This is a genomic window from Peribacillus sp. QJM3NY_7, from assembly GCF_056173225.1.
The window spans coordinates 4353116-4410786 of record NZ_CM149663.1 but is presented as its reverse complement, the minus strand read 5'-3'; the positions used below and the strand labels follow the sequence as shown (position 1 = coordinate 4410786).

General features: G+C 39.0%; 57 protein-coding genes, 1 pseudogene and 1 riboswitch (2 of these 59 running past the window's edge). Of the genes and pseudogenes, 43 read left to right on the top strand and 15 right to left on the bottom strand.

Translation table 11 applies throughout. From position 1 onward, the window contains the following. Nucleotides 1-980: the 5' portion of an alpha/beta hydrolase gene (locus AC0VX1_RS21145; RefSeq protein WP_475468793.1), read on the bottom strand. The gene continues 106 nt to the left of window position 1, outside the view; 980 of the gene's 1086 nt are visible here — the first part of the coding sequence; the start codon lies at nt 978-980; its stop codon lies beyond the left edge, outside the window. A gap of 235 nt (nt 981-1215) precedes the next feature. Here AC0VX1_RS21145 and AC0VX1_RS21140 point away from each other — a divergent pair, with 235 nt between their 5' ends. The 4 genes from AC0VX1_RS21140 to AC0VX1_RS21125 all read left to right on the top strand — a co-directional run bounded on the left by AC0VX1_RS21140 (nt 1216) and on the right by AC0VX1_RS21125 (nt 3899). Continuing rightward, nucleotides 1216-1761, top strand: a complete 546-nt coding sequence (locus AC0VX1_RS21140) for a TetR/AcrR family transcriptional regulator (protein WP_475468791.1) — start codon at nt 1216-1218, stop codon at nt 1759-1761. Nucleotides 1762-1980: 219 nt separating this feature from the next. Beyond that, a complete protein-coding gene (locus tag AC0VX1_RS21135; RefSeq protein ID WP_475468789.1) occupies nt 1981-2625 on the top strand; it encodes an MBL fold metallo-hydrolase in 645 nt (214 codons plus the stop codon). A gap of 181 nt (nt 2626-2806) precedes the next feature. After that, complete coding sequence (locus tag AC0VX1_RS21130; RefSeq protein ID WP_048687144.1) at nt 2807-3211, top strand: YbaN family protein; 405 nt, start codon at nt 2807-2809, stop codon at nt 3209-3211. A 469-nt stretch (nt 3212-3680) separates the two neighbouring features. Next, complete coding sequence (locus AC0VX1_RS21125; RefSeq protein WP_323598236.1) at nt 3681-3899, top strand: hypothetical protein; 219 nt, start codon at nt 3681-3683, stop codon at nt 3897-3899. 260 nt (nt 3900-4159) lie between these two features. Here AC0VX1_RS21125 and AC0VX1_RS21120 read toward each other — a convergent pair whose 3' ends face one another. After that, nucleotides 4160-5590, bottom strand: coding sequence for an IS4 family transposase (locus tag AC0VX1_RS21120; RefSeq protein WP_475468786.1), 1431 nt, complete (start codon nt 5588-5590; stop codon nt 4160-4162). A gap of 105 nt (nt 5591-5695) precedes the next feature. Here AC0VX1_RS21120 and AC0VX1_RS21115 point away from each other — a divergent pair. The 6 genes and pseudogenes from AC0VX1_RS21115 to AC0VX1_RS21090 form a co-directional block, all read left to right on the top strand. Continuing rightward, nucleotides 5696-5863: pseudogene (locus AC0VX1_RS21115) on the top strand (IS4 family transposase); the annotation flags it as partial. Between the two features lie 356 nt (nt 5864-6219). Further along, nucleotides 6220-7560, top strand: coding sequence for a transcriptional regulator (locus AC0VX1_RS21110; protein ID WP_475468784.1), 1341 nt, complete (start codon nt 6220-6222; stop codon nt 7558-7560). A gap of 17 nt (nt 7561-7577) precedes the next feature. Further along, nucleotides 7578-9065 (top strand): M81 family metallopeptidase, encoded by a 1488-nt coding sequence (locus tag AC0VX1_RS21105; protein ID WP_475468782.1) that lies wholly within the window; start codon nt 7578-7580, stop codon nt 9063-9065. A 12-nt stretch (nt 9066-9077) separates the two neighbouring features. Beyond that, complete coding sequence (locus tag AC0VX1_RS21100; protein WP_475468780.1) at nt 9078-10691, top strand: N-acyl-D-amino-acid deacylase family protein; 1614 nt, start codon at nt 9078-9080, stop codon at nt 10689-10691. Between the two features lie 87 nt (nt 10692-10778). Beyond that, nucleotides 10779-12005, top strand: a complete 1227-nt coding sequence (locus AC0VX1_RS21095) for an MFS transporter (protein WP_475468779.1) — start codon at nt 10779-10781, stop codon at nt 12003-12005. Between the two features lie 198 nt (nt 12006-12203). Next, nucleotides 12204-13547 (top strand): D-serine ammonia-lyase, encoded by a 1344-nt coding sequence (locus AC0VX1_RS21090; protein ID WP_475468777.1) that lies wholly within the window; start codon nt 12204-12206, stop codon nt 13545-13547. Nucleotides 13548-13813: 266 nt separating this feature from the next. Here AC0VX1_RS21090 and AC0VX1_RS21085 read toward each other — a convergent pair whose 3' ends face one another. After that, entirely contained in the window at nt 13814-14431 is a 618-nt protein-coding gene (locus AC0VX1_RS21085) for a cell wall hydrolase (protein WP_475468775.1), read from the bottom strand. A 459-nt stretch (nt 14432-14890) separates the two neighbouring features. Between AC0VX1_RS21085 and AC0VX1_RS21080 the strand changes: the two genes are divergently transcribed. Both AC0VX1_RS21080 and AC0VX1_RS21075 read left to right on the top strand, forming a co-directional pair. Further along, nucleotides 14891-15598 (top strand): DNA alkylation repair protein, encoded by a 708-nt coding sequence (locus tag AC0VX1_RS21080; RefSeq protein WP_145504418.1) that lies wholly within the window; start codon nt 14891-14893, stop codon nt 15596-15598. Nucleotides 15599-15703: 105 nt separating this feature from the next. Then, nucleotides 15704-16528, top strand: a complete 825-nt coding sequence (locus tag AC0VX1_RS21075; RefSeq protein WP_475468773.1) for a class I SAM-dependent methyltransferase — start codon at nt 15704-15706, stop codon at nt 16526-16528. Nucleotides 16529-16807: 279 nt separating this feature from the next. Here the strand turns inward: AC0VX1_RS21075 and AC0VX1_RS21070 are convergent. Together AC0VX1_RS21070 and AC0VX1_RS21065 are read right to left on the bottom strand one after the other, a co-directional pair. After that, nucleotides 16808-18369, bottom strand: a protein-coding gene (locus AC0VX1_RS21070; RefSeq protein ID WP_475468771.1) for an IS3 family transposase whose coding sequence is annotated in 2 segments (ribosomal slippage) — nt 16808-17736 and nt 17736-18369 — 1563 coding nt in all. Because the reading frame shifts where the segments join, the coding sequence is not laid out codon by codon here. Nucleotides 18370-18525: 156 nt separating this feature from the next. Beyond that, nucleotides 18526-18741 (bottom strand): hypothetical protein, encoded by a 216-nt coding sequence (locus tag AC0VX1_RS21065; protein ID WP_054399744.1) that lies wholly within the window; start codon nt 18739-18741, stop codon nt 18526-18528. Between the two features lie 130 nt (nt 18742-18871). Between AC0VX1_RS21065 and AC0VX1_RS21060 the strand changes: the two genes are divergently transcribed. The 6 genes from AC0VX1_RS21060 to AC0VX1_RS21035 all read left to right on the top strand — a co-directional run bounded on the left by AC0VX1_RS21060 (nt 18872) and on the right by AC0VX1_RS21035 (nt 25075). Then, nucleotides 18872-19042: an NUDIX domain-containing protein gene (locus tag AC0VX1_RS21060; RefSeq protein WP_475468769.1), complete on the top strand. Its 171-nt coding sequence runs from the start codon at nt 18872-18874 to the stop codon at nt 19040-19042. Between the two features lie 529 nt (nt 19043-19571). Continuing rightward, nucleotides 19572-20273, top strand: coding sequence for a response regulator transcription factor (locus AC0VX1_RS21055; RefSeq protein ID WP_475468767.1), 702 nt, complete (start codon nt 19572-19574; stop codon nt 20271-20273). Beyond that, nucleotides 20270-21613 carry a sensor histidine kinase gene (locus AC0VX1_RS21050; RefSeq protein WP_057277010.1) on the top strand — a complete coding sequence of 448 codons (1344 nt, stop codon included), beginning with the start codon at nt 20270-20272 and terminating at the stop codon, nt 21611-21613. Before AC0VX1_RS21055 ends, AC0VX1_RS21050 begins: the two co-directional genes overlap by 4 nt. A 28-nt stretch (nt 21614-21641) precedes the next feature. After that, complete coding sequence (locus tag AC0VX1_RS21045) at nt 21642-22376, top strand: PepSY domain-containing protein (protein ID WP_400448727.1); 735 nt, start codon at nt 21642-21644, stop codon at nt 22374-22376. A 339-nt stretch (nt 22377-22715) separates the two neighbouring features. Next, nucleotides 22716-23321: a beta-class carbonic anhydrase gene (locus AC0VX1_RS21040; protein WP_057277008.1), complete on the top strand. Its 606-nt coding sequence runs from the start codon at nt 22716-22718 to the stop codon at nt 23319-23321. Beyond that, a complete protein-coding gene (locus AC0VX1_RS21035) occupies nt 23318-25075 on the top strand; it encodes a SulP family inorganic anion transporter (RefSeq protein ID WP_475468764.1) in 1758 nt (585 codons plus the stop codon). Before AC0VX1_RS21040 ends, AC0VX1_RS21035 begins: the two co-directional genes overlap by 4 nt. Before the next feature lie 48 nt (nt 25076-25123). On the opposite strand, the gene AC0VX1_RS21030 is transcribed toward AC0VX1_RS21035, so the two are convergent. Then, a complete protein-coding gene (locus AC0VX1_RS21030; RefSeq protein ID WP_475468762.1) occupies nt 25124-25858 on the bottom strand; it encodes a DUF1796 family putative cysteine peptidase in 735 nt (244 codons plus the stop codon). 184 nt (nt 25859-26042) lie between these two features. Beyond that, complete coding sequence (gene blaOXA / locus AC0VX1_RS21025; RefSeq protein WP_475468760.1) at nt 26043-26834, bottom strand: class D beta-lactamase; 792 nt, start codon at nt 26832-26834, stop codon at nt 26043-26045. Nucleotides 26835-27033: 199 nt separating this feature from the next. Here blaOXA and AC0VX1_RS21020 point away from each other — a divergent pair, with 199 nt between their 5' ends. The 4 genes from AC0VX1_RS21020 to AC0VX1_RS21005 all read left to right on the top strand — a co-directional run bounded on the left by AC0VX1_RS21020 (nt 27034) and on the right by AC0VX1_RS21005 (nt 29272). Beyond that, nucleotides 27034-27684, top strand: coding sequence for an alpha/beta hydrolase (locus AC0VX1_RS21020; RefSeq protein WP_475468758.1), 651 nt, complete (start codon nt 27034-27036; stop codon nt 27682-27684). An 87-nt stretch (nt 27685-27771) separates the two neighbouring features. After that, nucleotides 27772-28164 carry an iron chaperone gene (locus AC0VX1_RS21015; protein WP_328110703.1) on the top strand — a complete coding sequence of 131 codons (393 nt, stop codon included), beginning with the start codon at nt 27772-27774 and terminating at the stop codon, nt 28162-28164. 91 nt (nt 28165-28255) lie between these two features. After that, entirely contained in the window at nt 28256-28747 is a 492-nt protein-coding gene (locus tag AC0VX1_RS21010; protein ID WP_048687174.1) for a PTS sugar transporter subunit IIA, read from the top strand. 108 nt (nt 28748-28855) lie between these two features. After that, nucleotides 28856-29272: a VOC family protein gene (locus tag AC0VX1_RS21005; RefSeq protein ID WP_413009185.1), complete on the top strand. Its 417-nt coding sequence runs from the start codon at nt 28856-28858 to the stop codon at nt 29270-29272. Nucleotides 29273-29335: 63 nt separating this feature from the next. Here the strand turns inward: AC0VX1_RS21005 and AC0VX1_RS21000 are convergent, their stop codons facing one another. Continuing rightward, complete coding sequence (locus tag AC0VX1_RS21000; RefSeq protein WP_413009186.1) at nt 29336-29851, bottom strand: GNAT family N-acetyltransferase; 516 nt, start codon at nt 29849-29851, stop codon at nt 29336-29338. Nucleotides 29852-29998: 147 nt separating this feature from the next. On the opposite strand from AC0VX1_RS21000, the gene AC0VX1_RS20995 reads away from it, so the two are divergent. After that, nucleotides 29999-30427 carry a hypothetical protein gene (locus tag AC0VX1_RS20995; RefSeq protein WP_475468755.1) on the top strand — a complete coding sequence of 143 codons (429 nt, stop codon included), beginning with the start codon at nt 29999-30001 and terminating at the stop codon, nt 30425-30427. A gap of 148 nt (nt 30428-30575) precedes the next feature. Next, a riboswitch (ZMP/ZTP riboswitch) is annotated at nt 30576-30654 on the top strand. Between the two features lie 106 nt (nt 30655-30760). After that, nucleotides 30761-31960: a phosphoglycerate dehydrogenase gene (locus AC0VX1_RS20990; protein WP_475468753.1), complete on the top strand. Its 1200-nt coding sequence runs from the start codon at nt 30761-30763 to the stop codon at nt 31958-31960. Between the two features lie 227 nt (nt 31961-32187). Here AC0VX1_RS20990 and AC0VX1_RS20985 read toward each other — a convergent pair whose 3' ends face one another. Then, on the bottom strand, nt 32188-32364 hold the full coding sequence (locus AC0VX1_RS20985; protein WP_156500252.1) for a hypothetical protein: 177 nt from the start codon (nt 32362-32364) through the stop codon (nt 32188-32190). 434 nt (nt 32365-32798) lie between these two features. Beyond that, nucleotides 32799-33275: a hypothetical protein gene (locus AC0VX1_RS20980; RefSeq protein ID WP_475468750.1), complete on the bottom strand. Its 477-nt coding sequence runs from the start codon at nt 33273-33275 to the stop codon at nt 32799-32801. A 345-nt stretch (nt 33276-33620) separates the two neighbouring features. On the opposite strand from AC0VX1_RS20980, the gene AC0VX1_RS20975 reads away from it, so the two are divergent. From AC0VX1_RS20975 to AC0VX1_RS20950, 6 genes are all read left to right on the top strand, one after another. Beyond that, nucleotides 33621-34682 carry a M4 family metallopeptidase gene (locus tag AC0VX1_RS20975; RefSeq protein WP_241635300.1) on the top strand — a complete coding sequence of 354 codons (1062 nt, stop codon included), beginning with the start codon at nt 33621-33623 and terminating at the stop codon, nt 34680-34682. Between the two features lie 32 nt (nt 34683-34714). Beyond that, entirely contained in the window at nt 34715-35026 is a 312-nt protein-coding gene (locus AC0VX1_RS20970) for a protealysin inhibitor emfourin (RefSeq protein WP_063575250.1), read from the top strand. Between the two features lie 314 nt (nt 35027-35340). Next, nucleotides 35341-36447: a DNA sulfur modification protein DndB gene (locus AC0VX1_RS20965; RefSeq protein ID WP_145504433.1), complete on the top strand. Its 1107-nt coding sequence runs from the start codon at nt 35341-35343 to the stop codon at nt 36445-36447. Continuing rightward, nucleotides 36434-37465, top strand: a complete 1032-nt coding sequence (locus AC0VX1_RS20960) for a DNA sulfur modification protein DndB (RefSeq protein WP_369315338.1) — start codon at nt 36434-36436, stop codon at nt 37463-37465. The genes AC0VX1_RS20965 and AC0VX1_RS20960 overlap by 14 nt, the downstream gene beginning before the upstream one ends. A 155-nt stretch (nt 37466-37620) precedes the next feature. Continuing rightward, nucleotides 37621-38178 (top strand): competence protein ComK, encoded by a 558-nt coding sequence (locus tag AC0VX1_RS20955; protein WP_034304100.1) that lies wholly within the window; start codon nt 37621-37623, stop codon nt 38176-38178. Between the two features lie 155 nt (nt 38179-38333). Next, nucleotides 38334-38603: an excalibur calcium-binding domain-containing protein gene (locus AC0VX1_RS20950; RefSeq protein WP_475468747.1), complete on the top strand. Its 270-nt coding sequence runs from the start codon at nt 38334-38336 to the stop codon at nt 38601-38603. A gap of 78 nt (nt 38604-38681) precedes the next feature. On the opposite strand, the gene AC0VX1_RS20945 is transcribed toward AC0VX1_RS20950, so the two are convergent. Beyond that, on the bottom strand, nt 38682-39266 hold the full coding sequence (locus tag AC0VX1_RS20945; RefSeq protein ID WP_053536198.1) for an NAD(P)H-dependent oxidoreductase: 585 nt from the start codon (nt 39264-39266) through the stop codon (nt 38682-38684). Nucleotides 39267-39405: 139 nt separating this feature from the next. Here AC0VX1_RS20945 and AC0VX1_RS20940 point away from each other — a divergent pair, with 139 nt between their 5' ends. After that, entirely contained in the window at nt 39406-39756 is a 351-nt protein-coding gene (locus AC0VX1_RS20940; protein ID WP_053536197.1) for a winged helix-turn-helix transcriptional regulator, read from the top strand. Nucleotides 39757-39832: 76 nt separating this feature from the next. Here the strand turns inward: AC0VX1_RS20940 and AC0VX1_RS20935 are convergent, their stop codons facing one another. Then, nucleotides 39833-40081: a hypothetical protein gene (locus AC0VX1_RS20935; protein ID WP_475468744.1), complete on the bottom strand. Its 249-nt coding sequence runs from the start codon at nt 40079-40081 to the stop codon at nt 39833-39835. A 435-nt stretch (nt 40082-40516) separates the two neighbouring features. On the opposite strand from AC0VX1_RS20935, the gene AC0VX1_RS20930 reads away from it, so the two are divergent. Together AC0VX1_RS20930 and AC0VX1_RS20925 are read left to right on the top strand one after the other, a co-directional pair. Then, the gene (locus AC0VX1_RS20930) at nt 40517-41830 is read left to right on the top strand and encodes an Nramp family divalent metal transporter (RefSeq protein ID WP_413023991.1); all 1314 of its coding nucleotides are present in this window, start codon (nt 40517-40519) and stop codon (nt 41828-41830) included. A 97-nt stretch (nt 41831-41927) separates the two neighbouring features. Beyond that, a complete protein-coding gene (locus AC0VX1_RS20925; protein ID WP_336059197.1) occupies nt 41928-42905 on the top strand; it encodes a 2-hydroxyacid dehydrogenase in 978 nt (325 codons plus the stop codon). A 225-nt stretch (nt 42906-43130) separates the two neighbouring features. Here the strand turns inward: AC0VX1_RS20925 and AC0VX1_RS20920 are convergent, their stop codons facing one another. Both AC0VX1_RS20920 and AC0VX1_RS20915 read right to left on the bottom strand, forming a co-directional pair. Continuing rightward, nucleotides 43131-43286, bottom strand: coding sequence for a hypothetical protein (locus AC0VX1_RS20920; RefSeq protein ID WP_475468742.1), 156 nt, complete (start codon nt 43284-43286; stop codon nt 43131-43133). Between the two features lie 550 nt (nt 43287-43836). Continuing rightward, nucleotides 43837-45108, bottom strand: a complete 1272-nt coding sequence (locus AC0VX1_RS20915; RefSeq protein ID WP_475468740.1) for a cation:dicarboxylate symporter family transporter — start codon at nt 45106-45108, stop codon at nt 43837-43839. A gap of 206 nt (nt 45109-45314) precedes the next feature. Between AC0VX1_RS20915 and AC0VX1_RS20910 the strand changes: the two genes are divergently transcribed. Both AC0VX1_RS20910 and AC0VX1_RS20905 read left to right on the top strand, forming a co-directional pair. Continuing rightward, a complete protein-coding gene (locus AC0VX1_RS20910) occupies nt 45315-46586 on the top strand; it encodes an ATP-binding protein (RefSeq protein WP_475468739.1) in 1272 nt (423 codons plus the stop codon). Beyond that, on the top strand, nt 46583-47497 hold the full coding sequence (locus AC0VX1_RS20905; protein WP_063590197.1) for a response regulator: 915 nt from the start codon (nt 46583-46585) through the stop codon (nt 47495-47497). The genes AC0VX1_RS20910 and AC0VX1_RS20905 overlap by 4 nt, the downstream gene beginning before the upstream one ends. 424 nt (nt 47498-47921) lie before the next feature. Here AC0VX1_RS20905 and AC0VX1_RS20900 read toward each other — a convergent pair whose 3' ends face one another. Next, nucleotides 47922-48179, bottom strand: a complete 258-nt coding sequence (locus tag AC0VX1_RS20900; protein ID WP_057276990.1) for a zinc ribbon domain-containing protein — start codon at nt 48177-48179, stop codon at nt 47922-47924. Nucleotides 48180-48590: 411 nt separating this feature from the next. Between AC0VX1_RS20900 and helD the strand changes: the two genes are divergently transcribed. The 8 genes from helD to AC0VX1_RS20860 form a co-directional block, all read left to right on the top strand. Further along, on the top strand, nt 48591-50930 hold the full coding sequence (gene helD, locus AC0VX1_RS20895) for an RNA polymerase recycling motor HelD (RefSeq protein ID WP_475468736.1): 2340 nt from the start codon (nt 48591-48593) through the stop codon (nt 50928-50930). A 104-nt stretch (nt 50931-51034) separates the two neighbouring features. Continuing rightward, the gene (locus AC0VX1_RS20890) at nt 51035-51250 is read left to right on the top strand and encodes a hypothetical protein (protein ID WP_475468734.1); all 216 of its coding nucleotides are present in this window, start codon (nt 51035-51037) and stop codon (nt 51248-51250) included. A 503-nt stretch (nt 51251-51753) separates the two neighbouring features. Next, nucleotides 51754-53049 (top strand): Nramp family divalent metal transporter, encoded by a 1296-nt coding sequence (locus AC0VX1_RS20885; RefSeq protein WP_475468732.1) that lies wholly within the window; start codon nt 51754-51756, stop codon nt 53047-53049. A gap of 86 nt (nt 53050-53135) precedes the next feature. Beyond that, nucleotides 53136-53846, top strand: coding sequence for a GntR family transcriptional regulator (locus AC0VX1_RS20880; RefSeq protein ID WP_475468730.1), 711 nt, complete (start codon nt 53136-53138; stop codon nt 53844-53846). Nucleotides 53847-54103: 257 nt separating this feature from the next. Next, entirely contained in the window at nt 54104-54889 is a 786-nt protein-coding gene (locus tag AC0VX1_RS20875; protein ID WP_475468728.1) for an HpcH/HpaI aldolase family protein, read from the top strand. A gap of 22 nt (nt 54890-54911) precedes the next feature. Further along, a complete protein-coding gene (locus AC0VX1_RS20870) occupies nt 54912-55835 on the top strand; it encodes a dihydrodipicolinate synthase family protein (RefSeq protein WP_475468727.1) in 924 nt (307 codons plus the stop codon). Between the two features lie 132 nt (nt 55836-55967). Next, entirely contained in the window at nt 55968-56099 is a 132-nt protein-coding gene (gene sspL / locus AC0VX1_RS20865) for a small, acid-soluble spore protein L (RefSeq protein WP_289326312.1), read from the top strand. Nucleotides 56100-56375: 276 nt separating this feature from the next. Beyond that, on the top strand, nt 56376-57671 hold the 5' portion of the coding sequence (locus AC0VX1_RS20860) for an ATP-binding cassette domain-containing protein (protein ID WP_475468724.1). 1875 nt of this gene lie beyond the right edge of the window; the window shows 1296 of its 3171 coding nt (coding positions 1-1296); its start codon is at nt 56376-56378; the stop codon falls past the right edge of the window.

The window sequence follows — 57671 nt, the reverse complement described above, 5'->3', positions numbered from 1 at the left end:
AGTTCCTTCGGTTCGGCCGCCAGCTTGTAGGCGTCTTCGCTGAACTCTCTGGAATGAGCGTTTTCACCCGTGATGAAAAGCATCGGACGAGGGGAAATCGTCTCTATGTCTTCGAACGGGTAAAAGTTCATGAACTTGACGTTACTGGTCAGAGTAGGGTGTGTCGTCCGTTCCGGCGTTGTGCCCTTGGGAGTGAATTCACCTCTTGGAGTGCGGTAGAAGTCATAAAACTCGCGTTCAATCGCCGTAGAGTTTTCATTCAGTTCATGTACTGTCCCACTGGTGTATTTGGTTTTACCGCCTGTGAACTCCACATAGCGTTGCTCCGCTGCTTCTTCGAGAATCTTCTTTCTCTGCTCAAGAGTCTGCGAATGTTTAAGCCCGTTACGGTTGGCGGCCCCCATGTCGTACATACTGACTGTCGCAATGGCTTTCATGCGCGGGTCGATCTTGGCTGCGCTGATGACAAAGCTCCCGCTGCCGCAAATCCCGAGAACACCAATCCGATCTTTGTCAACAAAAGGCCGGGTGCCTAGGAAATCCACCGCAGCACTGAAATCCTCGGCATAGATATCCGGCGAAACCGTATTGCGGGGCTGACCCTCACTCTCTCCCCAGAAAGACAAATCCAAGGACAAAGTAACAAATCCCCGTTCAGCCATTTTAGTGGCATACAAATTCGCACTTTGTTCTTTTACTGCGCCCATAGGATGCCCGACAATGATCGCGGGATTTTTGGTGTTCTTCTTCAAACCTTTGGGAATGAAAAGGTTCCCTGCGACATTCATGTTGTATTGGTTTTTAAACGTAACCTTCTTCATGGTTACCTTGTTGCTTTTGTAAAAGTTGTCTGCCCCATTCGTCATGTCTGGCGTGTATGCAGCGCCAACGCCGGTGTTGGGTGCAATGATGGTCACGGATAAAAGCAAGCCCAGTGCTATCAATGTGAGTACACGCCTGATAATCGTTTTTTTTTTCATTTTTAAAACAACACCCTTTCTTATTTTTGTTTTGAAAAAAATTCTTTGGTGACTATCATGGTGTACATTGCCCTCGTTCAAAAAGAAAGCATCATTGATTGATTAATCAACATCTGTTTATAATTATTAAATAGAAACAGAATGCTCTCAATGGTTAAATGAACGCAATTCGTTGATTACTCAACAAATCGATAAAAATTGTTGATTATTTTTAGGAAAGTTTGGTGACCAAACCATGCCGAAAGTAGACAGAAGAATAACCAAAAGCCAAGAGGCCATTAAAAAGGCTCTCATTGAACTGATGTCCGAAAAAAGTTTTGATGACATTACCATTCAGGATATTGCAGACAGGGCAAATGTTAATCGAGGAACCATCTATCTACATTACTTAGATAAATTTGATCTATTAGATAAAATCATGGAAGAACATATAAACAACATGAGTAATTTTTGTGAATCGGCAACTGAAATGGATTATATAGAATCGACTGTACACTGTATGGAATATTTTAAGAGCAATTATTTATTCTTTTCAACGATGTTAGCGAGTGAAGGAGCTCCATATTTTCGCAGTCAGTTCCTTAAGTTCAATATCGAAGAGTTCAAGAAAGATGTGGACATAACAAAAGGGAAAAATGCCGATCAAAATGATGATGTAATTGTTCAATTTGTTGCAAACGCATACGTAGGGGTAGTGGAATGGTGGTTAAAGAATGGAATGCCTTATCCACCTCGTGTCATGGCAGAAAAAGTGGGGGATTTGTTAGAGAGGATTGTATAACTAGCTAATGAGGAACTTACCTGGGATAGTGGTCTCTTGACGCAAAGGGGTGTCTTAAGGCATCTCTTTTTTTATGGAATAAAAGGGATAGATGGGTGTAGAAGGACTATTACAGGAATAGTGGAATTATAATGAATGGAATATATTTTTAACTGTAGTCCAAGGTTCCTTAAAAGTTGCTTGATTTTAAATCAATTGCAAAGTAAGGAGAATTTTAGTATGAAAATAAAATGGTTTGGACATTCTGCCTTTTTACTAACATCCGAAAGAGGAACCAGGATTCTTATTGATCCATATTATCGCTTCATCCGTTACCGTATGCCAAGCGTTGAACCAGATATAGTCGCCGTTACCCATAATCATTTCGATCACAATAAAATTCAAGCTGCAACAGGTGATTACTTGCTTGTGAATGAGCCAATGGAATACATCCGCGAAGATGTAAGAATTAGAGGATTTAAGACATTTCACGACAAGGTAAATGGCGAGAAGAGAGGCCCCAATATTTTATATCGTTTCCAAATGGACGATCTGACCATCTGTCACTGCGGAGATTTAGGGCATCTATTATCAGAAGAACAAGTAAATGAAATTGGAAAAGTGGATGTTCTCATCATTCCTGTAGGAGGTACAGTCACGATTAATGCCTTAGAAGCCACTCAAGTAATGCGTCAATTGAAATCTACTATTACGATTCCCATGCATTACAGAACAAAGTCATTGTCGGTTGTTGGCTTGATGTTTTCAAAGGTAGATAAGTTTCTTCAGATTTCCGGAAAGCGAACAACCGAAGTTAAGACATTGGATATTTCCAAAGAAAATTTGCCGGAATATGCGGGTGTCGTTACCATGCTCTATGAATGAAATATAAGACTGCAATGTATGATTGCGATGTCTAAAAAATGTTGCGAATTGATAAGAAATCCTGTTTATAACGAAAGGGCAGGTTAGTTCAAGAACAAAAAGGGAAGATACTAATCAATGAATTGAATCAATTAAGCTTCCTCTTTACGTTATAAGGAGATAGAATATAAATAAAAAGGTGATGACAATAAAAAAAGTAAAAAGTATCCTATTCTTTCTTCTTGGGGCCATATCTCTTTTGATTGGTATCGCAGGGACTGTGTTACCAGTTCTGCCAGGCGGTCCGTTTTACTTATTTGCTGCCTTTTGCTTTGCTAAAAGCTCCAAGTCGATTGAAAACTGGTTCAAGAGCACCTCATTATATGAAAAATACGTTGAAGCATTCCTGCAAAAAAAAGGCATGACCCGAAGAGAGAAAATAAGAATCAATTTAATTGCCGATTTCTTCATCGTGATTTCTGTATTTTATGTGGACATCCTATTGGTGAAAATCTTATTGGTCGTACTCGCCCTCTACAAACATTATTATTTCATTAAAAAAATTAAGACAATTGATCGAAACGGTACGGAAAAAAGAGCGTTTTGAACCATCAAATAACGGGTCCTAACTGCAATAAGAGAGTTGCTTCGGCAGCTCTTTTTCTCATGGTTCTAAGGAAGTAGGATATTTCAATAATAAAAAAATACATATATATAAATTTGGTAAAGAAGGGTGGGGAATCATGAAAAATATTTAGGGGTTATATCGTTTGCTTTAATGAGAATGGTATTCCAGGGTAATGGATTTTAAAAAGTTTATTCAACAAACAGGTACATAAGTTGACAACCAGAGCGCCGAATGGTGGTTTTTTTGCTAATAATGGGTGCGTTAGCTGAAGGTTAGAGCGTCTTTAAGGCAGCTTTTTCTAATGGGACTATCGCGGCAGGTTAGTTAAACAAGCTATGATGAACCAACTGAATATTTAATGGAAAAAGGAATTTTTGACGGTTGTGTGAACAGGTAGGATTAGCAACTAGACATAAAGAATACCTATTTATAAAAGGGGGCTTCTTTAATGGAAAAAGAAAAATTACTAGCTGTGAAATGTTCGTGCTGCAAAAAAGAATTAGACGCAATAGACTTGGTCATCATAAATGAATCACTTCAGCTGACGCATATTCAATGCCCTTATAAAGGAGAAAAAGCAATTATTGATGTAGGATATTTTAATGATGTATTCCGAAAATACCTGACCTGTACTCATGAAAAAGCCCCTATAAGTGGGGGGATGTAAAGTCCATGGCTTTGCATTTTTAGCAAAAACCTTGTTAATTCGGTTCTATAAAGAGCTATGTCGATCAGTTCTTATGGAATAATAGGGGCAGGATAGTTCAACAAACGTAGTGGCTGGAACCGTTCTCTTCTGGGGTACCGCCACATGCCCATCAAGCTAACAAAGTAAATGACTAGATACGAATTGATCCTTGTTTCAAAACTAGCGAGTGATGGAAAAGTAGGCATGCCAAAGAAGCCTATTAAAACGCGATTTTTTCGCTAGGCAGCTTGTCTATGCTTCACCGTCGTTTCATACACAACCCCTAGAATATCAAAGACGGTCATCTTCTTATACCGATGACATTTACGACCGTTCTTTTTTAGCAGCTGATAAAGGCGATGCAGAATTTTCAAAAGTTCTTCTGTGCCAACTGCTATCGCTTGAAACAGTAACGGAAAGTAATCTTTAATCATATAAATCGCTTTGTATTCACTCAGCTCCTGCTTTTTCTTTTCAAGCAGAAGCTGTCGCATTTGAAACATCGTAGAAGAACAGAGGAGAATGCCAATGAGTTGTCCATATAAATGGCACTCTAGGCGTTCTCTTTTAATATTTTTACATTCATCAATTTCAAAGAATGACTTCCACGTTTTAAACAAAATCTCAATCTGCCAACGAAGTGAATACAATGAATGCACGTAATTTGTCAGTACTTCTTCTAGCGACGTGTTCGTGATATATACATTCATGCCCATTAAATGTTTACTTTTATCCTTCATGACAATGCCTTTCTTCTTTTCACGTATCGCTTGGTTTTTCAGGCGTGTTTGCGTTTGATCATCGGTTAAACGATGGATAATGACACGTGCTGGAAGCTTCTGATTTTGGCCAATGTATGCCTCTGGGATTTCCATCGTTTCACCAGGGGTTAGACCAGACATCATTTGTGTCATATCAAGCTGGATGTATTCTGTTTGCTTTTTTAACGTGCCATTGTTGAAGTATTCTGGCTCAGGGTTCTTGATATAAATGCGTGTATTCAACTTCAACCGCGAGATATAGTAAGCCTCTTTATCATGAATGGCTTGTAAGTCTCCTAAATCGAAGTAACCAAGATCACGCAAACACAAATCGCCCGCCTCTACGGTTTCAAGGCAGATGGTACCGTACGTTTTATCATTATTCTTTCCTGGTCCAAGCTGCACGTTAAGAAATTGACCACTAAGTAAATCATATTCCAATTGGATTTTTACACCTGCCGTATTACTACTCCCGCCTGAACCTTGATAGTCAGTGGCGAAATGATCAGGCAGTTGAAACACTGTCGCATCTAAAATACGGATTCGATTGAAAGTAGAAATCATGTGTGCAGAAAGCGATTGATTTGAACAGAGTTTTTGTGTGAGAAGAGAAGTAAAGACTTCTCGAAGAAATGTGACGGCTGCTGAATTAAAGCGTTGATTCAATCCTTCTGAGCTCATCAGTACCCCAGTGGAAGCTTCTAACTGACTGTACAATTGTGTAAGTGATGTGCTAGCGATTTCTTGACTGAGCCATACGCAAAGGGCAATGAGTTCGTTTGCTTGATACTTACTCGATCGCTGTACAAAGCCAACTTGTTTGGCGATATCTTGTAGGACTACTGGAGATAAAAAGTATTGTAGTTCTTGTGCGAAAAGATTCAGTTCATTTGAAATGATAGGATTCATCAAAAACGCCATCCTTTCTCGTAAACTTCTTACGATAAGCATAGCGTTTTTTCATTTTGAGGGTATGATTTTAACTTCGCTTGATGGGCATGTGGTGGTACCCCATTTAGGGCTATACAAAAAAGCACCCAAGAGTTATCAAAGATTCTGCTTCGCCTGTTCAACCTCCTACAGAAAAACGGACGAAAATCTCATCGGTATGAGAAGAAAACAGTCTTTGATATATTGGGTGTTGTTTATCAGTATACCTTGTGCAAAAAGAAAGCAGCATAGCTCTAAAAAATGACCTGCTCTTTGGCATATTTGGCATGCCTTTCTTTAGTCAAACATAGAGGGTTTCTTGCGGATACGGCTCTACTCTAAACATTCTTTCGGTTAGCTTGATGGGCATGTGGCGATACCCCTATCTCCCTATTACATTTTGTTTTTTCTTTCAACATCTTTGTTTGTCGAGATTTACAAATCTAATTCTCTTACGGCTTATTTGCACCAGAACCCGAATTACTAATGTATTATTTTGGGTCCATTTAAAGACATTTACTTTTAATAGAATGAAAGATAATATAATCTTTAATTAACTGATAATTCAGCATATTAAGGGGCATCTAAGATCGCAAGGGGGAATTTTTATGGAGATAAATGTCGCTGTCATAGGACCTGAGGATGTAATTGATCAAGTATTTACAGTAGGTAAGTCATACCTTGAAATAAATTTATTATCGGCTCCCTATAATCATGAACAAGAAACAGTAGACATCGTTAAGCAGAATACTAATGAAGTTGATGTTTACTTATTTGCTGGAATAATTCCATATCAGATTGCTAAAAATCATCAAATTACAAATAAACCTCTGATTTTTATACCACTAACTGGGACTGCTCTATATCGGACGATTTTTAAAATTATTACTGAGACTGAAATTAATCCAATTCGTACTCCTCTCAGATTTAGTATGGATACATTGGATGAAGGTGAGGTGAAGGAATGTTTTGAAGAACTTGAAATTCACTCCAAAGCAATATTTCTTCTGAACACTGATCAAAAAGCAGATGAATTGGTCAATTTTCATTACAAACTATGGGCAAGTAAAAAAATAGATGTAGCGATTACATGTATAAAATCGGTCTATGAGACTTTAAAGGGACTAGGAGTTCTAGTCTATAGGGTAATTCCAACTAAATCCACTATCCGTTCAAGCCTAGAAAATGTGCTATTAGAAGGGAAATCCTTGATTCAAAGCAATACACAAATAGCAATAGGCATCCTTCATTTCAATAATCTGTTTAGCTCCAATAACTTGTCTGAATATAAGACAAAGCGCAAGAAAGCTGCACTTGAGAACCTACTTATTGATTTTAGTGAAGATGCTCAGGCAATTTTTGATTGGTCAGATCGTGATGAAGTCCGATTTATAACTACTCGAGGTGCGATTGAAAGGGTAACTCAAAAGTACAAGAAAATTCCTCTCTTAAACGAGATTGCTATGAAAATAGAATTGGAGACTTTACTAGGCATAGGTTTTGGATACACAGCAAATGAAGCTGAGATAAATGCACGTAAAGCAGTAACTAAAGCTCAATCTCAATCAAACAAGCCGAGCTGCTTCGTTGTTGATTTGGATGGCACCGTATACGGACCAGTTGGTCAAGATAAATTATTAACATATTCCTTACGCGGTGATGACCCTTACCGTATGCAGCTGGCAAAGACAGCTGGACTGAGTATAGCAACAATCAATAAGCTATTTTCTTTCTGTGAAAACTTTGGAAGAAAGGATATAACTGCCATTGATCTTGCGAATGGACTTGATTTGACCATTAGAAGTGCCCGAAGGATCCTCAATATACTCGAGCGAAGTGAATTAGCTGTAATAATCGGGGAAGAACAACCCATTCATCGTGGAAGACCGCGTCACCTATATGAAATTCAACTATTGGAAAGGAATAAACATATAGATATTTCACATTAAAAGGGAGGAGTCTTGTGATGAGAATAGCAATTGGCCAGATGGTACACGAAACAAATACTTTTTCTAACGTAAAAACAACTATTGATTTGTTCAAGCTCTGGGAATGGGACCATGGGGATGTGATACTTCAAAAGCATTGTGGGGTTAAGAACTATTTGGGTGGCATGATTGATCGGGGTAACGAACTTGGAATTGAAATTATTCCAACATTTTCTGCTTGGGCTAATCCTTCTGGGATCATTACTAAAGAAACGTATCAAACTGCAAAACAAGAACTAATATCTGCTATTGAGGGTTCTGGTGACCTTGATGCAATTTGCATCTTCCTTCATGGAGCTGGAGTTGCAGAAGGTGTAGATGATTTAGAAGGAGACTTGTTAACTGCACTAAGGATGAGAGTTGGTTACAAAATGCCGATCGTCACTGTGTTGGATTTACATGGAAATATTACAGAAGCAATGATAAAAGAATCTAACGCGATTTTTGGTAACGTTGAATATCCACATACTGATTCTTATGAAAGGGGGATTGAAGCAATTGATTTAACAGTGGGCATTCTAATAGGAAAAGTAAAACCCGAGATGGGTTTTACAAAATTACCTTTACTTATCCCAACCACAACTTCTTACAATTCTCCAGTAAAAGAAATTAACGAGTGGTGTCAAGAATGGGAAAAACACCCTGAAGTCATTGATTGTACGTTTTATCACGGTTTTCCTTATTCAGATATCCCATACGCTGGTGCGTCAATTATAACGACAACAAATAATAATCCTCAATTAGCTCAAAGAGTTTCTAATGATATTGCTTCTAGGATTTGGGAGATAAAAGATAAATTTTTCCCCACCTTACCTTCCCCAGAAGAAGCAATTACATATGCTTCTTCTAGAGTAGATTTTCCGATAGTAATTAACGAAGCTTCGGATAATCCAGGTGCAGGTACTCCAGGAGATGGTACTTATTTATTGAAGGAAATGATTAAGGCTGATATTCCGAATACCTGTTTTGGTTTTATTTATGATCCTGAAGTTGCCGATATCGCTCATAAAACAGGAGTAGGATCCCTTATACAGGTGGAATTAGGAGGTAAAACTGATACACTCCATGGGAAATCACTAAAGATATCAGCTTATGTAAAGTGTTTAACTGATGGGGAATTTATTCAATCATCACCGATGTGGAGAGGCAGTAAAGTGAATTTAGGAAAAAGCGCAAGACTAAAGGTAGGTAATGTTGACGTCATTGTATGCTCTGTTAGATCTCAAACTTTCGATGAACAGATTTTCCTTCTTCATGGGATTGATGTATTAAAGTCCAAAATAATTGGATTAAAATCATCTCACCATTTTCGAGCTTCTTATGTCTCAATAGCAAAGGAAATCATTACTGTTGATTCTCCAGGATTAAGCACAGGAGATCTTTTATCCTTCAACCATAAAAAAATTAACAAACCTATTTATCCATTCGATACTGTAATTTCAGAATTATTTTCATTAACAAAATAAGGGAGTGATCCAATGTACGACGTCATTGTAAAAAATGGACATGTTTATGATGGAAGTGGCAACCCATGGACAAAATTAGATATTGGAATTAAAGATGGGAAAATTGTTTTTCTTGGTGATTTGAGTGAAAAACAGGCAATACAAATCCTTGATTGCAAAGGAATGGCTGTTTCTCCAGGGTTTATTGATCCCCATGTTCATTCAGATCTGCTTTGCACTGTACCTGAGATTCATAAAATTAAAGCACTTCAGGGTGTGACGACAGAATTATTCGGTCAGGACGGTATTTCTGTAGCTCCTGTTTCAGAAGAAACTAAACCATTATGGCAAAAACAATTAAATGGGCTTAATGGTGATATTGGAGATTGGCCTTGGAATAGCATTGATGAATACTTAACCTTTCTAGAAAAGTCTAAAATGATTGGTAATGCAGCATATTTAGTGCCGCATGGGGCTGTTCGTACTCTTGTAATGGGATTTGAGGGGAGAACAGCCACTAAAATGGAAATGGAGAAAATGAGGGAATTGATTGAAGAAGGGATGCGTCAAGGAGCAGTTGGAATATCTACTGGACTTGTATATCCTCCGAATGTTTTCTCGAATAAAGGAGAATTAATTGAAATTTGCAAAGGTGCTGCGAAATATGATGGCTGCTTTGTTGTCCATATCCGAAATGAAAGCATCCATTCTTTATCTGCATTAGACGAAGTTATCGATGTAGCGAGACAATCAGGGGTGAGGCTACACATTTCCCATTTTAAAGTCATTGGTCAGAGTAACCGAGATAAATTTAAAACATCTCTAGAAAAAATGGATGAGGCAAGATGCGAAGGCATTGAGATTACTTTCGATCAATATCCATATACAGCTGCCTCAACTGTATTCCATGCCATTCTTCCTCCATGGATGCATTCTGGAGGTACGGAACAAATGCTAGCTAGATTAAAAAATCCTGAGGACAGAAAAAGAATTATCGATGATTTTAATAATAACAAAGACTATGAGAATTGGGTTTTAAATTGTGGGTGGAAAAATATCATTATCACCTCCGTTCAATCAGAGGCTAATAAATGTCTGGAAGGTAAAAATATAATTGAAATCGCAGAAATTAGGGGACAAACTCCTGAAGATGCTTCTTTTGACCTTCTAGTAGAAGAAAAGGGAAGTATTACAATGATCATTCATTGGGGATTTGAAGAAGATGTCTTACTTGGCATGTGCCATCAACTGCAAATGGTTGGTTCCGATGGTATTTTTGGAGGAAAGCCTCATCCAAGATTATATGGAACATTTCCTAGAGTACTTGGTAAATATGTAAGGGAAGAGGGCGCTTTGAAACTCGAACAAGCTATTCGGAAAATGACCGGCGCTCCTGCACAACTAATGAGATTAAAAGATCGTGGCCTCATAAAAGAAAACTATCAAGCTGATATAGTTGTGTTTGACCAAGAAAAAATCGCTGATTTTGGAACTTTTGATGACCCCCTTTTGGAACCTACAGGCATTCTTGAGGTATTGATAAATGGTAAATTAACTGTTCATAACGGAGAGTATATAGGTACAAGAGCAGGGAAAGTAATTAAAGCTGCTCGTCATCAGGAGATGAATCTAGTTGAAAAAGCATAAATTATGAACATGCCATAAAGATAATAATTTGCCTCTATTAATATAAAATTAGATTCATAGCGGCAAAAAGACAAAAGGAGGAGTATGATGGGGAGTAATACTCAAAGATATCAAAACAAGCATTTTATCTTAGGGCTTTTGTTTGTTGGATATTTAGTTGATTATTTAGATAGGATGGTAATGAGTGTTGCTGTAGTGTATATCAAGGGAGAATTCAATTTAGATCCTGCAGCAGTTGGAGTTATTCTTAGTAGTTTTTTTATCTCCTATGCCATCATGCAAATTCCTGGAGGATGGCTAACGGATAAGCTTGGATCAAGAAAAGTGTTAATTTGGTCCATCATTGTATGGTCAGTGTTTACTGTATTTACAGGGCTGGCTTGGTCACTCACCTCATTAATAGTTATTCGGTTCCTATTCGGAATTGGACAAGGTGGCTATCCTTCAGCAGCTCAAAAAGGTATAGCAGATTATTATCCTCTTAAAGAAAGACCAAAAGCTTCTGCTTTTCTTATGTCCTCTAATTATTTCGGGATGGCTCTTGCTCCACTGTTAGCTGCGCCAATGATTGTATGGTTAGGTTGGAGAAATATGTTTATTGTTATCGGTGCACTAGGGGTCATACTGACAATAGCATTCTGGGTTTATTTTAAACCTAAACAGCAACAAGAATCTTCTGATGTTACCAAGAAGAACAATCTACCTCTCAAAGAATTATTAGCGAATATTGAATTATGGAAAATCACTGTCATGTGGTTCGCGGCGGGTATCGTGAACTGGGGTCTTGCCTCATGGATTCCTTCTTATTTAATGGAAGCAAGGGGAATGGATATTATGTCCATGGGTTTTTATGCAGCTCTTCCTGGAATTTCCACAGGAATTGCCATGCTTTTTAGTGGTTGGTTATTAGATCGCTATTTTGTTAATCGTGAAAAGTACTATGCAGCGTTTGGTATGCTTATTTCGGGAATTTTCCTCTATTTAATGTTTACAACAACCTCTATTCCATTAGCGATGTTATATTTAAATATTTGCATGGTCTTTAAAAGTTTTGCTTTTACAGTAGCTTTTTCTTTACCACATAAGATGATGTCGAAGAAAACTATTGGATCTGCAATGGGGATAATTAATATGGGTGCTCAGGCTGCAGGTTTCATTTCTCCTTTGGCCATGGGATTTATGATCAGTTTTACAGGTTCATACAATGCCGCATTCTGGTTTTTAATTGTTTGTTGTCTCATTTCCATTATCGCAGCCTTAGCTATTAAAAAGACTGAGATATCCGTTCATACTGATAAAGTAGTAACACTTTAATAGAAACTAGGAATTATTACGTTTGTAAACTCATTCGTTTTGTATATAAGTTGCACTGGAAAAGGATTACTTTATCATGAATGTTTTGATAGAGTAATCCTCTTGCATATTTGTTACGATAGATCGTATTTTCAGCTAATATTATCACTATAAATAGACAGCAGACAGTCCTTTAATCATAAAGAGAGGAGCTTATAGATGAAAACAAAACTTCTTGAAGGGAAGAGTATTCAACAATGGATCGAAGACTATCCGATATTAAAAGAAATAATAAGAACGGATGAGGTTTTTTGGTCAAATCCTGATTACGGTATGAAAAACAACCTTTCTACTTTAAATGTTGAGGATATAAATGATGCATCGAGACGACTAGATCGCTTTGCCCCTTATATAGCAAAGGTTTTTCCAGAAACAGCAGAACAGAACGGTATCATTGAATCACCGTTAATTTCTATTCCAAATATGCAAAATTGGATAGAACAAAACTACGGTATTAGTATAGAAGGTAGTCTTCTTTTAAAATGTGATAATGATCTTCCAATTTCGGGATCGATAAAGGCAAGAGGAGGAATATATGAGGTATTAAAGCATGCAGAAAAGCTAGCCATAGAACATAATTTCATCACATATGTTAATAATTATGAGGTCTTCGATAGTGAAAAATTTAAAGGATTGTTTTCACAATACTCTATTGCGGTTGGCTCAACAGGTAATTTAGGTTTGAGTATTGGAATAATGAGTGCTCAGTTAGGATTTAAGGTAACCGTTCATATGTCTTCAGACGCTAAGCAATGGAAAAAAGATTTACTTTGTAGCAAAGGAGTTCAGGTAATTGAATATCAGTTGGATTACAGTAAAGCTGTAGAAGAAGGGCGAAAGCAAGCGTTATCTAATCCTACTTGTCATTTTATCGATGACGAAAATTCTAGTGATCTGTTTTTAGGATATGCAGTTGCAGCTTCTAGATTAAGAAAGCAGTTGGATGATATGAACATAATTGTAGATGAAGAGCATCCGTTATTTCTCTACCTTCCATGTGGTGTTGGGGGAGGTCCAGGAGGAGTAACATTTGGTTTGAAAGAAGAATTTGGAGAGCATATTCATTGTTTTTTTGCAGAACCAACTCATTCACCATGCTTTCTACTTGGACAGTTAACACGCCTGCAAGACAAAGTTTCTGTTCAAGATTTTGGTATTGATAATAAGACTGACGCTGATGGTCTTGCAGTAGGAAGAGCTTCTAGCTTTGTTGGGAAAACAATAGGTCATATGCTAAGTGGTTGCTACACCGTTGATGATGAACGACTCTATTCTTTCCTACAAAATCTAATAGATACTGAAAATATTTTTTTAGAACCGTCTGCACTTGCTGGTTTCTATGGACCAATTCAGTTATTAAGCCAATCCGATGGAGGAAATTATCTGAAAGAAAATAATATACAAGGAAAATTGAAAAATGCAAGTCACATCATTTGGGCAACTGGGGGTAGCATGGTGCCAAAAGAAGTTAGAGAAGAGTATTTAAGAAAACTTAACAATTAAGTAGAATTTATTAATCCTAATAAGGGGTAGCGTCACATCACCATCAAGTTAAAATTTTATGCACCTCCAAAACGAAATTTTGGACTTTTTGTAACATTTATCGTTTTGGGGGTAACCTGTTTTCTTAGCTTGATGGGTATGGGGTACCGCCAAAAAGGGCGGGCAAATACTGCCCGACCTTTCAACTATACTCCACGACATAGATAATGGGATATTAATAATTCGAAACTATAAATATCATTCCTCAATATGTATGTAGATTAGTTTTACTTTGCAAATAAGTGGTTGCCTATTCTAATGACTGTTTCCCTTGTGAAAATCCATTCATCTGTTGCCGACAACGGATTATAATAATAAACAGAACCATGAGTAGGATCCCAACCTTGTAATGCATCAATAACAGCTCGATAAGAATGGCTATTTGGGGTCAAATAATATTGCCCATCATGTACAGCTGTAAAAGCATTTGTCTGGAAAATAACATCGTAAGTATTTTTAGGAAAACCTGACGCTGACATTCGGTTCAAAATTACTGCAGCGACAGCTACTTTTCCTTCATAAGTTTCTCCTCGAGCTTCTCCATGAACAACCCTTGCCATCATTTCAATACTATTTAATTTTTGATGTGTTTGGTATCCAAAAACTCCATCTGGCAATATTCCAGAATCTAGTTGAAGTTGTTTCACCGCATGATCAGTAATTGAACCATAATACCCTGTTGGTTGCCTGTTAAAGTAACCCATTTCCTTTAAATTTTCTTGTAAGTCATAAACTGCTTGTCCTTGACTTCCATTGTGTAAAACTTCTTGAGCAAAGATTGAATTGGGTATAAGAAACATGAAACAAATAAAAATAACAAACGACATTTTTTTTACATTTACCATCAAGTAATACCACCCTTCGATTCATTTTCCTACTATTCTACCTTATCATACAAGAAAAATAGATTTATATTACATTATTACTATTTTAAACCAAAATTTTAGGGGGTCTTCAGACAAATTCATCTGTTTTCTGGGTACCGCCTATTGCCATCAAGCTTAGTAAAAGGATTATACCCAAAACGAAAAATTAAGCTATATGCTGCTGAAGATAGCTTTTTTCGTTTTGGGGCGTAAAGAAATTTTAACTTGATGGGGTGCTACAAGACCCCTTGTGGAACTATCGAGGCAGGATAGTTCAACAAAACATCGAGAATTATAAAGTTTACAAGTGGAACCCTGCGTAACATACATGTACTTAGACGGTGCTGACAAATGGCAGTCTGTTATAGGATAATGGGGATATATATTTGATGGGCAAAATATTAGGGGGAAACTCCATATAGAAGGATGTGCTTAACGATGAATGTAGAAATGGTCATGCAGGAGCTTGAAGCCCTAGGCAAGGAACGAACTAAAAAAATGTACATATCCAATGGTGCGCATGAGCCGCTTTTTGGCGTGGCGACAGGCGCCATGAAACCAATTGTAAGGAAAATAAAAATAAATCAGGATTTGGCTGAAGAGCTTTATTCGACAGGTAACTATGATGCCATGTACTTTGCAGGCATCATTGCAGACCCAAAAGCCATGACTGAGTCTGACTATGATCGTTGGATGGATGCTGCATATTTTTATATGCTGTCCGATTATGTAGTGGCTGTAACTTTATCGGAGTCAGATATTGCACAAGAAGTATCCGATAAATGGATTGCAAGCGGTGAAGAGTTGAGAATGTCAGCGGGCTGGAGTTGCTACTGTTGGCTTTTAGGGAATCGAAAAGACGTTGAATTTTCAGAAAGCAAAATTTCCGATATGCTGGACCTTGTGAAGAATACGATTCACGAATCGCCAGAACGAACGAAATCCGCTATGAATAATTTTCTATCCACCGTGGGGATTTCCTATTTGCCGCTCCATGAAAAGGCAGTCGAGACCGCAAAGGCAATAGGGAACGTAGAAGTCAAACGGGACAAGAAAAAAAACAGTTTTCTAAATGCATACGAAAGTATTCAAAAAGAAGTCGGTAGAGGAAGGCTTGGTTTTAAACGCAAGCATGTAAGATGTTAAGATTGGTTTTGCAAAATGAAGGGTAATTTCAATGAAGGAGGTTGCTTAGGCAGCCTTTTTCTTTGTTGATGAACCAATACACACTAAATGTGGGGTGAATGATACTTGAAGTCATTTCAACTAAACGAAAAAACAAGATCCTTTTTAGCGGAATATCAATTATTTGAAGATGATTTGATACAACAAGTGCAGTTACAGCACCGTTTGGAATTATTAGCGGCATTTGGGATCCAAAAAGGAATGCGTGTATTGGAAATAGGTTGTGGTCAAGGGGATACAACCGTGGCAATAGCAGATGCAGTAGGGGAAAGCGGATCTGTTGTCGCAATAGATATTGCCAGTCCCGATTACGGAGCACCGTTAACATTAGGTCAAGCAACAGAACGCATAAAGAAATCTTCATTAGGAGAACGGATTGACTTCCATTTTGAAATGGATTTTGATTTTTTTGAATCACCCATCCCATTTGATATGGCGGTATTATCCCATTGTTCATGGTATTTCAAGCAACCAGAGGATTTATTGAAATACTTTAAAAAGATTCGTAGATTGGCAAAACAATTGTGTTTTGCAGAATGGGACCTCGACTTCACCTGCCTTTCTCAACGTTCCCACTTTTGTGCAGTTTCCATTCTTGCACTGCATTCAAACTTCGTAAAGAGTGAAGGAAATATCCAAAACTTATTTCATAAAACTCAAATTCTCCAGCTGCTCCAGCAAACAAATTTTGAAGTGGTAAAACAACTTACAGTCGATGCAACATTTTTGCAGGACGGTCAATGGGAAAAAGATTATGCCAATAGTATCCGTGCAGGATTTATTAAAGTCCCTAACATGATACAAACGTTAATAACTGGTTATTATGAACTGATGAACACTTCGAATGGTAAGGAGAAATCATTAAATAGCTTCGTTGTTTGTGCAAAGTAATAATTGTATTCAAATGAATTCAAGGTCCAGGGCAGCCTAATTGGTTGCTTTTTTTGCTTACTAAACTACCATAAAAAGTACTAGATCTTAAAAACTTATATGAAGTAAACGAAACACTAGATAGCTCGACTATTTAAAGGCATCCATTACAGGTGCCTGATTTTTTTTTGTGGACCTTAAAACAGTGTAAGCAACTGAATAATGAATCACAAGAAAATCCATTTTGAACAATCCTGAACAGCTCCCTGTCAAGTAGACAGTGGAAATAATAAAAATACTTTAAGCGGCTTGAACCCTGTATTCCAATGGGCTCAAGCCGTTTAATTTTTCTTGGTAACGTTCGTTATTGTAAAACTGGATATAATCATCTATTGCTTGTTGTAACGCTTCAAATGTTTCATACTTATTTAGGTAATATTTTTCACACTTCAACGTTCCCCAAAACGATTCCATTGGTCCATTATCTATACATTTTCCTACACGTGACATGCTATGAATCATTTCTGCTTTTTCTATCTTTCTCTTAAACCCATGTGACGTATATTGATACCCTCGATCACTATGAATTAATGGATGTTCATTCTCTTTTAATATAGTTATAGCTTGATCAAACGTTCGAAATACCAATTTATTATTGTTTGAATGTCCCAATACATAACTAATAATGGAGCCGTCGTAAAGATCTAAAATGGCGCTTAAATACGTTTTCCTTCCGTTTCCTAATTTGAACTCCGTGACATCTGTTACCCATTTTTCATTGGGCTTGATTGCAGTAAATTTGCGATTTAGTCGATTTTCAGCGACATATTGCGCAGATGAAGGAACATAGCGCTTTCTTTTCCGACGAATCACGGACTGTAATCCAGCGATGTGCATTAAGCGATAAATACGTTTGTGATTAAACTTTTTATGATATATCCTATTAATATTTAATTTCATTCTTCGATACCCATAAATGCCTCCTACTCGTGCATAAATAGTTTGAATATCCTGAAGAATTGCTTCATTCTCTAATTCTCTAGCTGTTGGCATACGCTGTAGCCATTTATAATAAGCAGCACGAGATACACCGGCAATTTCACATAAAAGGATTACTGGCAGGTTTTCAGTCGCATGTAAATCTTGAATCGCTCTATATTTATTTTGTAGACGAACGCTTGTTAACGACGCCTCCTTTCGAGTTCCTCTAACTTTTTTAAAAAAGCATTTTCTGCACGTAATCGTTCATTTTCTCGCTCTAAACGTTTCATTTCCATCTTAAACTTTTCTTCATCTGTTAATTCATATTCCTCTTTCTTTCGACCGCGTTTATCTTGTAGTGCTTCTTCACCATCTGCTTCAAACTTCTTGACCCATTGATATACCTGTTGATAAGAAACTTCATAGCTTTCGGCTGCGAGCTGATAGTTTTTCTGATGTTGTATACAGTAATTCACAATTTGAATTCGTTCTTCTAACTTTGTTTTTCTTCTACTTGTCATAGAGTTTGTCATTCCTTTACCGGTATCATTTAATTCTCTATGACTATTATACTTTTTAATCCATTTTCTCAAAACCGCAGTACTGGATACATTGTATTTTTGGATAACCGTGCTTAACGAATAGTGTCCTGATAGATAATCATTAACGGCTGCTAACTTTAACTCTTTTGAATAACGCTTCCAAGAAAGAGCTTCTTCTAGGCCGTCTTCACCATTCGCTTCATACCTTCTCTTCCAATCTCTAATGGTCCCAGGATCAACCAAAAATTTAGCAGTAATGTCGGCTATTGATTGATGACCATCTTTATAAAGAGCTAAAATCGCCAGTTTTTCAGCTTTAGAATATTTCATTCGAGCCATAAAAAATACTCCCCTTAGATAAACAGATTTTTATTTTTTATCTGTCTACCTATTGGGGAGCATATCATCCTTTTTCAAAATGGATTTTTTTTATTTACGCTAATATGGGGGTTAAAGAGGACATTTTGGTTAATCTTTATTTCAAAGCTACAGCAGTTAAAACATTTCATTAACTTCCCATGATTCGACAATTTGATGCGCCATCCTTGGATCATATCCTTTACCCATCAGATAGGCAATAGCTGCAATTTCCATCATTGCATGTGGGACAGATGTTTTTTGAGCTTCGTTTAAACCATACTGTACCCAAGGGCCAACCTGTGACAATGTTTCTTGTTTGAGATGGTGTGGGTTAGTGTAAGAGGGATACACAATATTATATCCTTTCAAAAATATAGATAAATATCACAAGCCTATTTTATGCACCTTAACTTATCCCGTGTTCGATAATCTCTAATTTTATAGATAAAAGTTAAGGGTCAAAGGATGTTCTTCTTCAACAATGGGTGGAAATAAGATTTTATTAACAAAAAATCAAGATGATGAGGGGTATTTTTATCTTTTTCCCGGCGGTAGACAAGAACACGGCGAAACCATTCATAATGCATTATTAAGAGAGTGCATGGAAGAGGTTGGAGAAGAAGTGGAGATTGGGGAGCTGCTTCATTCGTGAGTATATAGGAAAAAATCACGAGCATTCTTCATTCGATTTTCATGTTCACCAAGTTGAATACTATTTTGTTAGCAACCTGGTAAAGGGAAAAAATAATAAAGCGCCTACCAATCCAGATAGTCACCAAGTAGGGGTAGAATGGATACATATTAATGATTTACTTCAGTATAGGATATATCCTAAAGAACTAAGGAAATATATCATACAGCACGTTAATCATCAATAGTCTCCAGTTTATTTAGGGGATATTAATCGAAGTCTTGTTCAACAAACGGGCGCGATGAATCAGCTAAAAGAGTGAATAAATGAAGCCATATTCTTTCGAAAAGAATATGGCTATTTAAATGGATTCGCTAGTTTTGAAAGATTGTTTTGCAGGATTTCCTTTAGCGGGACACTTCCCCGAAAGCAAATCATACACCTATTAATCTCGTCATAATACACTATTTTCATCTTATTCCATCTGTAGTATCTTAGTTTCACAGAATACATAAATGGGGAGAGTCCCACACAAAAGGAGGTCTTCCAAATGAATAAAGAATCAGTACTGATCGTGGAAGACGAAGAAAAGATCTTAAGACTGCTTGAATTGGAGCTTGAAATCGAAGGCTATCAAGTTGGAAAGGCAATGGACGGCAAGGAGGCCCTTGAAGCATATCAATCAAGAAAGTGGGATTTGATCTTATTGGATGTGATGCTTCCGGGCATAAGCGGGATTGAGCTGCTTCGGAAAATTCGAACGAAGAATAATATCACTCCTGTCATCCTGTTAACGGCAAAAGGCTCGGTTGAAGATAAAGTTTCCGGTCTTGATCTCGGCGCGAATGACTATATCACCAAACCTTTCCAAATTGAGGAATTGCTTGCCCGAATTCGTGCGGTTTTAAGAATGCGGCCTGCTGCACATTCAATGGAAGCTGAAATCGGTGGATGGCTAAATACTGCCGATTTAAAAGTGAATGTCAAAACACGCGAGGTCATTAGAGGTGATAGTCATATTGAACTAACGCCAAAGGAGTATGATTTACTTCTTTATTTACTGAAGAATAAGCGTCAGGTGCTAAGCCGTGATCAAATTCTGGGAGCGGTTTGGGGGTATGATTTCCAGGGAGAAACAAACGTGGTGGATGTGTATATCCGATATGTTCGCAAAAAGCTCGAACATGGCTTTGAAACGCCGCTCATTCATACCGTAAGAGGCGTTGGCTACGTCATGAAGGAAGCAAAATGAGACTTCGCAAGAAAATCAACTTATATACTGCGGTGTTATTCATTTTCCTGCTGCTTTTGATGAATGTCTCCATTTATTTTGTTTTCAGTAATCTGATGATGGTGAATGAAATGAACCGTGCGAAAGCGGAGACAGGGAAAATTGCCTTTGATGTTAGTGAAAATGTTAATAATATATCTCCAAATGATTTACTTCGAGCCTATCTGCCTATAGATGGCATGATTGGTATCGTAATCGAAGGTCAACGAAAAGGAACAGCCGTTACATCCAATTCTGAAAAACAATTAAGCAATCGAAATAGCAGCTTTTACCCCGGTGAGAAGAGCGAGATCATCACTTATCAGCAGAAAAAGTATGTATTCGTTTCAAACCCGATCGTTTGGGGGGATGGAAGTGTAGTTAACCTTCAAATCACCAAAAGCATGTCAGCAACCGAAGAAATGCTCGCTGTTCTCCGCATCGTATTAATCGCTGTAACCATCATTGCCATGATACCAGTTCTGATATCAAGCACTATTCTTAGTAACTTCATCGCCCGTCCGATTCGATCGATGATCGATACGATGAAGGAAATTCAAACTAGCGGCCAATTTAAGCGGCTTAGCCTAGAAGAAAAATCAAAGGATGAGCTTGTGGAAATGGGAAAAACATTTAATCACATGATCGATTTACTGCAGGCCAACTTCGAAAAACAGGAGCAATTCGTATCGAATGCTTCACATGAATTAAAAACACCGCTAACTGTCATCGAAAGCTATGCAAGCCTTTTGAAGAGAAAAGGGTTGGAGCGTCCTGATTTGTTTGATGAATCCATAGAGGCCATTCATTCTGAAGCCATTAGAATGAGAGAGATGACAGAGCAAATGCTCCTGCTTGCAAAGCATCAGGAAAAATGGAATATAGAGAAGGAAAACGTCAATCTGACCGATATCATGGCAGAGTTAGCGAAAGTATATAAGAATGCGTACAATCGGACAGTGGAGATTTATAGTGGCGATGCAATTGAAGCAGTAACGGATGTTCAAAAGTTAAAACAGCTTTTGTTTATTTTTTTAGACAATGCCAGAAAGTATAGTGACGAGTTAATCTCCGTCTACATAGGACAAACAAGTAATGAAGCATATATCCGCATCGAAGACAGAGGGGATGGAATTCCAAAGGCTGAATTGCCAAAAGTGTTCGATCGTTTTTATCGTGTGGATAAAGCTAGAAACAGAAAGCAAGGCGGATCTGGATTGGGGCTTTCCGTGGCAAAGGAAATTGCTGATGCAATAGATGTGCGGATTGAAATGGACAGTCTCGAAGGCAGGGGAACGATCGTTACTCTTTTATTTAATTAAGCCAGAATGATGTTGGATGGGGGATACGATGAAGATTAGAAAAGTGCTGATAACAGCCGGATCGATTCTCGTTTTTGGTCTGCTATCATTCGTCGGATTTCAATGGTGGGCTCCATCATTATCCGCGGAAAGTTTGACGAAAGAAGAAGTGAACCAGACAGCAAAGGATAAATTTCCTGGAACCATTATGAAGACAACGAAAAGTGAAGGTGAAGAATATCAGATTGAAATGCAGCTTGAAACCGGGGTCTATCAAATTAGGATGGATGCAAAAAGCGGGGAAGTCCGTTCTATAAAAAAAGAAACCATTGGTCATACAGCTGAAGCGACTACGGAAAAAGCACCCCAAAAGCTACTGACCCAAAACGAAATAAAGACGCGTATTTCCTCACAAGGTGACCTGGAACAAATTGATTTTGTACAGGAGAAAGACAACTCCTTTTATAAAGCAGTGGTAAATAAGAATAACGAAAAAATCACCTTGATACTCAATCCATATACAGGAGCTATAATTGACTCGACACTGGTGGCAGATAGTATCATTACAGAAAGCGAAGCAATTGCGATTGCCGAAAAACATGTAAAAGGAACAGGTGACGATACAGAATTTTATCAACCTCTAGATCAGACACCTTATTATTTGGTCGAAGTTGAATTGGAGGACGATCGAGACGCAGTCGTTCAAGTGGACGGCTACACGAAGGAAGTAAAAACAATCACATGGGAAGATGACGAAGAGAACGATAATGATGGCCCTGAATAAAATAGTGGCTCATAAGGGTTTACTAATCTAGACGTAAATTGAATAAAGCATAAAAAAGGGTGATGCTATTAGCTGTCTAATATGCATCACCCTTTTTGGCTTTGGTGAGTAAGGAAAATGCAAAAAAAAAGAGAAGGAACTGTAATAATTCTCACCAATTTCTAATCCTTCTATCATTTAACTCTAATTAACAATCTCTAACATGGAATAAAGCACCAAATGATAAAACAGAGCCAAAGTAGTTAAGTGGATGAAAGGCATCTGGATTATTGTACATAAAACATTCCATCATATTTCTACACCTTAACAAAGTTTTGCAAAGAGAAAGGAGAATCAGTAATGTCAGTTATTTCTAGCATTCTGGATTACAACAAGACGTTTGTCGATCAAAACAAATATGAAAGGTTTCAAACGACAAAGTATCCAGATAAAAAGATCGTCATCATAACGTGCATGGATACCCGGCTGTTGGAATTGCTTCCAAAGGCGATGGGGTTAAGAAATGGAGATGCGAAAATCATTAAAAACGCCGGAGCCATTGTTTCTCATCCATTTGGCAGCATTATGCGCAGTATCCTTGTCGCCATTTATGAGCTGAAAGTGGAGGAAGTGTGTGTGATCGGACATCACGGATGCGGTATGGTGGGGCTTCAATCCTCTTCACTGCTTGATGCCGCAAAGGAGAAGAAAATCAGCCAGGAGCAAATTGATATCCTTACAAACTCTGGTATTGATTTATCAAAGTGGCTGACAGGCTTTCAATGCGTTGAGGAGAGTGTAAGGAATAGTGTCCATTTGATCAAAAACCATCCATTATTACCGGATTCCATTGCCGTCCACGGTATGGTCATCCATCCCGAAACGGGTAAACTGGATCGAATCATAGATGGATATAGCAATATGGTAAGCAAGGACGAAATACATAAAGAAGGAGCGATAAAATGATGGGTTCTAGCAGGTTTGAAGGATATAACTTAGGCCATTTTCAGAAAGACCTGGTTGCCGGGGTGGTAGTTGGGATAGTAGCGATTCCTTTAGCGATGGCTTTTGCCATTGCTTCCGGAGTAAGGCCGGAATACGGACTGTACACATCGATTATTGCAGGAATCATGGTCTCCCTTTTTGGCGGATCGAAATATCAAATTGCTGGCCCGACCGGAGCCTTTGTCCCGGTCTTGTTAGGGGTGGTCATGCAGTACGGATATGAAAAACTGTTAATCGCCGGTTTCCTGGCAGGTATCATGATTTTTCTTTTAGGTGTCTTCAAACTGGGAAGATTCATCAAGTTTATTCCGCGTCCAGTTACCATCGGCTTTACAGCTGGAATTGCCGTGATCATCTTCTCGGGGCAGATTGCCAATTTCTTTGGACTCAGTAACTTAAAAAAAGAAGAGGTCTTTCTTTTAAATATGAAAGAAATCTTAGTGAACTTCAATACAGTGAATATCTATAGTGTACTGGTAGCTAGCATAAGTCTGACTCTCGTCATATTAACTCCAAAATATTTACCGAAAATCCCTGGAGCATTGCTGGGATTGATTGTATCAACTCTTGTCGCCAGCTTATTCTTTCCAGGTCAGGTAGCGACCATAGGATCGGCATATGGCGCCATTCCCAATGCATTGCCCCATTTTCAGTTTCCCCATATCACTGGCGGTCTGGTGATTGAACTCCTTCCGGCTGCTTTGGTCATTGCCATGCTTGGCGGTATTGAATCACTCTTATCCGCTGTAGTGGCAGACGGCATGACCAACAGTAAACATAACAGCAATAAAGAGCTGATGGGACAAGGATTGACCAATATGATTACGCCTTTATTTGGAGGCATTCCGGCTACAGGTGCCATCGCCCGTACTGCGACGAATATTAAAAACGGTGCAGTCTCCCCCATATCAGGCGTGATTCATGGGTTGGTGGTATTGCTGGTGTTAGTCAGTTTGGCGCCTTATGCTTCGGCCATTCCTTTGGCCAGCATGGCCCCGATTCTTATGTTTGTCGCATGGAACATGAGCGAACGCAAAGAATTTTCGCATATTTTAAAAGCCAAAACGATGGACTCGGTCGTATTGCTCGTTACCTTCGTGTTAACCGTAGTGATTGACCTGACAACAGGCGTCGGGATCGGATTACTATTAGCCATTCTATCGTTCGTTAAATTGATGAGCGGTACATTGAAATTATCAAAGGTATTACCAGATCCAGCTGATAAACTAGTTAAACCAGAAATGGTGCAACAAGGTTCAAGCTGCCCGCAGATTAACATTTATACGATAGAAGGACCTTTATTCTTTGGCACAATCGAAAGGCTGCAAGAAGAAATCGAGGTAATAATGCGATCAAAACCAAAAGTCCTCCTATTAAGAATGAGCAATGTGTCCTTTATCGATACATCGGGGGAAGCACTGCTAACCGATATCGTGAAGCAATTCAAGTTTCATAACCTACAAGTGCTGATATCAGGAATTCAACAGGAACCTAAAGAAATGCTGAGAAAAACCGGATTTATTGAACTGGTTGGTGAGGAACAGTTCTTTTCCAGTACGGGTGATGCCATCAATAAAGCTTTATCCAAACTGGATGAGAACCGTTGTAAAGGGTGTAAACAGTTTTCATTTGCTGAATGTACCTCACTCTCACAGCAAGTTCAAAAGCCTGCGTTATTAAAACCAAGCAGAAAACGGGAGATAGGGTTAACTTGACTCCCGTCAAGAAGAAAAGGCATCTGCTTTTGGCGGATGCCTTTCTCTTCAACTTCTTTTATTTCTGCTGCAAGATTTCGGGTTATTGAAATCATTAACACATCGAGCTTGTTCGCTCAGGGATTTATCCTGACTATTTAATTGTATGCCACTAAAAACCTGATCCCAAATCGCCTCATCCCAAACTTGGTTAGGTACTTCTAAAACACAAACATTTTCTATGTTCCATGCTAAATCAGAAATACTTGTTGCATCATCCGAGGGGATTAGTATTAATACAGTAAATTCCTTTTCTTTTAACATGTCCTTCATTACTTGTTGAAACAAAGTGGCTTGCTCATATTTTGTTGACCATCTTACAAATAGGATTGAATCGCTATCTTTGATCGTTTCAATGAATCTTGCTATTCTTTTATCTAAGTTCTCTTTGAAATCAGGATATGTTTCAAACCATTCTTTATCAGGCAGGATGGGGAAATCGTGAACTGAAGTAACTTTATAATGGTTATCTCTTACAAAATAGGTATTTACAGCATTTATATCTATGTCATCGTCAAAATAAGTACCGGAACCATCTACTAAAGTCAAATTCTTCAATTCCATATATTCCTTGAACTGATTACTATATAGCCTGGCCACTTCTGCAAATGACTCGGTAAAGACCCAGTCAAGAGGCAAAGAAAATCTTCTTAAGCCAAGTCTTCTTAGGTTCAAAGCGGGAGTGCAAGCACTGCCGCAAGGAATGATTATATCATAAGATTTCTTGATTTCCGTTAATTTCACTATTAATCCCCCTTTCTATAACTATCCATACTATATTAGATGATAATTTTCTTTTTATTGATTGGACAAACCAAAAAAAGGCTTTATATCAGGCAATGCCAACATGATTATTTGAAGAAATAGGTTCAGCGATCTTTTTAGACAAAGCAAAACGCATGCCCTAATTAAGAGCATGCGTGAACGTTTATTCTTCTATGATATCCAACTCTTTCAGGGCTTCAAGCGTAATCGTTTTGGCTTTGCTTCCGCTGCCGTCCATGTTCGTTGCGAAGGCCCATTCCCCTTTGTCCGTTTCGATGTACCCCACATACCAGCCCAATCCCATATCAGAAAGGCGTGTACCGGTTTTTCCATGGAGGACATATGAGTCCGCTTCTTCATTGATCATGATTCTCTTTACGGTTTTCATATGCTGCTTATCGATAGGCAGCTTTTCCTCTACAAGCTTTTCCATGAATTGGACTTGTTCCCGGGCAGAAATCTTTATGCTGCTGTCCAGCCAGAAATGATCGATCCCGCCGGAGATATCACGATTGCCGTAATCGAGCAGGTTCACATACTGCTGCATGTTTTCCGCCCCGATATCGCGGGCCATTGCTTGATAATACCAAATCACGGAATGCCTCATGGCTGAAGCAAGCGTATGATCTCTGTTCCAATCTTCAAATTCCCTGATTACGCCATCCCAGCGCTTCACTTCATATTCATCGCTCACCGCTTTTGTCTGTAAACCGATTAATGCATTCGCCACTTTGAATGTCGATTCTGGTGTGTAGCGTACTTTACTTCTCTGTTTATTATAGATAAATACCTTATCATTTTTTAAGTTTTGGAGTACCATCGTGCCTTCCGCACCATCGAAGGAATCCCCGATATCCAGTTCTTTCACCTTTTGATCGTTAGCACTTGCATGAATCGTGCCCATGGAACCAGTGACTAGCAGGACAAGAATGAAACATAACATTTTGATTTTCATTACACACTCTCCTTTAAGGCATGGATTGATCGGTCATCAAATAATTTCCATAAAATAGGTTGATAGCTAAAGTATACCTATTCCTGATGAAAAACGAAACCTTATTCTTGGGTTCTATCTAGATAGTATCGATTAAGGAGGAATGCAGCGAGTAGCTAATGAATATATAAAGCAAACGATGGAATGGGAGGAATCTATCATGGAGGTTAACCAAAGAAAAATAAATAGTAATGAAAAAGAAATTACATACACACATATTGAAACCGGAAGTCCGGCCGTTTGTTTTATGTTTTCAGGTGCAGGGTACACGTATGAGAAGCCGCTATTCTATTATTCGACGATGATCATGCTTCAAAATCAGTATGATGTCGTGCATATTCATTACGCCTACGACCAGGATATATTCAAGCATCCATTGGTGGATATCACAAAAGTGATCGTTAATGATATCAATCCCGTCATTACGGAAGTGCTTCAAAATCATGAATATCAAGGAACTGTGTTTCTTGGCAAATCACTTGGCACCATCCCCATCATCAACGGAATCATGAAAAGTGAGCGGTTTACGAATGCCAAAATGATTTTGCTGACGCCGCTATTGAAGTTCGATTCGATTTTTGATGGGTTATTGAGCTGCAATCATTCAGCACATATAGTTATTGGTGAAAAAGATCATCATTTTATTCCAGATAAAATTCAAGCGATTGAAAATAAACCGAACATAAGCATGAATAAAATCCCTCATGCAAATCATTCCTTGGATATTGAACCTTTCGATACTTCAAGGACGATCATCGTGCTGGAAGGTGTAATGAATAGAATGGAAGAGTTTTTAAAAAATATAGGTTAGCGAAATACAAAAGGGATTCAATCAAGGGGTTAGCAGGTGAGGAATGTTATAATAAGAGTATTGCAGTTTGGAGTTCTGAAAGGAGAAATGATGGTGGGAACCAATACATTTCATTCAATTGATGAATATATCATACAATTTCCCGAGGAAGTTCAGGAGATATTAAAAACGTTAAGAAAAGTCATAAAGGATGCAGCACCGGATGCAGAAGAGAAGATAAGCTATCAAATGCCTACCTTTGTTTTATATGGAAATCTGGTACATTTCGCTGCCTATAAAAAACATATAGGATTCTATCCAACTCCAAGCGCGATCTCTGCGTTTGAATCTGCCTTATCTGAATATAAATGTTCAAAAGGGGCCATTCAGTTTCCACTGAACAAGCCAATTCCTTATGAATTAATAACCGAGATGGTTATATTTAGAGTGGAAGCGAACAAAAGGAAAAAAGCAGAAGGCAAATCTCAAAAGAAAAAATAATATCGATTATTATCAGAATTCACAAAATGCTTAATATATGAGAGTATGAGCTGCAAGGATTTAAGGACCGAAAGAGAAAGGTGGAAATAATATGTTCAAAAAATTATTCAGTAAAAAAGAAAGCGTGGAACAACTGCTTGCTCCTATAAACGGACAAGTAATAAAAATAGAAGATGTTCCGGATCCGGTGTTTTCCGGGAAAATGATGGGGGACGGAATAGCGATTCTTCCTGAGGAAGGGTTGGTCGTATCTCCAATCGATGCAGAAGTGATCCAGGTTTTTCATACTAAACATGCTCTAGGCCTCCGTACGAAGAATGGTATAGAATTGTTGATTCATATTGGATTGGAAACAGTTAACCTTAAAGGCGAGGGATTTGAAGTCCATGTCGCAGAAGGGCAAAGGGTGAAAGCAGGAGACAAGCTTGTGACATTTGATATCGATTTTCTAAAATCCAACGCTCCAAGCATCGTTACTCCGATCGTTGTCACGAATGGCGAGCTGGTTGAAAAACTGGAAAAAACAAATAATACCCAAGCAACTATTAACGATACGGAGATCATGAGTGTTTATCTGAAGTGAAAGAAAAATTCCATGATGATTTCTCCTTTTAGGCTGCAAGCAGGAAAATCGAAAATTGCAGCGAATAGTAGGTGAGTGAACAAATAAAATCAAGCGAGGGTGAATTGGATGGGAGTTCAAGCAGAAAAGATTTTTGTAAACTTGCCTGTTAAAGATTTGGATGCCTCAGTAGAATTTTTCACAAAGGTCGGTTTTGAGTTTAACGAGCAAATGACCAATGAAAATGCGACATGCATGGTTATAAGTGAGTCCATATATGTCATGTTGTTAGTGGAAGAATACTTTAAAACGTTTACCAAGAAGGAAATCCCTGATTCTGCTGCGAGTAAGGAAACCATCGTCGCCCTGTCCGTTAAAAGCAAGGAAGAAGTCGATGAGATCGTGAATAGGGCACTGGATGTTGGCGGAAAGCCTTTCAATGAAGCCATTGATCATGGTTTCATGTACGGTTGGAGTTTTCTGGATATCGACGGGCATTCTTGGGAAGTATTTTACATGGACGAAAGCGGATTTAATCAAGAATAAAAAGCAAGGCACAATCCTTCACGAAGGACTGTGCCTTTTTTAGCAATCTTAGCTGAATTTCATTCATAACAATACGGGGCTAATGTCTTTCCACTCATAAACCAATAGATTCAATTCAGCACCAGCTATTTTGATTTTTTCGGTTTTAAGCAATTCAGCACCAAATGCCTCATAGAAGTATCGAGATTTATTATCTTCAAGCACCTCTACGAAAATTGTCTTGAATCCCAGTTCTTCGAATTTAAAGAATAATTCTTTGATGAGTTTCTTACCTATTCCCATTCTTTGTGAATTTTCGAGGATATATATCGCAGTTAAATCGCCCGAATCCTCAATTTGATTCGTCTCCCTTTTCCCTCCGCATATAAATCCTACTATTTTTCCTTCGTTATTTTCTGCGACATAAACATGATTTCCATTACTAGTTATATTCTTTATCCATATGTCTTTTCTTTTCTCATAAGAAAGTTTATCTAAAAAATCACTCGGCATTATATCTTTATAAGTGGTCCGCCAGCAATCCACATGGACTTTCGCTATCCCTTCCGCATCAGCCAATGTCGCCTCTCTTATTAGCATAGTGGTTCCTCCTTTTTTAAGTTTGCTATACTTCTTATTTTTTACTACTATTATCCAATTAGCAACTAATTGGCCCAGGATATTCCAATAATTAACTTTGTGTGTTACTATTTCCTATAGTTTGCTTAATGTGGGAGAAGGAATGAGATGAAACAGATTTTCCGTAGTAAAATATTTTATTTAAAAAGCTTCTTGATTAGCTTGGGGGGTGTGCTGGTTTTTAATAATGACGAAGAACCGACTGAGAAATTAACTGACGATGAATTTTTTACAAATTTAGCGGATAGAAAAGTGACATATATAGAGGTGGAGCAGCGAAAAAGTGTGATTGAAATAAGCGGTCGGCTGGCAGGGTATGAAAAGGATCAATACTTTGTCGCGTCTGTCCCAAATAGTGAAACTTCGCTAGATAGAATGAATAATGCTGCAGAGGAACATGATATAGAAAAAATGGAGTTTACACCATACATAGAGGTAAGCGGATGGGTCACCCTGTTTACAACGACCGTTCCGTTCATGATCATTTCCTTCCTGTTTTTAGTCTTATTACTATTTAGAGTTATAATAAAAAGATAGTTTTCGACGATATATTCCCATTTTCGGAGATAAAACTGCAAGTTTCGTCGATATTTCTAGTGAGTTATTGCTTCTGCAAAAAAAGAGATAAACCTTTAAAATGGTATTGAAGATTGCTGAATAGTTTGATAGAATAAAATAAATGAAAAAGACTATGTGCAACTGGCGAAACACGGATAACCGTGAGGGAACACATAGTGTCGTAGCCGTTCGCCTGGGCAGAGGTAAGGGATTTTATCCCTTGCCTCTTTCTGTATATTAACAGATAGTAAAGGTTTAAAGTCAATATTTTGAAATTTCAAAAACATCATAATCAAAAGAGGAGCAAACAAAATGAGCACAATACTTTTAGAAAAAGTCAAAACGATCAAAGCGTTAAATAATATTGCCGAAAGCGGGCTGAATGTTTTCAATAAAGGCGATTTTAAAGTCGACAATGACAGTGAAAACCCTGATGCGATCGTTCTTCGCAGCTTTAATATGCATACTATGGAATTCGGCGATCAGTTAAAAGCAATCGCAAGGGCAGGGGCTGGAGTCAATAATATTCCGGTCGACAAATGCACTGATCAAGGAATTGTCGTTTTCAATACACCTGGGGCTAACGCAAACGCTGTAAAAGAAATGGTGCTGACGACATTGATGGCTTCATCTCGTAACCTTTTTGCCGGTGTAGCTTGGACAAAGACGCTTGAAGGTGAAGGGGAACAAATTCCGAAGCTTGTCGAAGCAGGAAAGAAACAATTCGTTGGTAAAGAAATCAAGGGAAAAACTCTTGGCGTAATCGGTTTAGGAGCAATCGGTGCACTTGTAGCGAATGACGCGCTTGATTTGGACATGGATGTCATTGGCTTTGACCCGTTCATCTCTGTTGATACAGCTTGGAACCTATCCCGCAATGTACAGCGCGCCATGACAATTGAAGAATTGTTTGCAGAATCTGATTATATTACAGTACACGTTCCGTTAACTGACGACACAAAAGGAATGTTTAACCAAGAAACATTCAGCATCATGAAGCCGGGCGTACATATCTTGAATTTCTCACGCGGTGAGCTAGTGAATGAAAATGATATGCAAGCTGCACTTGAAAGCGGAAAAGTAGGCAAGTTCATTACTGATTTCCCGAATGAAAACGTGTTGAAAATGAAAAATGTCGTTCCAATTCCGCATCTTGGTGCCTCTACGCTAGAATCAGAGGAAAACTGTGCCATCATGGCAGCTCGTCAGTTGAAGAACTTTTTAGAAACAGGGAACATCAAGAACTCTGTGAATTTCCCGAATACTTCCCTTCCTTTTACAGGAAACCGTCGTGTGGCAACTTTCCACGAAAACGTTCCGAACATGGTTGGGCAAATCACGCTGGCTGTATCAAGCTTTAATTTGAATATCGCTGACATGGTTAACAGAAGCCGTGGGGGATATGCATATACGATCATCGACATTGATGGTGAAGTAAACAGCGATATCATTCCTGCCTTGGAAGATCAAATCAAACAAATCGAAGGCATCGTTACAACTCGTATCATCTAATTGGAACCAAAATAAAGCTGATAAATAGTGAAAGCCTCAATTCCTTTAAGGAGTTGAGGCTTTTTTAGGCTTTATTAATGATTTTGTAATAAATATTGGGGTGGTCATGCTAAACTGGCTCACGTGTTAACAACCTAGGGATTACAACGGACTCAGCCTGCGGGCAGCTCGATACATTCAGTTGAAGTCCAAACATCTTCCACACGCATTGCTTAGCATCGAAATTCTCAAAATCCGTCATGCTTTCCTTCTGTGTTATCTTCATAATGTACAAAAAACATCAAGTAGATTGCGAATAGGAGATGCAAATAAAGTGGAACATCTTTATCATTTTGAATGACCACAAATATGTACATTCCATATAGCAAAATGGGAATGCTTAAAAGGATTCTGTGCTTAGTCACATGTCATCCCCCCATTTATCCTCCAATATCAATACATGAGCCACTTTAAAACCCTTTTCTTCTAGAAAATCTGCTAATTTCATAGCTTCATCCTCCTAATTAACTAAATATTCTGTCACTTCTATTAATACAATAGTATGAAGTACAGGGAAAATGCTGTCAATCTATATTCCATCTGTACTCATTTTAAGTTAACGGATCCATAAGTTATCAGCCAAAATAACCATCTCATATATAGGCAAAACGGTACCAAAACGGGGAAGCAATGCGTTCAACTGAACGCAGGGAAGCAACGTGCTGCGAACCTGAATCAATGGAATCACTTGTATGCCTCCTTGCCTACGTTCACTTCAGCGCATCTAAGTAAAAGAATCGCCCCTAATCCAGAGACGATTCCCTATCTTAAACACCCTTTCTACAAAAAAAGGATGACCCTATATTGTTCTTCCCAAAAAATGCTGATGAAGGAAATTCGATGTTAAAAAAGCTCCTACAGGAGGCAATTGCCCGGTATACGCATTACCGCTAACAGGAAATTGATTCTGAGCTATATCTGTAGTGGCAATCCACGATCCAGACTCACCTGCTTGCAGAGAGGGAGGCTTCATAAGAAAACGTCCTTGAAGAATGAAATGCCGAATTCTGCTCTGTTGATCATCAATTATGGTTAAGTTGCCAGAGAATGTGGCATAAGGTGAATCAAATGCGATTTGTTTGGTGTTTTCATTCCAAAATCCATTAATCGGAATGGGTCTGCCGCGAAAATTAACCGTACCAACCACCCTATTATCTATAATGGAATGAATGGAAAATGTGCCCCAAATAATCGTTCTGCCAGCTATTGAAGAGTGGATACCCCATACAGATGGGAATGGAAAGCTAACCGAAGCAGTTCCCTGTGAAGTTACCAATGCTATGCCCTACCTTAATGGTCGTTTATGTTCCGAGGAAGATTCCTTGTTTAAAGCAGTATATGCAGCATAAGCAGAATAATTTAATAAAGAAAGGTGAACTCTTACATCCTCTGCCTGATATTGCATGATGAGTTACCAGTTGCCGGAAAAAAGGATTGAACGGATCAGAGGAAGGAATGGAGGGAAATGAGGTAGTTGCGGCGAAAGTAGTCTATAGAAATGTGTTGAAGATAGGATGAGCAGCAAATGTGAATGGATCAGATAAACAGCTATTGAGCATGAAGAACGGTTTGAAAAACGAAATGATAATAGATCGTAAAAAAACATGAAGGAGTGAAGCATATGCATAAAAAAGGCTGTTCCAAATTGAAGTGTCAGTGTTTCATCGTACCTAACTATATCTTAGAGAACATGGCACAAAATGAAGTGGAAGAAGCACGGATCAGTTTAGCGAAAAGCCGTCAAATGCGCAGGCGCAGAATATTGAAAGAATACGATATTGACGGTGTTGTCGCACTGACGGATGCAGGATCTGAACGTCAAGGTGAATCTGCCCGTCATGTTTACGATTGCAAGGGAGGAACGAAACTCCGGGAGAATGAGGCTAGGAAAGAAGGAGACCGATCAAGTGCAGATCCCATTGTTAACGCTGCATATGATTATAGCGGAGTTGTGCGTGATTATTTCAAGGATGTTTTGCACCGTAATTCAATTGATAACCAAGGGCTTGATCTCATTCTGAACGTTCATTATGGCAATAAATTCACGAATGCTTATTGGGACGGAGATGAAATGGTATTTGGAGACGGTGATGGGGTCATCTTTAGCAATTTTGCCAATTCACTCGATGTAATTGGACATGAATTGACACATGGGGTTACGCAGTTCACAAGTGGATTGGAGTATGAAGGTCAGTCCGGGGCATTGAACGAACATCTTTCAGATGTGTTTGGAGTTGCCATAAAACAATTTCACTTAAAGCAAACTGCAGGAGATGCCGATTGGCTGATCGGTGCTGATATAATGGGACCGACACTGAAAGGGCAGGCACTCCGTTCGATGAAGGCACCAGGTACGGCATTTGACAATAAGTTAATGGGTAAGGATATTCAGCCTGATCATATGAAGAACTTCTATAAGGGAGAACGCGATAATCATGGTGTCCATATCAATAGCGGCATACCAAACAAGGCCTTTTACCTAGTATCGATGGAAATTGGAACGGACAAAGCGGCCTTGATTTGGTTCAATGCGATGCAGAATTTATTTGCGACGGCGAATTTCAATCAATTCGTGCAAATCGTCATCAAGGCAGCGCAAAAACTTGTTGATAGCGGCGATGTTACGAAAACAGCCATCAAGACAATTGAAAATGCTTTTAAAGCGGTTGGACTGCCTGAGTAGAAATATTCCATGAATAGGAGGTTTCATCTACCATGCATATCAAATTTAGCTGCATAGGGGGATTTGCCAACCTCGACTTGAATTTCGAAATAGATACGGACGAATTGCCGAAAGAGAAGTATGAGGAATTGCAGAACTTAATGAAACATGCTGACCTTCATAATGCTGCCCAAAGTAAAATGGTAAAAACGCAAGGGTTCGACTCGTTTTCGTACCAGCTGGATATAGCCGTTGAAAAGAAGAAGCAGTCTTTCTCATTCACAGACACAACAGCTCCAGAGGAAGTCCGGCCCTTATTGGATTATTTACGGAATTTAGCAATTGAAATAAAGCTAGCAGAATAACCACGTCAAAAAAGTCTATCATTCAGATAGACTTTTTTTGACGAGTCGTAAAACTTCACAAAAATGTCATTTCGTTTCACTTTTATCTGGATTTTGGCTGTTTGTTCTCAAAATGGACACAAAATAGCGATCCGCAGTAGCAAATTTGAAACGGAAATTAGATATTATAGCTCTTTGATGAGATTTTGTAAAGAGTTAGCCAATCAAACAGGTAAAGCAGTCACAAAAGGGAACTAATTTTGAAAGAGGTCATACAAGAGCGGTTTTACAAAAAAAGCATAAAATAGGATAATGGTCGCAGAGAGGTGAAGTGAATGACATATCAAGAAATGAAAGTGACGATAGCCGGAAACAGCCTTACCCAATTCGGGAAAAGAATATTAATCTCGCAGATTCAATTCTCGACATTGGAGGCGATATTCGAAGTCGATGAGGCGGTTCAAAGAAAGCTTGATCTCAATCGAAGGACTGAAATCAGGGAGTTCATCATCGATTCTGTATCGGAAGGGGACTTTTACTTTTCCCCATTCATCTTCTCGAGCAGGGGAGCGATCCAAGAAGTGCCCGTGGGCGGGGAACTGCCACCAGGAAGTAAAATATACATACTTGACGGGCAGCATAGGACCTATGCCCTCATTTCAGCCATCAGTCACCTAAGGGCACGGAAGGAAACGGAAGAAGAAATCGGAAACTTTCCCGAAGCGGCAAAGCTCCAAAACCAAATTGATAAGTTGAAAACCTATCCGGTCACGATTCAAATCTATTTAAATCTGGAAACGCATGAAGAAAGACAGCTATTCAATGATATTAATACGAAGCGAAAAGAGCCGCATAACGGCTTGGTGATGAAGTATGACCAGCGCGATGAATATGCAGAGCTAACACGGAACATTGCCAGGATATTAGAAAGTAAGATGGAGATAGAGGCCACCCTTTCGAGGATTACCGTGAGATGTACGGCGCTGACTACGCTGACGATTATGAGGCGCTGCCTTATTGCTTTATTTGAAGGAAACGTCACCGCGAAAACGGGTAAAGCCAATTATGGTGATATGACCAAAGCCGAAATCATCAACACCGCGACCGCGTTTTTCGAGTCATGGCTGGAAATCTTTCCGAAGAAGATGACAGACCGGACTACATTCACATCAGGGTATTCCGGCATTCAAATAGCCCTTGCCCAAACGATCCACCAACTCCGAAAACATCATGAAATCCCCTATGAAGAAGCAATAAATCATATGCTGCATTTGAAGAAAGCCTGTACTTGGAAGCATGATGATACCCTTTATTCACACATTTACGACCCCTTGAAAAAAAGAGTCAAAAACCATTCGACAACAAATGCCATCCAGAAAACGGCTCTCGCGTTCAAACGAAAAATAGAACAAGAAGGAGGATGGCTGCATGATTCTAGGTGAATTGGACCGGAAAAGAAGGACGATGGTTTCCTGCTCCATAATCGAGCTGGTCCATATGTATCGCAATGGTCAGATCGCCACGAGGGAAATCAACCAGCTGCGGGTCCGGTCGATCAAAAACTATCTTTTGGACAATGCGTTAACGAAAAATATCTACCTGCCGCCACTTGTTGCCAGCAGCAGGGAAGGAGCAGCCCCTAATGGAGATCCTATCGAACTTTCGATCATCGACGGAACACAACGAATAGCGGCTTTCGCGCAATTGGAGGACAGTATCCTTAAAGCGTTAAAGAAAGGTGAAGAAAAGGTGAAACTAGCATACGAACTGGATTCACTCATGAAGGACAGCTCGATTGCGATCCAAGTATTTGAAGGGCTAACAAGAGCGGAAGAATCCCAGCTCTACCTGGATCTCAATCTAAAAGGCAAGAAAGTGGCCCTTTCCAAACGGATATCATTCGACTCGCGAAACAACCTCAACGTCATTACCAATCAGGTGCTCCATACCCATCAATCGCTAAAAACAGCCGGTGTCGAACTTGAAAAGCGTTCCATCAATCGTCCAGCCAATAAAAACCTATTATCCCTATCGCAATTGAGGCAGGTCATCGGCATCTTCATGACTGGGAAGGCACACGTAAACATCGAAGAGAAAGTATCACAAAGTCCGCTTTCGAACAGTGAATACATCACACTCATCCATCTCTATCTTAATGAACTATTCGACATATACCCGGCAGGACAGATGGGTGATTACACAAAATGCATGCTTGCCAGTTACCCGCTTTTCATTGCCGTTGCCCTTTATGTCAATGACAAAATGGAAAACCAGCCAATCGAACAAAGACAACAGCTGATTGCCACGAGAATGTCAAAATTGAAAGAGGTGGACTGGAGCCCTGATAATCCCATTTGGAAAGAGTTTAATGGAACATACAAAGGGCGGCCGCCATTATTTCACCTAAGCAAAGATAAAAACAATATCGAAGAGCTAGTACGCTGGCTGTATAGCTGTTGAGGAGGTGAGGGGAAATGTGATAATGAAAAAGTGAAAAACCCCTAGGTGAGGACGTCCGGTCAGACAATCACCTAAGGGCTTGCGAGCAGGAGTATACCTGCCTCTATGTCCAGTATACTCCATAAAAAGGAATAGTGAAATGGGGAGTGAATGGAATGATGATACGAAAAAACTATTTATTGAATATGGAAACGGTAGGAATGATGGAGCGATACGACGCCAATGGTGTCGAGATGACTACGGTAGTGGAGGGAGACAGCACTTTCCATGTTAGGCAACCGCGCCAGGAAATCCTGAATAACACGTTAAACCACTTTGGATTGGATCTGGATGGCGGACTAGCAGCAGCCAAATCCGTACTGGGCGGTAAATACAGACTGCCCGTCTGCATAAACGCCCAACTGGGGATGGTCTGGTTCTCCTCCCGCTCATTCCGGAAAAGAGGAGGAGTCTGGTTCTCCTACATCCACATTCGTGACTTAGAGGAAATGAACGAAAAGGAAACACTGGTCCACACAAACTACGGCCATTGCTTACCAGTAAACTTAAGCAAAAATCAGCTCGCCTTCAAAAGGGATCAAGCAGCCTATCTGCATACGACCTTCCATGAACGCTCATTGGGTAAAAAGACCTTTTATTACGAACCGGGAAGCGGAATCACCTTTTGCAAAGAACCTGGGGAGGTCCATTACAGGGTGAAAGGAAAGGAATAATATAATCTATGGGACCGCTGAATTGGCGGTCTTTTCTTAGGAGTGGATTAATTGAGAGCGGGTATTATTTAAATCCAGAAAAATAGTTATTGTAAAAATGGAATGATACATTGTGATTAGTAAAAAGTTAATATTTAGGGAAGTAAGTACGTGTTTTGAAACGAATATTTGCTATTTTACTATCTTTTGGACTAGTTTTAGGTCTCTCGTTTGGCGCAAATGACGTTGCCAGTGCCAAAACAAAGGTGAAGACTTATAAAAACTGTACAGCATTGAATAAAGACTACAAAGGAGGCATAGCCCGTACATCTTCCGTTAAAAATAAAGGAGGAAAAACGAAATACAAGCCTCACGTTTCAAAGGCGCTATATGATGCCAATAAAAAAAGCGATCGTGACAAAGACTTGATCGCTTGTGAAAAGTAAGGATTATTCAAAGAGACCTTTTAAAAGAAGGTCTCTTTTTATTAAGATTGAGCAGTCTTTTTCAACATTAGTATATGTTTATGAGAAATGGGATTTAATTGTATCTTCAACTTTCTTTAACATTCCTTTATATGCTTCTTCATCAAGGTATCCAATACTTCCGAATAGTAAATGATCCACAGGTTCAATTCCAGTAAAATCAAAAATTCCAATGTCAGAGGTAACTTTCAAACCAGCTGTCATACCCACCGCATCGTAAACCTCGTTAGGAGTTCCGTGTGTATTGATGATAAGCCCCTTTTTACCTTTTAATAGCTTGATTACACCTTCTTCTCCAGCAGAATATGCAAACCCAAATGAGAATACTCGGTCTACATACCCTTTAAGAATTGCTGGAAGACCCGTCCACCAAATAGGGTAAATAAATGTTATAACTTCTGCTTCAGAAATAAATTCTTGTTCCGTTTTAATATCATCAGGAGTTTTTCCTGCTTTCATGGCTGCTGTATCTTCCGGTTTCAGTACAGGTTGAAAATCAAGTGCATATAAATCACGCACAACAACTTCGTGACCGTTTTTCTCTAATGCATTGACTGTTGTTTCCAAAATAGAGTGATTTAAGCTTTCAGAGTATGGATGTGCATAAACAACTAAGTGCCTCATTTCGAATCTCCTCCTAGTAATTTTTATTTGATTATTAAGGGTAACCTAATATTATAGTGTTAGACATTTTTTTGAAAGTAGTCATTTTTTTATAACATAGTCACAAAAATGGTACCATTGAGAAAGAGAGGAATGTACGGTGGCGCGAAGCAGGTTCGGTGAACCTCCAGAGGAACAAATAGAGGTTTGTCCAGTTACACAAACTCAAGACATAATTGCAGGGAAATGGAAAATCATCATTTTATGGCATTTAAGCACAAATACAAGAAGATTTAATGAACTTCAAAGGCTGTTACCAGGTATTTCAAAAGGAATACTGACACGTCAGTTGAGAGAATTGGAAGAAGACCAAATGGTTCACAGAGAAGTATATAAAGAAGTCCCCCCAAAGGTAGAATACTCGTTAACACCTATAGGGAAAAGCTTTATTCCGATACTGGCTAGTATGGGAGAGTGGGGAAAAAAATATGAAAAATTAATAAAAAGCTAAAGCCTATACAGGTCTTTAGCTTTTTCCTCGTGGTGGATCATCCACTAACCCCATTTAATTCAATAAGACATCTTTTTTATCTTTCAAACCGTCCAAAATGTGTATTTTCCCGATTTATAAGTGCATCCCCAAGATTGATTCTGCTCATAAGTCTTTCATGGTCTGAAGGGAAACGTTCTTTAACATTTGCGACACCCTCTGTTGTTGGGATACTACCATTAGGCATAGGACGTTCTTCACTTTGAAATCCGGGGTTCAAACTATCATTATTAGTAGGGTCTCTACGTGCATCAAGGTTCCCGGCATTGTTATTATCTTGTGGCATATATTTCACTCCTTCGCTTATATTATCCGCTGATGGCAGTAATCTATTCGCACGCTGTACGTATCCTTTATTTATCCTGTTTTCCTCAATTTGCAGCAACGCCAATTTCTCTTGAATGATCAACAAGTACGAAGGGTCTTTTTTTGCCTTTTAAAAAAACTTCAAAATATTATGATTGACTTACATTTTAATTTGTCTTACAATTTCAATGTAAATAGTCGAAAGATTCAATTAAATGGAAGGAGAACCTTTTAAGGGCTAATTCACTTCAACATGAAGCATGACAACATACTGCGCGTTAACTTTATGTCAATTCCGGAAATGACGTAAAGTTCTGTCATAATTTCAATATCTGAATGTCTAGAGTTATCTAAGTATTATTGCTTTAGAAAAAATGAAAGCGAATACATACTCTTTGGAATGGAGTGAATAAACTTGAAAAACCAATCAAATCTTGCTGAATCCACTGTGATTGCTCCGGAGGTCGAAAGTAAGAAAATAAATTTCTTCACGAAGTTTAAAACCGCCTATGGTCCAGGAATTCTTGCCGTGTTAACGTGGCTTGGAGCCGGGGATCTGGTGACGTCTTCTGTTGCCGGTGCAGATTATGGATATAGTTTAATGTGGATTTTAGCTCTGTCATTAATTCTTCGTTTTCTTATCGTTAATGTTATTGCCCGGTTCCAGCTTTGTAACACAGAGGGTTTAACCATTCTTGAAGGATATGGACGTATCCACCCATTTTTCGGTTATTTCATGTTTGGTTATGCATTGATCATGGGCCATCTGTTTAATGCCTACATGATTAAGGGAGCGGGAGAGGTATTATCGACACTCTTCCATGTCAATCAGCCATTCTTAGCTTCAATGGTAGTTGTAGGATTAGTGTTTATGCTTATTGGCAGGAATATTTATAATAGAATTGAAAGTGTAATGAAAGTGCTTTTGGCATTATTGACCATTGCCTTCTTGTTCCTGGCCATTCAAGCTACACCGGATGTGGGGCAAATCATTAAAGGAACAGTTGGTTTTAGCATTCCAAGTGATACTGGCGTTCATGGAGCATTATTGGTGGCGATTTCAATTATCGGTGCAGTGGCAGGATCGATTTCGAACTTTGTACATCCATATTTCATGAAGGAAAAGGGCTGGACGAAGCCGAGTCATGTCAAGGTTCAAAGAAATGACTTACTGTTTGCCATCGGAGTTTGCATTGTGATTAATTTAGCCATTTGGGTGGTTGGGGCAGAAATTTTAAAACCGAATGGAATTCATGTGGAAACGATTGATGACTTGGCAATGGCATTACAAATGTCGTTAGGACAATTTGGCTGGTACATTTTTTATCTTGGGGTATTTGGCGTATTGTTCGCGAGTATAGTAGGGAAATCAACTGGTTTTCCAAGATTGATAGTAGATGCCTTTTACGTAATAAATAAAAACCGACGCGAAAAGTACAATGGTAAATATGAAAAAGATCCAATGTTTAAATGGATTATGATTTTTGTATTAGTTACTCCGCTTATTTGGTCCATTCCCGGCATGCCTGGTTTCATTGCATTGACAATTGGCGTAAATGCAATAAATATAATCGGCTTTCCGGTAATCGCAATTGGCATGCTCGTGCTTTCAAATAAAAAAAGCTTGATGGGAAAATATAAAAACAATTGGTTCGAAAATATTATTCTAACGTTAGCTTCCGTTATAGCGATTTGGTCCGCCGTTCAATTAGCTACTACCTTTCTTTAAAATAATGGTAGATTATAGATAGAGGCGCAAAACAAAAAGGTTATGTCAGCATTTGAACCCGACGGGGTCCTATTTTATTGGAAGTGAGGTATCAATGATGAAACCGAAAGTAATCGTCTATAAGAAAGTGGATCAAAAGGTGTTGGATTATATTCAAGAGACTTGTGATGTCGTTTATTTTGAGGGTCTTGATTCACAAAACTATCCTGAATTTCTTCAGGAGCTGAAGAACGCACAAGGTATATTAGGTTCAGGATTAAAGGTGGATAAAACTTTACTGGATCAAGCACCGCAATTAAAAATCGTCTGTAATTCATCGGTTGGTTACGACAATTTGGATGTAACCGAGTTGTCCAATCGAGGAATCATGGCTACGAACACTCCCGAGGTATTGAATGAGACAGTCGCCGATACGATCATGGGTTTGATGCTCTCCACAGCGAGAAGAATGCCTGAGTTGGATCAAATGGTAAAGTCAGGGCAATGGACATCGAATATCGGGGAAAAATCGTTTGGGTTGGACGTCCATCATAAAGTGTTAGGCATTATCGGAATGGGCGGAATCGGATCTGCCGTTTCAAAAAGAGCCCGTTTTGGGTTCGATATGAACATCTTATATCACAATAGATCCAGAAACGAAGACGCGGAACAAAAGTATGGAGCTACATACTGTTCTCTGGAAGATCTGTTAAAGCAATCTGATTTTGTCTGCTTGATGACACCGCTGACTCCTCAAACCGAAAAGATGATGGGGGAAAAAGAATTCAAGCTCATGAAAGAGTCCGCCATCTTCATCAATTGTTCAAGAGGGAAAACAGTGGATGAAGAAGCGTTGATCGATGCGCTAAAGACCGGAGAAATTCACGCGGCAGGACTGGATGTCTTTGTACAGGAGCCCGTCCAGGAAGACAACCCGCTGCTTTCCATGAAGAATGTCGTCACTCTGCCTCATATCGGTTCCGCAACATATGAAACCCGCCTGAAAATGGCGATGCTGGCCGCAACAAACCTTGTCGCCGGATTACAGGGCGAAACTCCGCCCACGTTGATTAAAGCTGGCGTAAAGGTGAAGTGATTTTTTATAAATTAAGCTGGATAGCCTTAATTGGGGCTATCCATTTTTTTGTTTCGGATTATTATTATTACTCATCCTGCAAAACTGCAAAGCACTCCTATAAGGGAGGGTTTTGCAGTTTGTAGACAAAAGGGGTTCGGAATTAAAAAATTCTGAACCCCTTTTGAAATTCCCTTTGAATTTTCGCCTAAAGTTAAGAGATTGGGGCTTTACGAGCCCAATATGTTAGGCCATTTTTGGACCTCGCCATGTCCAATTGGCCATCTTCTTTAAATGAATGGCAGCCTCCATTTTACGAACCAAATGGTTCGGTGGCACCAGTTGATTTAAAGTAATCATTTCAAGTTGATCTCGCTGTATAGAATCATGTTTAGAAAGCATCCTCATCACCTCAAGTTTTAATACTTCTATTTTAAAACAAAAATGAATCCAGGCAAAAGTGTTCCATCTGAAAGGCAAGACAAAGTTGATTGTAACGGAAGGTACGAGACTCCTGCTTAGAAAAGCGCGTCTAGGGGAGACCCCGCAGGCGAAAGCCGAGGAGGCTCCCCGACCGCCCGCGGAAAGCGAGTGCCCTACGTTCCAATCAACGTCCAACAAGCCATAAAAATAGACAAACTCGACTTTCATCGAGTTTGTCTACAGTTTGAAAAGCCCTCCCATAAAGGGGGGCTTTTATATCAATTCCCCAGACTTTTGTTATTCATCAACCGCATCTGCCATTTCATCAAAATCGGAAACTGCGATCTATCAAACAGTTCAGCACAAGAAATACCTGGGTTTGTCATCGCGTAAGAATAACTTATAATCGGAGACTGCACGCAATGTTTGGATACATAGTTGCATGCACTGGTACTTGTTTTGATCCCTAGAAGTCTTTCTTAATACGATCGTCATGATTTGTTGACACCGTGTTTCCTCCTTTATAAGTTTATGCTACGTCTGATTGTTTAATTGAATCAACGTAATGGTTTGCTTTATCCTGGTCAAATTCCCCTTCCCATTTCGACATGACAATCGCCGCCAATGAGTTCCCTATGACATTAACCGCTGATCTTCCCATATCCAAAATTCGGTCGATACCGGCAATGAACGCAACACCTTCCACCGGCAGTCCCATAGAACCAAGTGTTGTTAAAACAACAACAAATGAGGCACCCGGAACGCCAGCCATTCCTTTTGACGTTAACATCAATACGAGTAACAAAGTGATCTGTTCTGTAATGGATAAATCTATACCATACATTTGTGCCACGAAAAGTGAAGCAAGTGCTTGATAAATCGATGAGCCGTCTAGATTAAACGTATAGCCTGTTGGAATAACAAAGGAAGTAATGGATTTCGGGCAGCCAAACTTCTCCATTTTGTCCATAAGCCTTGGTAATACCGACTCTGAACTTGCTGTTGTAAAGGCCAAAATCAATTCATCCTTTAACACTTTCAGGATAACAAAAATGCTTGTCCCTGACATTTTCGCTATAATTCCAAGAATGGCGAATACAAAGAATATCATCGTCACATAAACAGCAATTACAAGGTTACCTAAAGGAATTAATGTTGCGATACCGAATTTCGCAACGGTTACACCAATCAGTGCAAACACACCAAAGGGGGCAAATTTCATGACTAGATTCGTCACCCAAAACATTACTTCCAACACACCTTCAAAGAATCCAAGAATAGGCTTTCCTTTTTCGCCTATCGCAGCCACACCTAAGCCGAATAAAACAGAAAAGAAGATAATCGGTAATAAATCCGCTTGAGCCATTGATTCAAATACATTTGAAGGAACAATATGAGAAATTGTTTCTCCAAAGCCACTGCTGCCAGCGATATTTGTCGTTTCTTCATATTTTGAAATATCACTTTTTTCAAGATTGCTTGTATCTAAGCCAGACCCTGGGTGGAACAAGTTTGCCGCCAGTAATCCAATTACAATGGCAATTGTGGTGACAATCTCAAAATAAAGAAGAGTCTTCCCGCCTAATTTTCCCAGTTTCTTTATATCGCCGACTCCCGCTATGGAGACGACTAGTGCAGCCATGACGATCGGGATGACGATCATTTTAATTAAATGAATGAAAATATCGCCGATAGGCACCAAAATGGCCATGACTGTTTCATTACCATGGAATAAAGCACCGACAACGATACCTAGTACAAGTGCAACAAAAATTTGAGTAGCTAAGCCAAACCTTTTCATTTGAATTCCTCCTTCGATAGTCGCTCTGTTGTTAGCGCTTTCAATTTTTAGATTATTTCAAGTTTATGATCATCCTACTGGAACCTACTGAATCCTACGGATACTTACAAGGGCCATAAAAAATAATAATTTCAGTCAAAACCCTTCTCACTTTTTTACCTTTTCATGTGTTATGTTTTTAATATAGTGACTGGGGAGGGACCGTATTGAAAAAGAGTATAAGGATATTGCTATTGATTATGATTGCGGTGCCTCTTGCGGGCGAATTCAAGTTTTACCCCTTCGATGATACATTCAGAGTCAGTTTGGGAACCCCCGTCTTCTTCTTGTTTTTACTATGGGGGAGGAGCATCCATCCGATTATTGCAGGCATAGTGACGGGAGTGAGTGTGTTTTTTTTGCGTTTTTCACTGGCTGTCGGGATACGGGACATATCCGTTGAGGATGCGATCTATCTTCATGTTCCCGCCTTTTTCTACTACTTCATTTACGCGTTGGCCTTTCATAAAACGAAATTGAACGAACGGCACGATCAGCCGTTTATGATCGGGCTTTTAGGGGTATTGATCGAGCTTTTTGCAAGTGTATCGGAGATGACGATCCGATCCATCCTGGCGAATCAGGGCACACCCTTGTTAGCCATTGACCAACTTGTTTTAATCGCCTTTATTCGAAGCTTTTTCGTTCTCGGCTTTTTTAATATATTAAAGCTGAGAGAAGCGAAATCCGCAGAAGCGGAGCAACGCATCCAAAAGGAACAAATGCTGCTTTTCATTTCAAGTTTGTATGAGGAATCGGTTCAACTGAAGAAAACGATGCAAAATGCGGAAGAAATCACCCGAACTTGTTATGACTTTTACCGTCGGATAAAAACAAGGGGGACTAATGGAAGCGATGCGCAAACTGCGTTGCAGATTGCCGGTCTCGTGCATGAGATCAAAAAAGATAACCAGCGGATTTATGCGGGGCTTTCGAAACTTATGTCATCCAAAAACCTGCAGGAATATATGAAGATCGAAGACCTTGGTAACATCATGATCGTGTCTAATAGACGATATGCAGAGTCCCTTCGCAAAGTTATTACATTTACCTTGCATATAGATGATGACCATCCCCCCTATCATATATATATGGTATTATCATTAATAAATAATTTATTGTCCAATGCAGTGGAAGCCATTGAAGAAGAAGGATACGTATCACTGCATGTGAAAAGGAAAGATCAATTCGTGGAGTTTTGCATCTGTGATAATGGCCCCGGCATTGCGCCAAAGCAGAAGGAAATCATTTTTACAGCAGGTTATACAAAGAAATTCGATGCGGCGGGAAACCCTTCGACGGGAATTGGCTTATCGTATGTGAAACAAACAGTTGAAAAATTTGGAGGACATATCAGGCTAATGGATACCTATAAAGAAACCGTATTCATCGTAGGAATTCCGATTGATGCTATTATGGAGAAAGGGCTAACGAGATGAATTATTTCATTATAGATGACGATCCTGCCATTCGAGGAATGTTGACAGAGATAATTGAAGACGAAGATTTAGGCAAAGTGGTGGGAGAAGCAGAAGACGGAGCTTTAGTGAATAATGGCTTGTTGTTTTTAAAAAAAGCAGACGTTGTCTTAATTGATTTGCTCATGCCATTAAGGGATGGAATTGAAACAATCAGGTCTCTTGCTGATGGATTTCAAGGAAGATTTGTGATGATATCGCAAGTGGAAACGAAAGAAATGATTGGTGAGGCGTATAGATTAGGAGCGGAATACTACATTACAAAACCGCTGAACCAAGTTGAAATTTCATGTATATTAAACAAAGTGAACGAGCGAATACTGGTGGATCAATCAATCCAGGGCATTCAAAAGTCGTTGAACGTGTTTACGGACCGCCCGAAGTCTTCTAAAACCTTTCATACAAAAAATATCATGGAAGCCGGACGGTCCTTAATTTCTGATTTAGGTATGATTGGCGAAGGGGGAAGCGAGGATTTATTAAACATTTTAGGGTTCCTCCAAAATGAAAAGCAAAGACTCGGTCCTGCCTACTCGTTTCCATATTTAAAGGAGATTTTTGCTGGGATTGCTGCTGAAAAGCTGGGAGATCAAGCGAAAGAAGCCGAAATCCAGAAAGAAATGAAAGCTTCCGAGCAGCGTGTCCGTCGCGCTCTTAACCAGGCACTCATCCATATCGCTTCATTAGGATTGACGGATTATATGAATCCAAAATTCGAGGCCTATTCATCCACATTTTTTGATTTCTCGGAAGTCCGAAAAAAAATGCTGGAGCTAGAAGACAAAAGCAAAAAAGTAAGCAGTCAGAGCCGCAATAATATGAAAAAATTTATCCAAGTGCTGTTTATGGAAGCAAGGCAGATGATGAAATAATAAACCAGTAACACAAGTGGAATAGATTGAAAATTCCCAAAAACATTTTCTTATTTTTCGTTGGAAGAAGCATAAAGGCAAATCCGTTTATATGGGATTTGTCTTTATCGCTATGTTCTCCGTATTTTTTTATGGCTCTTTTCGTAAAGATTGTTGTTTTTAAACGAAACTATTTAAGGTTGATTGGAGCGGAAGTGCGAGACTCCTGCGGGAGCAGCGGGAGAGGTGAGACCCCACAGGCGTTTACGCCGAGGAGGCTAAACCGCCCGCACCAAGGAAAGCGAGCATCTTGAGAGGAAATCAACCACAACCCACTACCTGGTAAATAGCAACAAAGTATGTGAAAACAGCCTTTTTTATAAACAGTATTGTTTCAAATCTATAGAAAAAGGATAAAGAAGTTCATTCGTTTTCTATTCGTTGATTAATTCCATCGCTCTAACTTTGGGATGCCTCTAGTGAAAAACTTAGCAATAAATTTAGGCATATTCATATTTTCCATCATATGATTTTGAACAACTTTTTGCATTTCTATCGCAGTAATGTTTTGAGTGAATTCACCATTTATATAACAATGACTGCAATATTTAGTACTTATCCTACCATCTTTTTCAGTTCCACCACCTAATTCATCTTTAGATAGCGGCATTCCACAACTCTGACATGCTTTATAATTTTTCATGATAATTTCTCCTACAAAAAGTTTTATCCTAAACATTATCTAACAAACAAAGTTAAGTCAAGACAATATGAATCACATCTCATCGAAACGAATCAAACGTTGATGTGGGTGTTGCAGTTCTTATGAAAGGCGGGACTAGCGAAGCTTCAGGCCTTCAATAATCATAAAAATAACCAGCCAAGCTATTGCTCAACTGGTTACTGGCTTTACATGTTAAATTCAAGTTTAAAATGACGATTCATTATGGCAACTGTTGTGCAAAATACATTGATATCATTCGGAATTTATGATAAGTTAGTATAGAAACACATTTAAATATATACAAAAACAGTTTACCCCTTACTATAAGTATAAGGTAAAACTCACCTCTAGTCAACCCCTAATTTCTCATTTTTTAAAGGAGTGTCCGTTATGAACAATGAAATTCGGCAGGAGCAAGAACGTTTGAATGAGGTGATAGAAACAATCACGAAACAAATCAGCAAAATAGAAGGAGAAACTTCAAAGCGTAAAAAAGAAGTTGTTAATATCCGTAAACACTTTTGGGATGACCTCAAGGTTAATATCGATACTTTCGATGATTACCTCGAGACCATCATTGGCTTAAGGCAGCAGGCCCAAGACTTGTCACAAAGCGAAGGCGCACATAGATATGCCTTCAAGAGGCTGTCAACACTGCGCCGCATGCAGGAAGTACCTTATTTCGGCCGGATTGATATCACTGAAGAAGGGTCTCCCCTTACGGAACAAATTTATATTGGGACTTCCACTCTTACTGATGCAACAGGAGAAAACTTCATTATCTACGATTGGAGGGCCCCGGTTTCGAGTGTTTATTATGACTATCCTCCCGGTCCTGTAGAATACTCCACTCCCGGAGGCGTAATTCGGGGGATGCTGGAGAACAAGTGGCAATACACCATCAAGGGAGGCGTTATCGAATCGATGTTCGATACGAGTCTCACCATTGGGGATGAGATTCTGCAGCAGGTACTGGGCAAGGGAACGGATAAGCATATGCACAGTATCGTGTCCACCATTCAACGTGAGCAGAATAGGATCATCCGGAACGATCGCGGACGTCTGCTCATTGTTCAAGGTGCAGCTGGCAGCGGGAAGACATCAGCTGCACTTCAACGGATCGCTTACTTGCTCTACAAGAACCGAGAAAGGCTGAAAGCCGATCAAATCATTTTATTCTCTCCTAACTCCATGTTTAATAACTACGTGTCCAATGTGTTACCCGAACTTGGCGAAGAGAATATGCAGCAGGTAACATTCCAGGAATATCTAGATCATCGTCTGACCGACTCGTTTCAAGTCGAGGATCCTTATGAGCAATTGGAATATTTGCTGACTGCAGCGGAGGATCCTTCCTATAGCACCAGGACAGCGAGTATCCAATTTAAGGCATCCATTCGCTTCTTTGAAATCATCAAGACCTACAGACAATCACTGGAGCAATCCGGAATGATCTTTAGAGGGGTGAAGTTCCGAGGGGAAACGCTCGTCTCCGCCAAACAAATCTCGGAAAGATTTTATAACACAGACACTACATTAAAATTTCACAATAGGATTGAAAAGCTGAAAGAGTGGTTATGTAAGCTACTTGATGAAAGGGAAAAGTTTGAGTTGAAACAACCTTGGGTCGAGGAGGAAATCGAGTATCTTAGCAAAGAAGACTACCAAAAGGTATACACCTATTTAGAGAAAAAACGCGGTCATGATGAAGATTCCTTTGACGATTATGAGATAGAAAATAAAATGCTTGCGCGTATGATTGTTCGAAAGAAATTGAAGACGTTACGCAAACGGATAAAAGCCCTTCATTTTATCAATATTAAGGGCATATACAAGCAACTTTTTGACGAACGAATACGGATCGAACTGTGGAATGAGGGTGAAACACCTGCCGAAAGGGAAATTTGCTTATCAACCCAAAAAATGCTGGACGAAGGTAAACTGTATTATGAAGACGCGACTCCATTTTTGCTGCTGAAGGAGTTAATTCAAGGATTTCAGTCGAATACTGCTATAAAATACGTGCTTGTAGACGAGGCACAGGATTATTCTCCATTTCAATTCGAGTTTTTGAAACGATTGTTTCCTAATGCCAGGATGACCGTGCTCGGTGATTTTAACCAGGCAATATTTGCTCATGCCAGTGAACGGGTTGATTTCCAGACTCTTACCAGTTTATACGGGATAAATGAAACCGAGAGCATTACCTTGGATCAAAGCTACAGATCCACAAAGCAGATTATAGAATTCACACGTGAACTAATTCCAGAAGGCCATCGAATTAAGGCATTCAATCGTGAAGGCGAGAAGCCTGTACTCACTCAAGTGTCCAGCCGTGATGAATTGCACCGTAAGATCATGTCTAAAGTCAAAGACTTTCAAAGCCGTGAGTACAATACAATCGCAATAATCTGTAAATCTGCTGCCGAAAGTGCCGCCGCATACGATGCCCTTAATGCCCACGGTGAAATTAAACTCGTACAGAAAGGCACAAATGAATATGAACAGGGTGTAGTTGTTATACCGGCTTATTTGGCCAAAGGCATCGAATTCGATGCAGTCATCATTTATGATGCATCCATGCAAACATACGGTGATGAGAGCCTGCGTAGATTGTTCTACACCGCATGTACCAGGGCTATGCATGACTTACAAATTTATACGGTTGGCGAACCCAGTCCCTTCTTGAAAAACGGTGCAACGGAGAGTTTACTTCTGACCTCCAAATAACAAAGAATGGAGTCATTATTAGTGCTTCCTTTTTTCTCCTTTCATTTTATTGCTCTTTTATCGAAATACTATAAAAGAAAAGCTTTAGAAAAGGAGGAGATGGATTGACTAACGATAAAGAACAGGTGGAAACGGGAGGAAGCCAGGTGACTGGTGAATCAACGACTCAAACAGTTAATGATGGCCATTATCATTATCCAGGGCCCGTGGAAGAAGGCTATAGCGGAAATACAGGAAGAGCAGTACAGCCTGCCGGGAAAAAAGATCCTGATATTCCTCTGAACAAAGACACATTTAATTACACTCGCCTTTTAAAGTAGCTCCGTCCCACATTGTAGGTGTTTAAGGACATTACATGATAGGATTATTGGTTCATGAATATACAAATTCCATAGTCGAATATGGTAAACAGCTTTTTTGAAACCTGTGTAGAATAAAATTCTATGCAGGTTTTTTTATTGGTGTAATTTTTATAAGACTGTTTGCAGTGATAAAACATTCAAATTTGATTATACATTGGCATTAGGAAATTATTTTATGTAAATTCAAAATAATGTAAAAATAGATTGACTGACTCATTAAACTGATATATCATATCTCATATATAAAACATCATATGTCAAAACTAAATGAAAGCGCTTTCTACAAAATAAAGGGAGGGATCATTAACAGGGAGAACCGATGACTCTTTTTGTCTTCCATCTTTTAAGGACAATAAACATGGTCTGTATTGTTTTAGGAGAAACCCAGTCGCGTGAGATGTAAGTAAATGCTTTTTCATAATTGAATAATTTGAAAAACATTATAATTGGGGGATGGGAGAATGGAGATTCAAAAAGAACTTGATATCCAATCGAATAAGACCTTTTTACAAAAGATATGGAATAGTGTAAAGGAATATGGTCCGGGAATTATTATGATTCTTACCATGATGGGAGCGGGTGACCTAATCACTGCCTCTGTATCTGGTGCTAGCTTTGGCTATAATTTAATGTGGCTTCTTGTATTATCTCTCTTAATTCGGTTTGTCATTTGTAATATTATGGGGCGGTACCAGATATACAATAATCAAGGAATGACTATTTTAGAAGGATATGCACGCCTCCATAAATTTTTCCCTTTCTTCTTTGGAATCGCCTCCCTGGTAATAGGGCATTTAATTATAGCGCAAATGATTAAAGGTTCAGGAATAGCCCTCAATTGGATGTTTGGAATTGGCAACGATTTCATTTGGTCAGTTATTGTTGTTTTAGTTAGCTTGTTCATTGCGGGAAGTAATGCTTATAAAAAATTAGAACTGGTCATGAAAGTTTTATTGGCTGTTTTAACAATATGTTTTATAGGATTGGCCGTTTATAGCGGACCTGATGTTGGGAGTATTCTTAAGGGGACGGTTGGTTTTGGTCTGCCAGAGGATACAGGTGCATATAGCGTTATTTTGGTAGGTGTTTCATTGGTGGGCGCAGTAGCAGGTTCTCTTACCAATTTGATTTACCCTTATTTTTTACAGGATAAAGGCTGGACGAAACCAGTTCATAAACGGATTCAACGTAATGATTTGTTATTCGGGTTTATTGCGGCCATTAGCCTTACTTTAGCCATATGGATAGTTGGAGCTGAAATCCTCCGTCCAAATCAAATCCAAATCAAGGACATAGATGATATATCCCGTGCTTTATCCTTATACATGGGTGATTTGGGATCCTGGGTTTTTTACTTAGGTGTTTTTGCTATCCTTTATAGCAGTGTAATTGGAACAGCGAATGGCTATGCCAAGGTGATTACGGATTGCTATTTCAAGGTGACGAATAAGGTATTGACTAAAGAACAGAAAATAGAGGGCGACAACAAATTTAAATGGATTAGTTTATTTCTCTTAATTTCACCAATTATCTGGTCTATACCTGGGACTACTGGATTTGTGGCCCTTACTCTTTTTACGAATGCACTGAATGTAGTAGGTTTACCAGCAATTGCGGTGGGTCTTCTAATCATTTCTAATCAGAAAAAATATTTGGGCAAATATACGAACAACTGGTTTGAAAACATCATGCTAGTAGGGACTACATTATTAGCGATTTGGGGATCATACCAACTTCTCTTAAGCTTCTTCTCTTAATTTGCTAAAAGTGTATTTATGTCACGGTCCCCAAGGTGTACATGCATCAGGAATAAATTGTTAATCTATTTTAACCAAATGCTATAATGGATTTAACAATGTTCAGAAGGAGAATAAACAGAATGAGCGACGATATTATAACAAGAATAAGTATGCAATCACGGTCTGTACGAGAGTTGATTTATGAGGAGCTTAAAGAAGCAATATTGAACAAAAGATATGAGCCTGGAACACATCTAAGAGAGAGGGAACTGGCCAAAGAGTTTAATGTAAGCACTACACCGGTCAAAGAGGCTTTGAGACAGCTTGAAAAAGATGGATTAGTTGTCACACAGGCAAGAAAGGGTTCATTTGTTTCCGAAAGTGTCATGAGCTCAGTGGAAGAAATAAGATGGGCTAGGGCAGCACTGGAAGGAGTTGCGGCACGGTTGGCTGCAAAGAAAAGAACACAAGAGGAATTAGAAAAGCTTGAATCTATCCTAAAAGAGATGGAAGCATACACAAAGGAAAAAAATAGCGAAATGCTGAAAAAGTATAATAGTGAATTCCATGATTTCATCCAACAAACGGCCAAGAATACTTATATTTCCAATCAAATAGAAGCAGTATGCTCCTTTGACAAGTTTTTTAGAGAGAAAGCAATGTCTCATAAGGAGGAACACGAAAGGGCTTTTAATGACCATTATTTTATTTTTGAGAAGATAAAATCACAGGATGAGGTAGGTGCAGAGGATGCCATGCGCAATCACATTAACCGTTCTACAACTTTTACCTTAAACAAAAACAGCAGCAAGTAAAGTCCCCAAATTTTGGAGAAAAAGGTATCCTGAAATTTTACGCCATCTCTCTCTTTTATGTTTCATGAAGATGGCGTTTATGTTATTAAGCCGTTTCAGTTATCTAGTTCATTTAGTTTGTATCAAATGTTGATAGTGAATGTTATCGGTATTGGTAAAACTCTGTACTAATTTATGATATATCAAATATCAGATATCACTTCTTTTAATGACAGCAAAATATTTCATAATAAAAGTCCAAAGGGGAGATGGGTTTTGTGTTTAACAATAAATTGAAATCTTCGTTCCATACAGATCAACAGAAAACGGTATTTGGAATATTTATTGGTTTTCCAAGTACACAATTGGTTGAAATGGCCGGATATAACGGATTTGATGTTGTTGTCATTGATAATGAGCATGGGATGCTATCGGCTGAAAATATCGAGCATATGGTAATTGCATCAGAGAATGCAGGAGTGACGCCTTTGGTTCGAGTTGGCTCAAGCAATCCTAGTGAGATTCTAAAAGTGATGGATAGAGGAGCCCATGGAGTTCACGTTCCCCAAGTTGATGAGAAGGAACAGGCTGAAAAAATCGTTGAAGCAGTGAAATACCCTCCAAGGGGGAAAAGGGGAGCAGCATTTTCAATGAGGGCTGCTAAGTATGGCACAGTGCCGATTCATGAATACTTGGAACACGCTAATCAACAAAGTTTAGTTTGCATTCATATTGAATCTAGAAAATCAATGGAAAACCTTGAAGAGATTTTAAGTGTTGAAGGAATTGATATGGTTTATATCGGCCCTACTGATTTATCAGTTTCCTTAGGTTTTGGGGGCAGGATTGATCATCAAGAAGTTTTAAAAAGTATTGATAGAATTTACGAAACTGCCAAAAAGTATGGAGTGAGAGTTGGGATACATTCAAAAGATAAAGCTGGTGCAAAAAGCCGAAAAGACTGGGGTGCAGATTATGTAGGACTTACAGTGACGTCTTTGATTAACCAGTCTTTTAAGGATTATATAAAAGATGCAAAAAGTGAAACAGCTTTAGAATCATAATAAAAAAGGGGAGAGGAAATCAATGAGTTATTCAACTTTCAGTGAAAAGCTTTCAACCATTACTGCAATTAATATTGTACCGTTTGAAAAGGAAACAAAGGCGATTAATTGGAAAGGGTTGGAGGAGAATATTCAATTTCTGCTCAAGCACGGAAGCGAAGTGATTGTACCAAATGGGAACACTGGTGAGTTCTATGCTTTGACCCTAGAGGAAGCAAAAGACATAACAAAAGAGGTTGCCCGCCTGGTAGATGGAAGGGCGACTGTTGTAGCAGGTGTCGGTTACGCTGCGGACATTGCGATAGACCTGGGAATTGAAGCCCAAAAAGCCGGTGCTGATTGCGTTATGATCCATCAACCGATTCACCCGTACATTACAGAAAAAGGTGCAGTACAATATTTTAAAAAAATCATTGATGCACTGGATATCCCATCTATAATCTATTTTAAAGATCCAAACCTGAGTGATAATGTCCTAAAAGAATTATCATCTTTGGAGAAACTTGTTGGAGTCAAATACGCTATAAATGATTTACCGAGATTTGCAAAAGTTGTTTCAGATATACCTAAAGAGCACAATCTAGCTTGGATTTGCGGTACAGCAGAAAAGTGGGCTCCATTTTTCTTTCATGCTGGTGCAGTTGGATTTACTTCTGGACTGGTGAATTTATATCCGGCAAAATCATTTGAATTATTAACGGCATTACGTCAAGACAACAAGGAAATAGTGTGGAAAGCCTGGCATGAGATATTGCCATTTGAGGATCTTAGAGCAAAATATAACAACGGCAATAATGTCGTTGTGATTAAAGAAGCTATGGAACAATTGGGTCTAACTGCAGGTGTAACTAGGGAGCCCGTTTCTCCTTTAGGTGAGCCGGACCAAAAAGAAATATACAACATTCTTAAATCATGGAATTTACCTTTTGAAAGTGTACACCTTTAAGTTATATCCTGGTGAATTTGGATAAACTCAATTTTTTATTCATTTGCCTGCCTTGTCGACAAGTTTATGAAGGAAACGACCTCGTTTTTAATTTAGAACAGTTCGGACATAATATACTTGGAGGTGAAGGAAATGAGTAAAAAGACAGGAAGAGGTCGCATTGCACCAAGTGTTAACCCGCAGGGACATGGAAAAGATGTCGAATTCGCCACCGAGCCAAAAAGCGAGCTTGAAAACAAGGCAAAAAAGTCCAATACAAAATAAACGTATTGGATAAAAATGCGGTCATACTTTATAAGGAAAGCCCTTCTCTTAGTCGAGAGGGGCTTTTATAATCTAGAAGGCTTTAATCATCAAATTGGTTTGGTTATGGAAAAAATCCAATCCTTGCTCCTCGGTTTTTGTCGATGAATCATACGTTTTTGAAGCAGCGGAATGTGAAAGAATAGAAGGATGGGGTTACCGTTAAAAAAATACCAAATACATATACCGCTGTGCTAATATGAAAGACTGAGCTTACAAAAATGAGAGGAGTTACAAATGAAAATAAATCGATTAATAGCGAACAATATAAGCCATTTGGATTCATCACTGCCAGATGACCAATCATTAGGAATTGCTGGTTTATCAGGTTCCGGGAAGACGACTTTTTGTCAAACCATTGGCGAAGAATCCAAGAAGCGTCTCGTTTCCTTATTGCCGAAGTCTGAATATCAGTATTTATTCCCTAATATTATGGAAACCAACTTCAGTGCCATCAAGATGGAGGAAATGCCTCTGGTCCTTTTTCTCGGCAAATCATCCATTTCAGCTAATCCCCGTTCGACCATTGGCACACATACTGGTGTATTTAAAGAGATACGTGTTTGTCTTGCAGAAAAATTCAATCTTTCTCCGGAAGTTTTTTCATTTAATAATGCCTTAGGCTGGTGCCCCACTTGTAAAGGACGCGGTACGACGAAAAACGTCGAATGTCCAAAGTGTGAGGGGAAGCGCTACAATCAAGAAGTCGAGCAATATACCATTGAATTATTGGACCGCCCGCATACTATATCCGATATCAACAACTTAAGCATCGAAACGATCCTTTCACTCTCAGAGACCTTACATATAAGTGAAGCTAAACAGCATATTCTCCAAAGTATAACCAATATGAATATTGGTTATTTAGGCTTGAACCGTATTATGGGGACAGTGTCAGGAGGGGAATTAACCCGGCTTTATTTGGCCGAATTCATGGCAACAAGTGAAAATACTGTGATCATCATCGATGAAATCTCCGTCGGTCTTGATCATCAAACCCTTTTGAAAATTTTGGAACAGATTAAGCAATTAGGTTATAAAAATCAAATTTGGCTCATTGATCACTCCGACACGGTGTTGGATAGCACGGATGACCAATTGTTCTTTGGACCCGGCAGCGGAAAATATGGCGGGAAAATCGTTGAGGAATCACCGCGGCCCAAACCAATCAGCTGGAAGCGTAATGAAGCAGCGCCAACGGAATACTATCAATTTCAGGATCTTTACTGCCGTAATATTCAAATGGAAGAAATCCGGATTCCCAAGAATAGACTCGTTACCTTTACGGGTGAGTCAGGCTGCGGTAAATCTACACTAGTCAATGAATGCATCTCCAAAGATTTTCAGAAGCGGTATCCAAAGGATAAGCTGGTCATGGTCGGGCAGGACCGAAATAAATCGATCACCAGCCGGTCGACCGTTGCGACGTTTCTTGATATTAAAAAGAAGCTAACCAAATACAGTGATGAAATTGATGATATTTTTCAGCGTTCGATCGAAGATATCATCGATGAACTCCCAAAAGAAGACATC

Coding starts and splice junctions, on each gene's coding strand:
- AC0VX1_RS21010 (WP_048687174.1), top strand. CDS start 28,256: ATGTTCAAAAAATTATTCAGTAAAAAAGAAAGCGTGGAACAACTGCTT.
- AC0VX1_RS20915 (WP_475468740.1), bottom strand. CDS start 45,108: ATGAAAAGGTTTGGCTTAGCTACTCAAATTTTTGTTGCACTTGTACTA.
- helD (WP_475468736.1), top strand. CDS start 48,591: ATGAACAATGAAATTCGGCAGGAGCAAGAACGTTTGAATGAGGTGATA.
- AC0VX1_RS20955 (WP_034304100.1), top strand. CDS start 37,621: ATGATGATACGAAAAAACTATTTATTGAATATGGAAACGGTAGGAATG.
- AC0VX1_RS20960 (WP_369315338.1), top strand. CDS start 36,434: ATGATTCTAGGTGAATTGGACCGGAAAAGAAGGACGATGGTTTCCTGC.
- AC0VX1_RS20870 (WP_475468727.1), top strand. CDS start 54,912: ATGAGTTATTCAACTTTCAGTGAAAAGCTTTCAACCATTACTGCAATT.
- AC0VX1_RS20880 (WP_475468730.1), top strand. CDS start 53,136: ATGGATTTAACAATGTTCAGAAGGAGAATAAACAGAATGAGCGACGAT.
- AC0VX1_RS21095 (WP_475468779.1), top strand. CDS start 10,779: ATGGGGAGTAATACTCAAAGATATCAAAACAAGCATTTTATCTTAGGG.
- AC0VX1_RS21040 (WP_057277008.1), top strand. CDS start 22,716: ATGTCAGTTATTTCTAGCATTCTGGATTACAACAAGACGTTTGTCGAT.
- AC0VX1_RS21080 (WP_145504418.1), top strand. CDS start 14,891: ATGAATGTAGAAATGGTCATGCAGGAGCTTGAAGCCCTAGGCAAGGAA.
- AC0VX1_RS21020 (WP_475468758.1), top strand. CDS start 27,034: ATGGAGGTTAACCAAAGAAAAATAAATAGTAATGAAAAAGAAATTACA.
- AC0VX1_RS21130 (WP_048687144.1), top strand. CDS start 2,807: ATGACAATAAAAAAAGTAAAAAGTATCCTATTCTTTCTTCTTGGGGCC.
- AC0VX1_RS20920 (WP_475468742.1), bottom strand. CDS start 43,286: ATGCTTTCTAAACATGATTCTATACAGCGAGATCAACTTGAAATGATT.
- AC0VX1_RS21045 (WP_400448727.1), top strand. CDS start 21,642: ATGAAGATTAGAAAAGTGCTGATAACAGCCGGATCGATTCTCGTTTTT.
- AC0VX1_RS21060 (WP_475468769.1), top strand. CDS start 18,872: ATGGGTGGAAATAAGATTTTATTAACAAAAAATCAAGATGATGAGGGG.
- AC0VX1_RS21000 (WP_413009186.1), bottom strand. CDS start 29,851: ATGCTAATAAGAGAGGCGACATTGGCTGATGCGGAAGGGATAGCGAAA.
- blaOXA (WP_475468760.1), bottom strand. CDS start 26,834: ATGAAAATCAAAATGTTATGTTTCATTCTTGTCCTGCTAGTCACTGGT.
- AC0VX1_RS21085 (WP_475468775.1), bottom strand. CDS start 14,431: ATGGTAAATGTAAAAAAAATGTCGTTTGTTATTTTTATTTGTTTCATG.
- sspL (WP_289326312.1), top strand. CDS start 55,968: ATGAGTAAAAAGACAGGAAGAGGTCGCATTGCACCAAGTGTTAACCCG.
- AC0VX1_RS20995 (WP_475468755.1), top strand. CDS start 29,999: ATGAAACAGATTTTCCGTAGTAAAATATTTTATTTAAAAAGCTTCTTG.
- AC0VX1_RS20905 (WP_063590197.1), top strand. CDS start 46,583: ATGAATTATTTCATTATAGATGACGATCCTGCCATTCGAGGAATGTTG.
- AC0VX1_RS21005 (WP_413009185.1), top strand. CDS start 28,856: ATGGGAGTTCAAGCAGAAAAGATTTTTGTAAACTTGCCTGTTAAAGAT.
- AC0VX1_RS21015 (WP_328110703.1), top strand. CDS start 27,772: ATGATGGTGGGAACCAATACATTTCATTCAATTGATGAATATATCATA.
- AC0VX1_RS20970 (WP_063575250.1), top strand. CDS start 34,715: ATGCATATCAAATTTAGCTGCATAGGGGGATTTGCCAACCTCGACTTG.
- AC0VX1_RS20885 (WP_475468732.1), top strand. CDS start 51,754: ATGGAGATTCAAAAAGAACTTGATATCCAATCGAATAAGACCTTTTTA.
- AC0VX1_RS21140 (WP_475468791.1), top strand. CDS start 1,216: ATGCCGAAAGTAGACAGAAGAATAACCAAAAGCCAAGAGGCCATTAAA.
- AC0VX1_RS21120 (WP_475468786.1), bottom strand. CDS start 5,590: ATGAATCCTATCATTTCAAATGAACTGAATCTTTTCGCACAAGAACTA.
- AC0VX1_RS21035 (WP_475468764.1), top strand. CDS start 23,318: ATGATGGGTTCTAGCAGGTTTGAAGGATATAACTTAGGCCATTTTCAG.
- AC0VX1_RS20945 (WP_053536198.1), bottom strand. CDS start 39,266: ATGAGGCACTTAGTTGTTTATGCACATCCATACTCTGAAAGCTTAAAT.
- AC0VX1_RS21055 (WP_475468767.1), top strand. CDS start 19,572: ATGAATAAAGAATCAGTACTGATCGTGGAAGACGAAGAAAAGATCTTA.
- AC0VX1_RS20965 (WP_145504433.1), top strand. CDS start 35,341: ATGACATATCAAGAAATGAAAGTGACGATAGCCGGAAACAGCCTTACC.
- AC0VX1_RS21110 (WP_475468784.1), top strand. CDS start 6,220: ATGGAGATAAATGTCGCTGTCATAGGACCTGAGGATGTAATTGATCAA.
- AC0VX1_RS20990 (WP_475468753.1), top strand. CDS start 30,761: ATGAGCACAATACTTTTAGAAAAAGTCAAAACGATCAAAGCGTTAAAT.
- AC0VX1_RS20900 (WP_057276990.1), bottom strand. CDS start 48,179: ATGAAAAATTATAAAGCATGTCAGAGTTGTGGAATGCCGCTATCTAAA.
- AC0VX1_RS20975 (WP_241635300.1), top strand. CDS start 33,621: ATGCATAAAAAAGGCTGTTCCAAATTGAAGTGTCAGTGTTTCATCGTA.
- AC0VX1_RS21050 (WP_057277010.1), top strand. CDS start 20,270: ATGAGACTTCGCAAGAAAATCAACTTATATACTGCGGTGTTATTCATT.
- AC0VX1_RS20925 (WP_336059197.1), top strand. CDS start 41,928: ATGAAACCGAAAGTAATCGTCTATAAGAAAGTGGATCAAAAGGTGTTG.
- AC0VX1_RS20935 (WP_475468744.1), bottom strand. CDS start 40,081: ATGCCACAAGATAATAACAATGCCGGGAACCTTGATGCACGTAGAGAC.
- AC0VX1_RS21125 (WP_323598236.1), top strand. CDS start 3,681: ATGGAAAAAGAAAAATTACTAGCTGTGAAATGTTCGTGCTGCAAAAAA.
- AC0VX1_RS21100 (WP_475468780.1), top strand. CDS start 9,078: ATGTACGACGTCATTGTAAAAAATGGACATGTTTATGATGGAAGTGGC.
- AC0VX1_RS21105 (WP_475468782.1), top strand. CDS start 7,578: ATGAGAATAGCAATTGGCCAGATGGTACACGAAACAAATACTTTTTCT.
- AC0VX1_RS21090 (WP_475468777.1), top strand. CDS start 12,204: ATGAAAACAAAACTTCTTGAAGGGAAGAGTATTCAACAATGGATCGAA.
- AC0VX1_RS21135 (WP_475468789.1), top strand. CDS start 1,981: ATGAAAATAAAATGGTTTGGACATTCTGCCTTTTTACTAACATCCGAA.